A 57,266-nucleotide genomic window follows, 5' to 3' on the forward strand; every position below is an offset into this window, starting at 1 on the left:
CGGCGACAGACGATCTACGGAGACACCGCCAGATCATGAAGGAAAATCATCGGTCGCGACGTCGCCGGCCCGCTACAGCAAGGAGAATTCAAATGGTTGCGTCCGTGAAACTCGGCATGATCCTCAACCATACGGGCAGGTTCGACGAGAGTGTCGAGCTGCTGCTCGCCTACGAGCAGGCCGGCCTCCATCTGGCCGCCGTCCCGGAGTCCTACTCTTTCGACGCGGTCAGCAAGTTGGGGTACCTCGCGGCGAAGACCGACAGGATCGAGCTGATGTCGGCGATTCTTCAGGTCTACTCGCGCACGCCCGCCCTGACGGCGATGACCGCCGCCGGCCTCGACTACGTCTCGGACGGCCGGTTCACTCTGGGGCTGGGGGCCAGCGGCCCCCAGGTCGTCGAGGGATTCCACGGCATCAAGTACGACGCCCCCCTGGGGCGCACGCGCGAAGTCGTCGAGATCTGCCGCAAGGTCTGGCGCCGCGACCCGCTCGCGTACGACGGCAAGTACTACCGCGTGCCTTTGGCGAAGGAGCACGGAGGCTCCGGGCTGGGCAAACCGATGAAGATCATCAACCACCCCGTGCGTGCGGAGATCCCGATCTCGGTCGCGGCTCTCGGAGTCAAGAACGTCGCCCTTGTGGCGGAGATCGCGCAGGGCTGGCAGCCGCTGTTTTTCCACCCCCTGAAGGCCCAGCAGGTGTGGGGAGAGGCCCTTAATGCCGGATTCAGCAAGCGCGACCCGGCGCTTGGTGAGCTCGATATCCAGCTCCAGGTCCAGTTCCACCTGGGTGAGCCGTCGCCGGAGGCGGTGCAGAGGGTGCGCAACCAGCTCGCGCTCTACATCGGCGGCATGGGTGCGCGCGACAAGAACTTCTACAACCAGTTGGCATGCCGCTACGGCTACGAGGCCGAGGCAACAGAGATCCAGGATCTCTACCTGTCCGGGATGAAGGCGAAGGCCGCGGAGGCCGTGCCCCAGGAGCTGCTGGACGCGGTCACCCTTATGGGCGACGAGGACTCGATCCGCCGCCAGCTGGAGGAGTTTCAAGCGGCGGGGGTGCGGACCTTCCTCCTCAACCCGCTGGCCGAGGACCCCGGGGAGCGCGTGGAGCAGGTTCGGAGCCTGGCCAGGATCGTCGCCGGGGAGACTGTAGGGGGAGCAGCATGAGGACGGTCGGCGCGCTGGGTCGCACCGATCGCGCGGCCGGGCTCTCGCCCGGTGGTTCGCTGCCGCGGTACCAACTTGGTCCTCGGCACTCGGGCCGCAGAATGTGCCGTTGAGGTAGCGCGCGACCTGACCCGCGCCGACAACCGTGCCGGTACGGCAGTCGCGGATATCGACCTGGTCGTGATGCCCTGGGTCGGCCAGGCCGAGCTGCTCACCTCCCTGATCGATGAGCTGTGCGACAAAGCCGTCGTCGACCTTGCTTCGGCTCGGCTCGAACGCGCCGGGCGCATGATCGCTGACGTCGTCGAGGGCTCCGCCGCTGAACAGCTCAGAGATCCTCCGCGGCAGCGTGGTTCCAGCGCCGTCATCCTCGAGCCGCCGCGAGCGCTACAAGGCTGAGCGCCGCATGCGGCGTACGTACCGATGAGTTCCTCGCGAAGCGACAGCAGGTCTGAGTGTTCTTGGGAGCACAAGTCTGGCAGAGGCTGGCGCCGTCGGGCAGGCACCGGTAGGAGATCATCATCCGGTGGCAGTCGGCGCATTCCTCCTTGGCATCCGGCTCCTTGTTCCTGCACGGATTGCAGATGCCGCCCTCCGGCCGGCCGGCATAAATGCGTCCCCACTTGGCCCGCAGGGTCGAGGCGGCCGAGCAGGAGACTCTGCGGCGCGTGAAGGGCTCCGGTGACCGCACCGATGATTCCCTCCGCCGGCATACGCGTCCACTGGTGGAGTGCCGGTATTCGAGGGTTGCAGTATTCGCCCGCAGGGCGAGCACTCCCACACCCGGCCCGGTCGCGGTGACACGGCGTACAGCTCTCACCGCAGCGAGTGCTGTCTGCGCGAAGACGCCGGGTCAAGAAGAAGAGACCGACCTCTTGCGGTGAACCCGCGCCGGCGCCCGCGCTCCGGTGCGGGCCTTCGTCCTCTGCCACCGCACCGTACGGGCCCCTCCCGGCAGCGGAAATCCCGCACGACACAAGACTCACGCGGCGTTACGAGGTTCACCACGCCGGTACGGCATCGATCTGCTGCTTCACCCCGAGGGGGGCGAGCTGGCGCCGTTAGCCGACGATCCGGCCGTCTGCCACGTAGGAGAAGTTCGTGGCCTGCACCAAGATCTTGTTGCCGAAGTGTCACCTGATGACCACCGGGTGACCGCTGTCCGACCGGCGATCTTCCGGAGTCCAGGGGATGCTTGGAGAGAGTCACCGCGAGCGATCAGCCGCCGACACGCCGCGCGAAACACCCGAACCGAACCGGAAGGAATCTCACGCCATGACCGCGACCGCGCCCAAGGCCCCGACCGCACCAGGAGTGCGGTCCTGGTGGGGAATCCCGTACGCCACCGCCGAGCGGTACCGCCGCCCGGTAGTCGCGAACTTCCATCCGGACCTTCCCTACGACCGCAAGGGCGTCGTCTCCGTCCAGCCCGACAGCGGCGACTGGCTCGAAGCGGACAGCGGAATGGGCGAGGACTGCCTGAACCTGAACGTGTGGGCCCCCGAGCAGCCCACCGGCAAGGCGCTCCCGGTGACCGTGTACATCCACGGCGGCGGATTCGAGTACGGCGCGAACACGCAGATCACCTCGAACGCCGCCGGTCTCGCAGCGACGGGGCGCGTGGTGGGCGTGTCGATCAACTACCGACTCGGCGCCCTGGGCCCGCTCTCGCTCTCGCAGTACGGCGGGAAGCTCGCCGAGGCCAGCAACCTCTTCCTCCAGGACATCATCGCCGCGCTCACCTGGATCCAGCGAAACATCGCCCACTTCGGCGGAGACCCCGACAATGTCACCGTCTACGGTCACAGCGGCGGCGCCTACTCCTCCTTCGGACTGCTCGGCGCCTCCTCGGCCGACGGCCTGTACCGGCGCCTGGCCGGGTTCTCCGGCGGGCCCGCTCGCTCCATCCCGGCCTGGTGGGCCGAGGAACTCGCGGAGCGGTTCGTCACCGAACTCGGTGTCGCGGACAACCCGGAGAAGCTGCTCGACCTCGACCCGCTCTCCCTGAGGGACGCCCTGCGCAAGGTCGCCCCGACGGACCTCGGAGAACGCGGCGGGGTGGACAACAAAGCCACCGGCGTCGTCCTTGACATCGGGCAGCCCGGCGCGGTGGTGCACGCCCACCCCATGGACGTCCTCGCCACGGGCGCGCACCGGAACGTCGACGTGCTGCTGAGCATGGCCAGCGACGACATGGGCTGGTGGGTGGCGAACGACCTCGACCGGTTCGACCCGGGCACCATCGACCGCGTCGTCGACGAGGTCGCGGGGTGGCGCGTTTCCCGCTCCCGCGCCAAGAAAATCGTCGATGCCTACGACCAGGGCGGCCGTACCCCGGCCGAGGTCCGCGCCGCGGTCATGGGGGACTACCTCTTCGCGATCCCCGCCGCCCGCGGCGCCCTGGCCCACGCCGCCGCCGGCGGCACCGCCCACCTCCTCCTGATCGGGCCCGCCGAAGGCGCGCCCGCCGTGCACGGCACCGAGATGTACGCCCTGGTCGGCCAGGAACAGCCGGACCGCAGCGCGGAGCAGGCCGAGCGGGACACCCGTATCCGCGACATCCTCCTCGACTTCGCCACCGGCGAGCACTCCCGCCTGTGGCCCGCCGTCACGGACAAGCCCACCTCGGAAACCGTCGGCAACTCTCCCTTCGAGGGCACCGCCCACTACCAGCAGGTCCTCGACCTGTGGGAGGGCATCGACCGCCCCTGACGGCCAGGGGGCGATACGGAACAGCACCAGGGGGGGTGAACAGAGTGAGGAACTCGCCATGAGCCAACCGACAGCAGCAGCCGACGACGCCACACCGGCGAGCATGCGGGCCGTCGTCGTCACCTGCCCCGGCGGCCTGGACGCCCTTCAGACCAAGGAGGTGCCGGTGCCCGTCCGCAAGCCCGGCTGGGTGCGGATCAAGGTCAAGGCGTTCGGCGTCAACGAGTCCGAAGTCACCACCCGCCAAGGCGAGTCGGACGCGGAAGTCACCTACCCGCGCATCCCCGGCATCGAGGGCGTCGGCGTCATCGAGGAGGCCGACGAGGCCAGCGGGCTACGCCCGGGCCAGCAGGTGGCCACGATGATGGGCGGCATGGGCCGCTCGTACGACGGCGCGTACGCCCAGTACGTGACCGTCCCCGCGCAGCAGGTCATCCCGTTCGAGACCAGTCTGCCGTGGGACGTGGTCGGCGCACTGCCGGAGATGTTCCAGACCGCCTACGGATCGCTGACCCACGGCCTGGACCTCAAGGCCGGGCAGACGCTACTCATCCGCGGCGGCACCTCCACGGTCGGGCTGAGCGCGGCCACGATTGCGAAGGACCTCGGAGCGACCGTGCTGTCCACCACCCGCAGCCTGGACAGGGCCGGGGAACTGCGGGCCGCGGGCGTCGACCATCCCCTCGTCGACAGCGGCACGATCGCCGACCAGGTGCGCGAGCTGATGCCGGACGGTGTCGACGCCGCACTGGAGCTGGTGGGCTGCTCGGTCCTCGCCGACACCCTCCGCACCGTCCGCCGACACGGCACCGTGTGCTTCACCGGAGCCCTCGCGGGCCAGTGGGCGATCCCCGACTTCAGCCCGTTCATGATCCCGGGCGGGGTGCGGCTGACCTCTTACGGCGGTCAGGCCGCCGACCTCCCGGCCGACGTCCTCGCCCACCAGCTCCAGGCCATCGCCGAAGGACGCCTCAACGTCCCGGTCGCGAAGGTCTACCACGGCCTGGAACAGGTCCGTGACGCCCAGGCCGACCTCGAGTCCGGCACCACGCCGGGCAAGCACGTCGTCGTCCTGGACGACTGAGACCCGGGCAACCGAGACACGCCGCGTCTCCCTCATGCGTCGGTCACTTCGCGGGCCGCGAAGGTGGCCGGGGTGAGACCGGTGCGGTCGCGGAAGAAGCGGCCGAAGTTCGCGGGGTCGGTGAAGCCGAGGTGGTCGGCCACGGACCGGGCATCCCATTGGGCGCTTCCCAGCAGGCGCCGGGCTTCGAGCAGGCGCCGCTCGTCGATGAGCTCACGCACTCCCTTGCCGGTGGTTTCCCGGGCGGCGCGGCTGAGGGTGCGGACCGAGCAGCCGAGCAACTCGGCGTAGTCCGCGGCCCGGTGCAGTTCGCGGAAGTGCAGCTCCAGGGCGTCCGTGAACCCTCTGTAGGTGTCACCACGGCTCGTGCCGGCACTCGTGTCGGCGGGGGTGACCCCAGGGGCGTTGGACAGGCGCAGCAGCAGCGATTCGAGCAGGCTGCGCCGCAGGGCGTGGTGGACGTCGAGGGGTCGGCGCCCGAGTGCGCGGTGTTCGTCCAGAAGCTGCAGTGCCGTCTGCTGGAGCCAGGCGGCGTCGTCGGGGTGCGGGCTCAGCACGGCAGGAGCCTCGTGTGCGGTGAGCGGGGTCAGCAGGCGGGCGATGTCGGGCCGCAGCACGTCCGGTTCGAACAGGATGAACGGGCCGCGGGCTGCGCCTGGCGGGTGCCAGCACTGCGTGTGTCCGGGGCGCACCCATAGCCACTGGCCGGGGGTGACGGTCCGCGTGAGGTGGTCGACGTCGTGCCGCAACTCTCCCTCGGTGATCGCGATGAGGTAGTGGAAGGTGGCGCGGCCCGGACGGGGCGGGTTCCACGGCCAGTCGTCGTGCTGGGCGAAGAATTTCTCGACGGTGCTCACTTCAAGGCCGTACGGGGTGCCGACCGGGGGCTGGAAACCGTACAGCGGGACCGCGGCCGGTCCGGCCTGTCCGCTCGGGCTGGGGTGTCGCTTGTCGACCATCACGTGTCCGCAGCCTACTGCACCTTATGTCGGTTTCGGGGAGAGAGTGGGAGGTGGTGCCGCCACAACCGCTCGGCGCGCCACTCGCGTCATGGGGTGCCCAGCCCGCGCTCACCTGAGGAAGGAAACGTTCATGAACGGAACGACCCTGCACAAGACTGCCGCCGAGTGCGCCGAGGAGCTTCCCGGAGCCCGGCTGGAGCATCCCTTCGGCGACGACTGGGAGGTCTTCAAGGTGCGCGGCAAGGTGTTCATGCTGATGACCGAGGTCCCGGGGCGCCCGGTCGTGATCCTCAAGGCGGACCCCGGCGAGGCCCACGCCCTGCGGGAGCAGTACAGCCACATCACCCCCGGTTACCACATGAACAAGAAACACTGGATCACGCTGGAGGGCGGGGACGGCGTCGACAAGGAACTCGTCGATGAACTCGTCACCGACTCCTACCGGCTCGTGGTCGCTCGCCTGCCCAGGGCCGAGCGGCCCGTCGACCCGCACACCTACGGCATCCGCACGCGGGCGGCCCGGTGAGCGCGGCCGGCGACCGGCTCCAGGACACCGCCCGCCACACGGCCCTGGCCCTCCCCGGCGTCAGCCACGGATACCCCTTCACCCCGGGGCTCGACGTGTACAAGGTCGCGGGCAAGGTGTTCCTGATCGTCACCGACGACCCCGACGAGCAGATCATCACGGTCAAGTGCGAACCCGAACACGCCCGCGCGCACGTGCACGGCTATGCCTCGATCACCCCGGGCCGCTACCTCGACAAACGGCACTGGATCTCGCTCGGACCGGGCCCCGGCATCACCAAGCAGCTGGTCACCGACGCAGTCGAGGATTCCTACGACCTGGCCGTCGCCCGGCTGCCGCAACGCGACCGCCCCCGTCCCCGTACCTGATGAGCGCCGCAAGCGCGCCCACGAGCCGCTGAGCCCGCGCCTGTCAGTGCCCCGTGCAAGCACACCTCCGCCCGCAATCCGAGAGACCGATGGAACCGACCGAAGCGACCCTGCCTCTCTTCGACGAGGAGCCCGCCCGGCCACTGGCCGACCGCCTGCGTCCCACCCGACTGCAAGACGTCGTCGGGCAGGACCACCTCCTGGCCCCGGACGCCCCGCTGGGCCGCATGGTCGCGTCGCAGCGCCTCGGCTCCGCCATCCTGTGGGGCCCGCCCGGCGTCGGGAAAACGACCATCGCCCGCCTCCTCGCGGACGGCAGCAACCTGGCCTTCGAACCGGTGTCGGCCACCTTCTCCGGCGTGGCGGAGCTGCGCAAGGTCTTCGCCGCCGCCCGCAGCCGACGCACCATCGGCCAGGGCACCCTGCTGTTCGTCGACGAGATCCACCGCTTCAACCGCGCCCAGCAGGACAGCTTCCTGCCCTACGTCGAGGACGGCACGATCACCCTCGTCGGCGCCACCACGGAGAACCCGAGCTTCGAACTCAACGGAGCCCTCCTCTCCCGCACCCAGGTCCTCGTCCTCAAACGCCTCGACGAAGCCGCCCTGTCCACCCTCCTCGACCGCGCCGAGGACCTCACCGGCCACCGGCTGCCCCTTAACGACGACGCCCGCCGCGCCCTGATCGCCATGGCCGACGGCGACGGCCGCTACCTCCTCAACATCGCCGAACAGCTCCAGGCCCTCCCGCACCCCGGCACCCCCCTGGACACCGCCGCGCTCGCCCACCACATCCAGCAGCGCGCCCCGCTGTACGACAAGGCGCAGGAAGGCCACTACAACCTGATCTCCGCGCTCCACAAGTCGATGCGCGGCTCCGACCCGGACGCGGCCCTGTACTGGCTCGCCCGCATGCTCGACGGCGGCGAGGACCCCCTGTTCGTGGCCCGCCGCCTGGTCCGCTTCGGAGTCGAGGACATCGGCATCGCCGACCCCCACGCCGTCCAGCAGGCACTCGCCGCCTGGGACGTGTACGAGCGACTCGGCTCCCCCGAGGGCGAGTTGGCGATCGCCCAGGCCGTCGTCTACCTCGCCACCGCTCCCAAGTCCATCGCCGTCTACCGCGGCTTCAACGCCGCACATGCCGCCGCCCGCCGCACCGGCTCACTCATGCCACCCACCCACATCCTCAACGCCCCGACCCGGCTGATGAAGGACCTCGGCTACGGAAAGGACTACCAGTACGACCCCGACACCACCGACGGCTTCTCCGGCGCCGACTACTTCCCCGACGCCATGGACCACGAGACCTACTACCAGCCCACCCACAACGGCTACGAAGCCCAGATCAGCGAACGCCTACGCCACTGGGCAGCCCTGCGCGCTCGCCGACGCAGCGGCTGACTGGACGGGTGGGCGGCGGACCCCGCGAGGAGACATCCGTAGGTACAGGGCGCTGTTAACCCTCCCACGGCCCCGGAACCAGAAAAGCCCAGGTCACAGCCACACAGGAAGCGCCCTCGGCACCTGAAGGCCCACGTTCGCCACACCACCGTGAGGCGAACACATAACACAGAATGACCCCAGAAACCGCGTTTCCCCAGGTCAGAACGATTCTGCCTGGGGATACTCAGTGGGGCGGGTGGGACTCGAACCCATAAGCGCGACCCCTCTCACCTGCAACGATGCTGAAACACCGGACAAAGCGGCACGTTTCCGTCCAGCTGAATCCCGCTCGATCCCGCTGGGACAGATACCGGTTAGGCGTTCGCCACACCGCTTCCTCTACGTCCCGCGCTCCTACCGCAGCCGCGGGACTCAGGAACACCCTGCCCGCCAACGCTTCCGAATCGCTGCGCAGGTTGCGACGGGTCCCCCACGCCTTGGCCCATGTTCGCGCACTGCGTGCAGTTACGTTGCGTAGTGCCGCAGCCGCGGGGTAGAGCGCCCTCTCCCGCTCGATTCGGATCCAGCGGATGCGGTGCAGCCTTCGCTGCACCGCATCCGCTGTGCCTCAAAGTCGATTGACTGAGCGAGGGGCAGGTCGTCGCCGTTACCGAGAGCAGGTACGCCACCACTCCGATAGACCCGTTCTGAGCTTGGCGGGCCAGGTCATCCAGCGTGTCGTCGCAGTTCAGGACTGGCGGGTCGGGCGGTGAGGCGCTCCCTCAGTTCCAGCAGGTCGAATGCCTAGGAAAGATCCCTCCCATTGTGGACACGTCGTACCGGGGGCACTCTCGAAACATGGCATCCGGGCAGCAAACGGACTAGCCGCCCCGCAAGCAGAGAGACACCCACATGAGCCTCCCATCGGCTTCACCGGCGACGGCCCCGTGGCGCGGGGGAAGGCACAACCGACCGAGGAGTACAGAGTGAAGCGCAAGATCACCTTCGACCGTGACGGTGTGACCCTGGTGGGCAACCTGTTCACCCCGGACGACCTCAACGAGAACGGCCACTACCCGGCCGTGATCGTTCAGGGCTCGTTCACCTCGGTCAAGGAGCAGATGGCGGGCACCTACGCCGAGAAGTTCGCTGAGCAGGGCTTCGTCGCCCTCAGCTTCGACTATGCCCACTACGGCGAGAGCGAAGGGGAGCCGCGTCAGTACGAGGCGCCCGCCGAGAAGCTCAGCGACCTGAAGGCGGCGGTCACCTACCTGACCGGGCTCCCCTACGTGCAGGGCGTCGGCATGGTCGGCGTCTGCACCTCCGCCAGCAACGCGACCTACCTCGCCGCGGAGGACCCGCGCGTCAAGGGCCTGGCGACCATCGCCGGCTTCCTCGTCAACGAGGACATCTTCGTCGCCACCTACGGCGAGGACGGCATGGCCACGCGCCGTGAGCAGGCGGTCGCGGCCAGGAAGAAGTACGAGGAGACCGGCGAGGCGACGACCATCACGGTCTACAGCGAGACCGACAAGGACGCTGCCAACTACATCCCGTTCGAGGGCGCTTTCGACTACTACTGGAAAGAGTCGCGGGGCAACGTTCCGCAGTACAGGAACGAGCTCGACGTCTCATCGTGGACGAATTGGCTCGACTTCGACGCGCTGAGCGAGGCGTCGTCGATCACGACTCCGACGATCGTCGTGCACTCCGACGAGAGCGCGCTGCCCGAGAACGCCAAGGCGCTCTACGAGGCGGTCCAGGGCGAGAAGGAGCTCGTGTGGTCGGACGGAAACCACTACGACTACTACGACTCGCCGAAGCAGATGGACAACGCCGTTGCGAACGTGACCCGCTTCTTCCGCACCCACCTGGCCGCGTAATCGGCTGCCTGACACCTCTGGGTTCCCACCCGATCCGAAGGCGGCGCCGCGCCCGGGACGACACCCGTCCCGGGCGCGGCCCATCCCAGAAGCAGTGAGAGACGTGAACGCCAAGAACCCACACCTGGAAGAGCTCGGCCAGTTCCTGAAAGCCCGCCGCAGCGAACTCAACCCCGCCGACCTGGGTCTTGACCCGGGCGATCCAGGGACCCGCCGCGTGTCCGGCCTGCGGCGCGAGGAGGTCGCGGCGCGGGTGGCGATCAGCCAGGACTACTACGCCCGCATCGAGCAAGGACGACTCGCCCCCTCCGAACCCGTCCTCGAAGCCATCGCCCACGCACTGCGCCTCACCCCCGACCAGCGCGCCTACGCCGAAAACCTCGCCCGCCAGGCCGAACACCGCACCCCGCCCAAGGGACGCTCGACACCGGCACGCCCGCAGATCCAGCGCCTCCTGGACCAGCTGACCGACACCCCGGCGTTCGTGGTGGGCAAATACCTCGACATCCTCGCCTGGAACCCCCTGGCAGCGGCCCTGCTGCTCGACGTCGACAAGATGCCCCCCAAGGAGCGCAACTACATCCGGATGCTCTTCACCGACCCCCGGATGAAGGACTTCTACGACGACTGGCAGGCCATGGCCCGCACCGGCGTCGCGCTGCTGCGCATGCAGGCCGCCGACAACCCCACCGATCCCCGGCTCGCAGCCCTGGTCGGCGAGCTGTCGGTCACCGATGCGCAGTTCCGCCAGTGGTGGGCCGCCCGCCACGTCGCCCACCAGGAATTCGGCACCAAGACCATCCACCACCCCGACCTCGGCGACCTCACGCTCGACTGGGACGCCTTCCAATGGGCCGGCGACCCCGACCAGCAGCTCATCACCTGGTCCGCCCCGCCCGGCTCCCCCACCCAGGACAAGTTCCGCATCCTCAGCTCCTGGATCGCGGCCACGCCGACCCGGGGCGTCACCGAAGGGAGGACCGAGGCATGACCTGGCCCGCCGGCGAACTCCGTCGCATCGCACGGTGCCGCCTGCTGCACGTCAACCCGCAGCGCGCCAACGGCACCCCGACCCGCTTCGTCCCGGTCGGCTTCGTCGCCGTCCAAGGCGACCTCTACGTACGCTCGATGAGCGCGTCCGGGCTCTGGTACCGAAGGGCGATGGCCAACGGCATCGGCCGCATCCAGGCGCGCGGCATCGTACGCGCCGCCACCTTCCGCAGCCTCGTGTACGACGTCACCTTCCATGACGCGGCCGACGCACCCCACGACGCCATCGACGCCGCCTTCGCCAAGAAGTACCGCCTGGCCGGACGCAGGGCGGTCGAGATGGCCACGAACGAAGCGTCGCACCCCCTGACCGTCCGCATTGTCCCGCGCTGACCGCGACGAATGTGTGAGGCGGCGTGTGTCAGCCGGTCAACTGGTTGAGCTTGCGGATCTGCCTGTCGAAGGCCCAGGCCGGAGCGATGCGCCGCAGCATGCTGGCGCGTCCGGCCAGGGGACCTGCGGCGTAGCGCAGTTTCGGCTTCGCTCGGTCGCTGCCGTGACGATCACCTTGGCGACGAGGGCGGGGTCGTCTCCGTCCTTGATCGCCTTCGTCATCAGGCGGTCGAAGGAACGCCGAGCTGACAGGTGCTGGAGTCACGTCTGGATGGCGTACAGAGCGTGGTCTTTGCTGCCGACGTAGACCACATTGCCCGCCACCGTAGAGGAAGACTCCAGACCAGCGCCTGTGCGGAAGGCCCAACGCTTCTTCCCTGTTCGCGCATCCACCGCGTACAGATGACTGTCCTCACTGCACACGTAGACCACCCCGTCCGCTACAGCCGCGGCGGAGAAGACACTGCTTTCGGTTTCGAAAGCCCAGCGCTCCTTGCCTGTCGCGGCGTCCAGCGCGAACAGATACTCGATGCTGTCGCCGACGTACACCACGCCGCCGGCCACAGTCGGCGACAAGAGAGCGCGGTTGCCTGCACCTACATTCTTGTATTTGGCGCCGGCGCGGGACCACTGCTGCTTCCCCGTCGCGGCATTCACCGCGTACAGGCGACTACTGGAGACGTAAACCAGGCCGCTGGCCACGACCGGGGCGGAGTTCACGCCGTCGAGCATGGGGAAGGTCCAACGTTGCTTTCCCGTCTCAGCGTCCAGGGCATAGAGATGATCGTCGTCACTGCCGAAGTACACGACACCGTTCACCACGACCGGTGCCTCTGTCACATCGCCATTCTTGCGGCAGCGAAAGCTCCATTTCTTCTTTCCTGTCACCGCGTCCACCGCATAGAAGTGCCCGTCACTGCTTCCGCTGTAGACGACGTTGTCGACGACGACCGGTGACGCGAAAATCGATCCGCCGCCGAAGACCCAACGCTTCTTGCCGGTTGTGGCGTCCACCGCGTACAGGCCGTTGAGGTAAGTGCCCACATAGAGCAGATCGCCCACGACAACAGACGACGAATAGACCACACTGCCGGTGTCGAGGGACCAGTGCTTCTTGCCCGTGGCAGCGTCCAGCGCGTACACATTGTTGTCGTTGCTGCCGAAGTAGACGACGCCGTTCGCGACGGTCGGCGTCGTCTTCACCTCGTCGTCGGTCTGGAACGCCCAGAGTTGCTGGCCGGGCTTTCGGGGGGCCGGTGGAGTGGGGCTACGGATGGGCTTCCGTACGGATGACTGGAGGGCGGAGGGCGAGCCGGCGGAGCCGGAACCCCCGTCGGCGGTCTTCCAGACCGCGACGGCGAGTCCAGCGGCGGCTGCCGTACCCGTCAAGGCGAACAGGACGCTGCGCCGGGAGGGGGGCGGAGGCGTGTCGCCGGGGCTTTGCGCGGCACTGTCGGCGGTCTGGGTGGGCTCGTCGTGCAGGGCTGGGGCGATGGCTGGAGGGCTGTCGGTCGCGGCGGGTGTCTCCGGCACGGCAGGCATCTGCAGCGGTTCGGGCGTAGCTCGGTGCAGTGAGGCGGGTATGTCCGGCGCGGTCGGGGTCGGTGCTACGGCAAGCGCGGGCGTCGAGGCGGGGTTACGGGGCAGAGGGGTGGCGGCCATATTCCGGACCAGCCGGTCGACCGCGTCGGGCATCCAGCCGGGCTCGGTGAGCAGGGGCGTCGCTTCGGCAGTATCTCCCTCGCCCGGGGTGGTCATCCAGTGCAGCAGGTCGGTCACGGTCGGCCGCTGATCGGGCTCTTTGGCCAAGCAAGCCGCCACGATCTGGCGCAGTTCCAGCGGAAGAGCGTCGAGGTCGGGCTCTTCGTACACGGCGCGAAAGTGCAGGGCGTGGGGAGTGCCGGTGCCGAACGGGCCGATGCCGACAGCGGTGTAGGCGAGTACCGCGCCGAGCGCGAAGACGTCGCTGGCAGGCCCGATGGGCCGCCCGGTGAGTTGTTCCGGGGACATGAAACCTGGCGTGCCGATCGCCATGCCGGTATGGGTCAGCGCGCTGGCCTCGTTCGCCGTCGAAATGCCGAAGTCGATCACTCGGGGGCCGTCAGGAGCCAGCAAAACGTTGGAGGGTTTCAGATCGCGGTGCACGACGCCGGCGGCGTGGATTGCCTCCAGGGCCTCCGCCAGACCGGCCCCGAGCGCCAGAACGTGCCCGGCCTGCCACGGCCCGTGCTGGGCTACCGCTTCGCCCAGCGACACACCCGATACGTAGACGGTCGCCAGCCAGGCCGGGGAACCGTCGGGTTCGGCGTCGACAACCCCGGCGGTGAAAGCCCCGTTCACTCTGCGGGCCGCCGTCACTTCGCGAACGAAGCGGCGCCGGAAGTCCATGTCCCGGGCCAGCTCCGGACGTACCACCTTCAGCGCGACGGGACGACCACCGGGCGAACGCCCCAGAAACACCTGCCCCATGCCGCCTGCGCCAATCCGCGCCACGATCCGGTACCGCCCCACCTGCCGCGGGTCCTCCGGCTCCAGTCCGTCGAACAAGGCCCCTCCTCTGCGAACGGCACAGCCCTCCCAGACACTGACAGCGCATCATGCCAGAACGGGTGGGGCGGGAGAGGGCAGCATCAACGGGGCCACTGGGGCGCAACTGTCCAGGCGGTGTCCGCCCTCCGTTTACCTGCTCCGCGAGGCCCACCCGGCCTACCTGCCTGTTGCGGAGCACTGCCGCAGCGGCAGGGTAGATGCTGGCGCCGTCCCGTGGATGGCGCGATCGGTGGGCGGCAGGCGTGCATCAAGGCGGCCCTCAGTCGTCTGGGCCCGTACGCCGCGCGGCGAAGAGGGCTTTGTCGAGCAGGTGGGAAAGGTGACACGCGCCGCCTGTCGGCTCCGATGGCCCGCGGTCGGACGGCGCCGGCACCCGCCGTCGTTTGGGCACGGATCTCGACGGTTTGCCCTCGTGATCGTAGGCACCTCGATGCCGGCGGCTGCGCTTTCCTGTGGGCGCAGATGATCTGTCAGCTCTCGGACACCATGAGCACGCCACGGCCGATGAGCTTGCCGTCGTTGAGTGCGTGGAGTGCTTCGTTGACCCCTTCGAGGGGGAACCGCGTGGTGCTGATCTCGATGGCTCCCCTGTGGGCGAGTGCCACGAGTTCCACGAGCTCGTTGTAGGTGCCGCCGCTGTTGCCCACGTAGCTTCGCTCCGGCATCAGCATCTGGTTCTGAATGTCGATCTCAAGCTTCGCTCCGGACCCCACGAAGAAGTCGACACCCTTGGTAGCGAGGACATCGACACCGTCTTGCTGGACGCCCCCGTCGCCGACGAAGTCCAGGACCACCTCGGCGCCCGCACCGTGGGTGAGCTCCATGATCTCCGCGACGTGCGAACGGTCCTCCGTCGACAGGACCGTGTGATCGGCGCCCCAGCCACGGGCGCGGTCAAGCGTTGCGGGGTTGCGGTCCACGACGATGATCTCCGTCTGGGACAGCGCGCGAAGGGCCTGGATCGCGATGTGCCCAAGGCCCCCGGCGCCCAGCACGACGGTGCGGGTGCCCGGGACCGCGAGCGGAAGCGACTTGCGCACCGCGTGGTATGCCGCAAGACCAGCATCGGCGAGGGGCGCGACGTCGGCGGGCGCCAGGCTGCTGGGGATCGGCACGACCGCGCGCGCGTTGGTTTTGACGTACTCGGCGAAGCCGCCCGGCGAGAGTACTCCGGTGTACATGCCGGCGACACAGTGCATGTCGTCACCGGCCCGGCACGCCTTGCAGTACCCGCAGGACGGCGAGAGGTGGAGCAGGACGCTGTCGCCGACCGCGACATGGGTCACGGCCGAGCCGACTTCCGCCACCCAGCCTGCGTTCTCGTGACCGCACACGAACGGCAAGTCGATGCCGGCACCCTTCTGGACGGCGTCGTAGTGCCCCTGCCAGATGTGGATGTCACTGCGGCAGAAGCCGGCCGCGCCGACGCGGACGATGACGTCGGTCGGTGAGGTGATCACCGGGTCGGGAATCGTGTCGATGACGAAGTCTTCTTCGTATCCGGTCAGTAGTGCGGCGCGCATCATTGAGCCTTTCGTTGTGCGGGGTGAGCAGGAAGGTCTGTGACGGGAGAAAGTTCCTGACTCATCGACGGTGGGCAGACCGCCAGCTGAGCACGGAGATGGTCGTTTCCCGTTGATCGACGTGCGGGCAGAGGTCGGGACGATCTAGTCTCCGACCGCGACCTGGGCGACCTTGGTCTCCGTTGTGATCGCCGTCAGTTGAGCGGCGTGGCGGGGCCGTCGACGCGGTAGCGCAGCCAGAGGGAGCCGTCGTCGAGAACGGTGTGGCTGATGAGGGTGAAGGCGACTGGGTTGGTGTCGTTGTACTTCGGGTTGGCGTCGAAGAGGGACGCGGTGTCGGTGGCGCCGTCGGCGACCGGGCTCAGCACGATGCTCACCTCGTCGACCAGGCCGGCCTTGATGAAGGACCAGTTGACGCCGCCGCCGCCGTCGAGGAGGAACTCCTCCATCCCGAAGTGCTCCTGCAGCTTCTCCAGGGCCAGCTCCAGGTCCAGTGTGTCGCTGCCGGCGACGACGTAGGAGATCCCGCGTTTGCGCAGGAACGCCTTGTAGGAGTTGGAGGCTTGCCCGCTGAGCAGTTCGACGATGTGCGCACGGGTGTCGAAGTACTGGAGGTAGTTCTCCTCCCAGCCCAGGCGGCCCCGGGGGTCGATGGAGAAGTGGTGTATCTCCTCGTCGTGCGGGGCGATGAAGTCTCCCTCGGGCACCTCGGCGGCGTTCGGGTCGAGTTCGGGCTTCTTGTACTGGGTGGCCAGATCGCCGGTCGTGGTGCCAGCGAGCCATCCGCGGTGACCGGGGAAGGGGCTGCCCTCACCGACGATCAAGTTGTAGTAGTGCCGTTGGGAAGCCAGGCTTTCCCGGGTGAACAGGTGAGGTCCTTCGATCTTGCCGTCCAAGGTGGTGTGCATGTGCACGGTGAGCCGGGGCTTCATGGTGTTCCTTCTCTTCCTGCTGCTCGGACCATCGCCGAGCTCGTCGGGTGCGGCGGGAGTCATCTGAGGTGCCCGAGCAAACGGGTCTCGTCGAGGAGGACAGTCGGTCGAGGTCGCCGACGGCCGCGGTCCGCGGCCGTCGGCAACCTTCCTGTCCGCTGTCCTGCGGTCAGCTCGCGGCCGGGATGACCGGGAGGACGAGGCGGGAGGGCCGTGCGGCGTCGTGGGCGATGTCCTGGTGGGCCGGGCGGAAGTCCGTCGCGGTGCCGATGGGTTCCCCGGTGTTGAGGTTGCGGTCCCAGCGGGGGAAGCTGCTGGAGGTGACGTGGACGCGCAGGCGGTGCCCGGCGCGGAACACGTAGCTGGTGGACCACAGGTCGACCGCGTGTTCGGCGAACTCGCCGGGCGTGGTGTCCGCCCGCAGGATTCCGTCCACGACGTTGCGGGACACCCCCTTTTCGTCGACGTCGCAGAGCCGGACCACCCAGTCCGTGGAGGGAGCGTCGGTCGCCGCGTGGAGGATGGCCCGAACTCGGCCGGTGACCTCCAGGTCCTCGGTCAGAGGCTCGCTGGTGTGCACGAGTACGTCCTCGCGGGCCTCCACGGGTGCCTGGTCGAGCGGGCCGGCCCGGTACCCGGTGGCCGAGATCAGCGGCCCGCCGGTGGTGGGGACCGGGTCGGCCGGGTCGTAGACGTAAGCCTCGCGGCCCTCGTCGGCCTTCGGCGCGTCGAAGGCGAGCCCCTGGTCCGCACGCAGGAACAGGTCCGTGTCGACAGCGCGGGACAGGGGCCACTCCTGCTCCTCGCGCCACTCGTTCTTGCCCTGGACGAAGAGCAGCACCGGCGGCAGGCCGGGCCCGGTCGCCTCGGCCTCGGGGGTGAGCCACTGGCGGAACCAGGCGTTTTGGAGGTCGACGAACCGGCCGCGGAAGCCGAGGGCGTCCACGCCCGCGGCGGTGCCGAAGTTGACGTCGCCGATCTGCCCCGTGTACACCTCGTGCGTCCATGGGCCCATGACCAGGTTGGCCGGCCGACCGGCGGCGCGGGCCTGGGTGAAGTTGTCCAGGGTGCCCTGGGAGAAGACGTCGTACCAGCCCCCCAGGTTCAGGCTGGGCACGTCGATCTCCGCATGGCGCCCCGCGACGCGGTTGACCGCGCTCCATTCCGGTTCCCGCAGCGCGTGTTCGAAGCCCAGATCCTGGTTGTGCAGGCCGTGGCGCTGGTAGGCGGGCGAGTTGCCGGCGGGGAGCTCCCAGTAGACCGAGGTGTCGAGCTGGTCGATGTCCGCGACCAGGGCCCCCAGTGTCTTCCCGAGCCCGGCGGGGTCGCCGGCGTGACGGCGCATCATGGTGTCCACACCCATCATGAGCGTCCACGACGTGTTCAGTGCGAACTCCATGGCCCCGCCGCGGGAGTAGAGCCCGTCATGCGGTTCGGACCAGGTGATCTGCGGGGCTATCGCCTTCAGTTCCGGGGGCCCGGCCAGCGCGGCCGTCCACTGGGTGTTGCCGTAGTAACTGACTCCGATCATGCCGACGTTGCCGTTGGAGTCCGGCAGTGCGGCGGCCCAGCGGACGGTGTCGTAGCCGTCGTCCGGCTCGTTCGTCCACGTCTGCCACTCGCCGTCCGAGGCGGCCCGGCCCCGGGTGTCCTGGATCACGACGATGAAGCCCGACCGGGCCACCGCGAGCGGGTCGAGGTGTGAGGTGTTGACCTGGAGGTTCTTGCCGTAGGGAAGACGGCTCAGCAGTACGGGGTAGGGACCGCCGGTGGCGGGCCGGTAGACGTCGGCCCGCAGAACGGTGCCGTCACGCATCGTCGCGGGGACATTGTGTTCAACCTTCACGTCCATGTGCCGGACTCCTTCTTCGTAGTGTGGTGGTGCCAACTCGCCGGACGCGGGCAGCACGAGCCGACCGGCGGCGCTCCCCGGACGGGCGGAGCGGACGGCTATGTGCGAGCAGCTCGTGGAACGAGTCCATCTCGGGAGTGGGTGGGGTGTACTCGGCCCGAGGCCGGGCCGCAGGGCAGGGGCTACGCCGCTGCTGAGTGGCCGGGTGAGCGGCCGAGGGTGAGGTGGTTGATGTCGCCGTTGCGCAGGACGGTCGGACTCGTCCCCTCGGTGCGGGTGACGGCGAGCATGGCGCGGCCGACGGCCTGGGTGGTGGTGACGTAGCGGGGGCAGACGCGCCGCAGGAGCGGGTAGAGCCGTCCGATGACGCGGTGCGCCCCCCGGTAGAAGGGGGTACGCGAGACGGCTCCGTCCACAGGCTGGACGTAGCCGGGGCGGAACATGTACGCCGTCATGTCCATCGCGCCCAGCTCGTTCTCGGTGCGGCCCTTGACCCGTGCCCACATCTGCCGGCTCTTGCCGGTCGGGTCGGTGCCCTCGCCGGAGACGTAGCAGAAGGTGAGATCAGGGCTGGCTGTGTGCAGGGCGTGTGCCGCGGCGAGGGTGTAGTCGTGGGTGACGCGCGTGTACTCGTCCTCGTTGCGGCCCACGGCCGAGATGCCCAGGCAGTAGAAGCACGCGTCCAGGCCCTGGAGTTGATCCTGGATGGGGCCGAAGTCGGTGAAGTCGGCGTGGATGATCTGCCGCAGTTTGGGATGGGCGACGTCCAGCGGGCTGCGGACGACGGCGAGCACCTCGGTGACCTCCTGATCGAGGAGGCAGGCACGCAGCGCGCCGTGCCCGATCATGCCGGTGGCCCCGAAGACGATGACACGCACGGAAGTTCCTTTGCTAGTTCGTCCGAACCGGAGGCCGGCTCAGCTCAGCGTGGACTTGAAGTGCGCTGCGACGCGGTCGGCGGTGGCGCGCACCTGTCCGGGGTGGTCGTAGAAGCTGAAGTGCTGGCCCTTGCCCCAGTACAGTTCCTTCGGCCCGGCGAGCCCTTCGTACACCTTGCGTGCCTGGCCCGGGTAAGAGGCCATTTTCGAGTGGACCATCAGGGTCGGCGCGGTGACCTTAGAAGCGTTCGACACGGCGTCAGCGCTGAGCATGTCGGCCCAGGCCATCACCGCGAACTCGTTGCGCCACGCGGACACGTTCCCGCGCTTCGCGGACAGGTAGTACGGCATGGGCACGGTGTTCACAGCCCTGCGGCTGTAGGGGTGGTAGGCCGGAATCATGTCGACGATGCCGGTCTTCTCGTACTTCTCCCGCGCCGCTCGGCCCTCCGCCCGGCGGCGGTCCCCGTGAGGGATCGTTCCCGGCTCGACGAACATGCCGGCCACGGTCGCCACGGCGCCCACCTCCGGATCGTTGGCCGCGGCCTCGATGACGGTGGTACCCGAGGTGCACACGCCCAGGAGACCCGCCCCCGACACGTCGGACCGGCTGCTCAGGAAACGCAGCGCCGCCGACAGGTCATCAGCCTTGGACTTCGGGTCCTCGTACGGGCGGACGGCGCCGCTGCTCTGCCCGTAGTTCCGGTAGTCGATGGCAAGGCCGATCACACCTCGGCGGGCCATCTCCCCGGCGTAGATCCCGCTCATCTGCTCCTTCACGGAGGAGAACGACCCTCCGACGGCGACAGCGGAGTACCGCTTGGACGCGTCGTGGTCCTTCGGCAGGTAGAGATGGGCCACGACGGTGCCGTCTCCACTGGGGAACTCGACGGTCTGCGGGGTGAAACCGTTGGCGAGGGCGTTGAGCTTCTTAGCCATGGTGATTCCTGGTTCGGGGAGGGGGGAAGCGCTGGGGTGGACGAGGCGGAAGGCCGCCTTCGTGCGGCTGCCGACGAGCCGCGGACGCGGTCAGGCGGCCAGGGCCTTGCCGTAGAAGTCGTCGAGCTTGTCGACGGCCGGGGTGACGTGCTCGTCCTGGTCGTACAGCGACATGTGGGTGGCGCCCTGGACGAGGAACAGTTCGCTCGTCTCCGGGGCCTGGGCGACTGCCTTCTCGCTGTGGGACAGGCTGAAGGCCTCACTCCCGGCGATCATCAACACGGGCCGGGGCGCGATCAGCGACATGAAGCGGTAGGCGTCGTACTGGACGATCCGGTCCAGGCTGCGTACCAGCTGCTTGTTGTCGGAGCGGGGGTGCTGGCCACGGGGGGTGCGGTAGTACTCGTAGCCCTCGCCGCCCTCCTCAAGGGACTCCGGAATCCAGAAGGTGTAGGCCGGGCCCTCACCGCCTGCCTCAGCGGTCCGCATCGCAGCCGAGGTGTCGAGGATCTGCTGCACGCCGGCCGGACCCTGCCGGCCGTCGACGCCGCCTCGGACCACTTCGCCCATGTCCACAGCGCTGACTGTGCCGACGGCCTTGATGCGGGTGTCGGTCTGCGCGGCGAAGGGCACGTAGCCGCCCGAGGCGCAGATGCCCAGGGCGCCGATACGCTCCGGGTCCACCTCGTCGCGGGTGGTCAGGTAAGAGACGGCAGCCTTGACGTCCTCGCTGCGCTGGTAGGGGTCTTCCAGACCTCGCGGCTGGCCCTCGCTCTCGCCCTGGTAGGCCGCGTCGAAGACGAGGGCCGCGTAGCCCTTGTCAGCCAGACGCTGCGCGTAGACGCTCGCCGTCTGCTCCTTCACACCGCCGCCAGGGTGGCCGATCACAATGGCCGGCAAGCGCTCGCCCGCGTGGTCCTCGGGGGCGAAGAACAGCCCCGCGATGCGCAGATTGTTGCTGATGAAGCTGACGGCGGTGCTCATGCGAAGCTCTCCCTGGGTCTTTTGCCGGGTTTCCGGCTTGTTGCCGTGTTTCGAGAGTGCCTCCGCCGCGGTCCGCCCACAATGGGAGAGATCTTTCCTACCTGGGCCCCGGATCTCTCGGAGCCGAGGCCCGGCACGTCCTCAAGAGCGACGACCCGCTGGATGACCCAGCCCGCCCAGCTCAGAACAGGTCCGCTTCGATGTGCTGGCTCAGCTGCCCGGGGAGTGCGAGCTGTGCGCCCGCGCCGGGGGCGCGGCAGCGCACGACTGACGTTCTTGTCAGCGCATCGCGCCGCCGATGCCGATGCCGCCATCCACATCGAGTACGACGCCCGTCACATAGCCGGCGGCTTCCGAACAGAGGTACGCGGCGGCTTCGGCGATATCCGTCGGGTCCCCGATGTGCTGCATGGGCACCCGGGAGGCGAGCTTCGCGCGGGCGGCGTCGTTCATGGAGGCGAGCATCGGCGTGTCGATGAGGCCGGGCGCGATGGCGTTGGAGGTCACGCCGTGCGGGGCGCCTTCGAGAGCGATGGTGCGGGACATGCCCACCACGCCCGCCTTCGCGGCGGCGTAGTTGGCCTGCCCGAAGTTGCCCCGCCAGGACATGGAGGAGAAGGACACGATCCGCCCGTACCGCTGCGCTTTCATGTGCCCGAACACCGCGCGGGTGCAGTGGAACATGCCGCGCAGACTGACGTCGATCACCGCGTCCCACTCGCCGTCGGTCATCTTCTCCAGGCGGTTGTCGCGGATCACCCCGGCGTTGTTGACCAGCACATCGATACGTCCCCGGGAGGCGAGGGTGTCCGCTACCCAGTCGTCCACCTGCCGGGAGTCGGCCACGTCCACGACCGTCGCGCGCGCCGTGTCGTCACCGCACTGCGCCGCGGTCTCCTTCACGGCCGCTTCATTGACGTCGCAGAGCGCCAGCTGGGCGCCTTCCGCGGCGAATCGCAGGGCCATGGCCCTGCCGAGGCCCTGGCCCGCACCGGTGATCAGGACCACTCGGTCCACGTAACGTCGCACGGTTTTACCTCACGCCTCGTTGCTCAAAGAATCGGGTCAGCTTGGTGGCGATGTCCTGCTCCCGCCAGTGCTCGGCGAACACGTCGAGCTCGCGCCGCAGCGCCGCGGGTGTGCCCGGGTCGGCGAGCATCTGCTTCATCCGCCCGTGACTGCCCACCGGCAGCCCCGCGTAGGAGTCCGCTACACCCTTGACCGTCGCCTCGAACTCCCCTGGGGCGGCGACGGCTTGGACGAAGCCGCTGTGCAGGAAGTCCTCGGCGGGCAGCAGCTCGCCGGTCAGCATCAGGCGCCGCGCCAGCGGCTCACCGACCTTGCGGGGCAGGCGCACGCTCGAACCGGCGCCGGGCAGAAGGTTGTTGAGGATGTGCCCGTCGCCGATGACCGTGCCGGCCTGGGCCACCACCGCGTCGCAGGCCAGCGCCAGCTCAAGGCCGCCCGCCACCACATGACCGTGCACGGCGGCGATGACCGGCTTCGGCGCCGTCTCCACGTTGGTGAAGCACTCCGTGATGCGGCGGAGGAACGCGAACGGTTCCACGCCGGATCGCGTCAGTCCCAGGAGGTGGCGCAGATCCGCACCGGCGCAGAAACTGGGTCCGTTCCCGGCGATGACCACGACCTCGGTGCCCGGATCGCTCATGGCGTCGGCGAGGGCCTGGTCGAGGGACTGGATCAGGTCCGGGCTGATCGCGTTGCGGCTCTCGGGCCGGTTGAGCCGTATCCACCGTGCGGACCCGGCCTGATCGGTGATGACTGTGGTGCTCACGAACTGCCTCCGGTGTCCTGTTGCCGCTGCCGGCGCAGGACGTAGCGTTGGATCTTGCCACTGGGTGTCTTGGGCAGGCTGTCGACGAAGTGCACGGTGCGCGGGTATGCGTGGGCGGCAAATCGCTTCTTGACCAGCTGCTGGAGCTCGGCGGCGAGGGTCTCGGGCGTGTCGGCCCCTTCCCTCATGCCTTCCCTGACGACGACGAACGCCTCTAGCACTTCGCCCCGCACCTCGTCGGGCGCCGCGATGACCGCGCACTCGACCACGGCGGGGTGCGTGGCCAGGACCGACTCGACGTCGAACGGTCCGATGCGGTAGCCGGCCATGATGATGACGTCGTCGTCACGGGACGAGAAGTGGAAGTACCCGTCCTCGTCGACGCGTCCAACGTCTCCCGTGTAGTACCAGCGGCCGTCGGCACTGAACTTCTCCGCGCTCTTCGCCGCATCGCCCTCGTACCCGGCGAACCAGGCGAACGGGCTCGCGGTGAGGTCGGCGGCGATCCGGCCCGCTGTGCCGACGGGCGCGACCTCGTCGCGGTCCTCGAACAGCACCCGCAGGCTCCACCCGGGCATGGGGTGCCCCATCGACCCTGGCAGTACGGGCCTGTTCAGCGACGGATGCTGATGGTTGTTGATCAGCATCCCGGCCTCGGTCTGCCCGTAATGATCGTGCACTTCGACGCCCAGCGCGTCAGCCGCCCAGGCATTGACGTCGGGGGTCAGGGGTTCACCCGCGCTCGACGCGCACCGCAGCGCGAGACCGTCCGGGACCGGGGCATCGGACGTGCGCAGCGACCGGTAGACGGTGGGCGCGGCGGTGAAGTTGGTGACTCGGAGCTTGTCCATCACATGCCAGGTGAGTTCCGGCGAGAATCCGGCGTGGACCAGCACGCTGGGCACCCCCAGACTCAGCGAGGCGATCACCCCGAAGTACAGCCCGTAGGCCCAGCCGGGGTCGGCGGCGTTCCAGAAGACGTCGTCCGCGCGGACTCCGCAGCCGAACTCGGCGTAGGCGCGGAACCCGGCGATCGCCCCGGTGGGCACGACAACTCCCTTGGGGTGGCCGGTCGTTCCGGACGTGAAGATGTGCACGAGCGGCGCCTGGCCGCCCAGGGCAACGGCGGGGTGGCCGGGCTCTTTCGAGGCGAGCAGGTCGCCGAAGGCCAGATCGCCGGATCGTTCGACCGGGCCGCTGACGACGATCTGCCACTTCGCATCCGCGGGGATGCCCTCGCCCGCGTCGAGCTTCGGGCGTTGGCCCGCGTCACAGACGACGACCTTGGTGTCACTGGCCGACAGCCGCAGCGCGATGGCCGGCGGCGCGAACGCGGTGAACAACGGCACTGTCACCGCGCCGAGCCGCCACGTCGCCAGCAGTGCGACCAGGTAGTCGACACTCTTGCCCATGAGCGTGGCCACGCGGTCGCCAGGCCCCACGCCGAGCCCGGCCAGGGCGGCGGCGAACCGCTCTGAGTCCGCCTTCAGCCGACCGTACGTGAGCACGGTCGCGGTGAGATCCGGCTCCACGACCGTGTAGGCCACGGCATCAGCCGGATGACTGTCACAGAGCAGGTGGGCAGCGCCGGCGTCAGGGGCGCTGTACATGGCGACGAGTGCACGGACCCGGTCTTGCAGATCTACAGGAGGACCTTGATCAGGGAGAACCATCACTTGCCTCATCTCGGAACGCCGGAGGTGACCTCCGGTTCGAGTACGATTTCACGTACGTTAGTACCGCGTTACGTTTCCTACAAGGCTCCGAGAATCATCCGCAGGACCATGACGCCACTGGACAGCCCCAAACCGGGCGAACGCATGCATGTGCTCGCCGTCCGCGGACGGCAATTCAAGGTGCAGATCCGGTCGGGGAGACCCATAGACACTGATCAGAGCAGTGCCTCTCGGTGATCAAGGAAGCGATCCCGTCCGAACCTCAGGAATCCCGCCCGCTAGGACCGACGCGGTTCCTTGGTGAGCGACGCAAGCACAAGGTTGCTCAGCTCGATAAAGGCATCCCCGGAGGACAGTCCGGTGGATGAGAGCAGATCGCGGCTGTGGATGCCGTCGATGAGCAGCCCGACGGCTTCGCTGGTGAACTCCGCGTGGACCGCGCGGAAGTCTCCCGACCCCACGCCCGAGTGGATCATCTCGCGCACGCGACCCGTCGCGGCGACCGAGTTGACCGTGTAGATCTCCCGGGTCGCGTCGTCGTCGAGCATGTCTTCGTAGCACGCGATCGACATGCGCTGCATCTGTGCGCCCACGGCCGCCAGGTACGTGGCGATCTGCCGCGCCGGGTCCGTGACCTCGGCGACTTCCTTCTCCACTTGCTCGGCGGCGTCCCTGAAGAAGCTCTTGAGTACGGTGGCGACGAGGTGATGGCGGCTGGAGGAGATGGCGTAGAGCGTCGACTTGGAGCACTGCAGACGCGACGCGAGCACGTCCACCGTCAGCCGGGCGAACCCTTCCTCCAGCACGATCCCCTGTAGGCGCCCGAGCAACTCGCCGCGACGGTCGTCATCCAGGCGCTTCCGGCCGACGGCGGACGTACGTCCACCGGGCCTTGGACCGCGCGGTATGGACACGTCACTCCTCCCCGGGAAGTGCCGCCCGGATTCGACGGCACGCCCCATCGTACTGGGGCTCCCGCGCACGTCACCGGCGTCTTCGGACGCGATTGAGATGTTCCGCGTACGCCTGCTCCGCCTGGGGCACCACAACGCGGTACCAGCCGGACCATGCCGGGCTTGTCACCACCGACCAGGATCACGGCCTGGCGGTCCGGGTCGAACACGAACTCTGTGCCCAGTTCTCGTATAGCTGCCGTCAGGCTGCACGCGCACCCGCAGCCCGGTGTGGATACGAGGAGCCCAGCCCCAGCTGTCCAGGTGCGATCGGCGTCTCAGCCACTCCGAACTACACCAGAGGCCCTGTCTTCATGCACGGTCACGACCAGGTTCACTCGCCCCGACAGCCACTTTCGATCACATCGCACTCAAGATCGATAGGACAACGGCTTCTGAGGTCGGCGGGGCGGTGGGGAGCGGGTGGGCGGCTTCGGTGCGAAGGCCGTCGAGCATGAAGGCGATACCGCGGCGCCAGGCGTCGGGGGCGGGATCCTTGGCGGCGCGAGCCAGCAGGGAGTTGGTGCCGAAGATGAACAGCAGGTCCTCGCGCGTGAAGTCGGGGCGCAGGGATCCGGCTCGCTGGGCGCGTTCGATGATGCGCGCGGCTGCGGCGTTGGTGCTCTCGCAGACAGCCATCAGACGTCGGGCGTCCGGGTAGCGACCGATGACCACATCTCTGATCGCGAGGTCGGTGGTCTGCAGTTCGCAGACCGTCTCGATGTAGTACGCGAACCCGGCCCAGGCGTCCTCGTGGGCGAGCGCGCGCTCGGCGGCATCGCCCAGGCGGGCGGCGGCCAGGTCTGCGACGACCTCGTCGATGAGCGCCTCGCGGGAGCCGAAGAGGTTGTAGAGGGTGCCGTGGCTCACGCCGGCGCGGCGGGCGATCTCCTTCAGCGGAGCCTGCAAGCCACGCTCGTGGAAAAGCTCGGCCGCTGCTGTGCGCAGCTTCTCCGCGTTGCGTTGCGCGTCAGCCCGCATCCGGCGTTCCTCCTGGTCGTGTGTCCGGCCCCCATGGTCGCACTCTTCGACCCATACAACTTGACCATAGGGTCAAGTTGCATGTTACGGTCGCAGAGCAAGTTGACCCAAGGGTCAATATATCTCGGTAGCAAGGAGCAGTCCCATGTCCAAAGTGATCGCCGTGTTCGGCGCCGGTACCGGGCTCGGCGTGTCCGTCGCCCGCCGCTTCGGCCGCGAAGGATTCCGCGTCGCCCTGGTAGCCCGGCGCAAGGAACGGCTGGATGCCCTCGTCGCACAGCTCGCCGACGAGGGCATCGACGCCGCCGCCTTCGTCGCCGATCTTTCCGACCCCGCGCAGGTTCCGGCACTGGTCGAGGCCATCCGTGACCGCTTCGGCCGGATCGACGTCGTCGAGTACGGGCCGCTCGGCGGCGACCAGACCTTCACCCCGGCTGTCGACCTGGACGCGGCCACGCTGGAGAGGCTCTCCAGGCTGTTCCTGCTCACCCCGGTGGAGGTGTTCCACGCCGTACTGCCGGAGATGCGCGAACGCGGTGACGGCGCCGTTCTGATGACCACCGGTTACTCGGCGGTGCAGCCGATGCCGCACCTCAGCGGCCTGGGCCCGGTGATGTCCGGCGCCCGCAATTACCTCTACTCCCTCAACGCCGAACTCGCCGGCACCGGTGTCTACGCCGGCACCCTCACCATCGCTGCCGTGATCACCGGCAGCGAGGGCGCCGAAACCTCCATGGCCCGGGCCGATGCGCCGGCGGACGCTGAGGATGCCGGCCCGGAGTTTCCCACTGTGCACCCGGACCAACTCGCCGAGCACTACTGGGACATGTACACCCGCCGCGACCGCGTCGAGCAGGCCCATCCCGTGGAGCTCACTCCGCAGGCGAGTGCCGCTGCGTAACTCGTATGTACGCGCTCCGCAGCCACTGATCGCTCACTCCGTCTCGCCCTTCCCATGGTCGGGCTTCGCATGCGCGGTCCAGGGCGGCCGGAGCTGCACGGGCAGTGCGCGGCCCACGGGGGTACGCTCCGCCAGCTCCTGGTGCAGGATCTGGTTATCGACCGTGGCCTGATGCGATTCGCCGACGAGGGCTTCGACGCCGGTCTTCAGCTGGGCGATCTCTTCAGCGTCAACAACCCGCAGCTCGACTTCCGGAGCTGCGGGTCGCTGACGCTTCTCGCTGTCCGGCGTCTGGCCGCGGGCCCGACCTGGTCATAGAAGGCGCGTTGCGGGGAACCTGCGCCCCTCCGCGGTGAGCGCGACGATGGTCAGCGCCCCGTTGGAGCGCCCGGGCCAGCCGCCGAGGATGCGGTCCTCCGAGCGAACAGTCGACGCCCGACACGTATGCCCGCGTAGACCCGGGCCGGAGCCCTCGGGCGTGTCAGCGCGTATCCCCGGAAGCCCTCCTGTTGCGCCAACGTCAGCGGCAGGCATGGGAGGGAAGCCGTCACATCCCTGCGTCACGGCCGTGGGACCGCTCGTGACGTTCCCAGGGAGGCTTCCCCACAAAAGCCCAGGTCGCAGCGGTTCAGGGCTCGTCTTCGATGCGCGAAGACCTATGTTCGCCACACCCTCGCGAGGCGTCCGCCACACGCGAAATGCCCCCGGAAAACACGTTTCCCCAGGTCAGAACGATTCTGCCTGGGGATGCTTGGTGGGGCGGGTGGGACTCGAACCCATTCAAGTGACGCCTCTAACCTGCGACGATGCCAAAACGACGGACAAAACAGCCCGTTTCCATCCGGCTGCATCCCCCTCGATCCCGCTCGAATGGGCATCGGTTAGGTGTTCGCCACACCACTTCGTCCCCGCCGCACGGTCTCTCTGAGCCTCCCCGCGGGCCTGGGGGGGGGAGGCTCGCCTTTCAGTATCGCCGAATCACCCCGGGGTACGACGGGCAGCTCTGCCTTTGCCGCTCGACACACCGCAGCCAGTCGCACTCTGTAACGGGTCGCCGGTGCGGTGAAGTCCCCAGCAGATGGCAAGAGCAGCCCGACGGGCCTGAATATCGTCTAGCTAGTGCCGGATCAGGCAACGTTTGCCCTGTTGTGATGTGACGCGCCGCCCGGAGTCCTTCTCCGGACGGCAGGCGGCGGTCACTGTGTGCGGGTGGCAGAACGAGTGCGTGTACGCGAGATTGATGATGACGAGGGTCGGCGGCTGCTGAGGATCATCCGCATCCCGAAGACCTCCCTGCACCGCTACCTCCAGGCGTAACTGCGCCGGGGGCAATGAGGCGGTCAAGGCCGTACGAGACCCCCGCCGGAGGTCGGCGAACCACGGTGGCCCGCTCTGGTGATTGCCGCAGTACGTGGCCTCGGGTCCAGTGCGGCGCGGAGCACCGGGGCGAGGATGTGGCGGGCCTCGGCCGGGGAGAAGGCGGCCGGGGTGGGGAGCGGGTTGAGGTAGCGGGTGTAGATGAGGCCGCCGAGGATCGTCACCAAGGCCGTGGCTCGGGCGGTGGCGTCCTGGCCGCCGAGAAATTCAACAAGCCGGGCCAGCAGCTCCCGTTCCAGGTATTCGCGGATGACCTCGGCCGCCTCATCACCCTGGACGGTGAGCCGACGGAAGTCAGCGTCTTCCCACAGGTCCGTCACCGCGTCGATCAGGCGGTCGGGGAGGGTGGCCCGGTCGCCGTCGAGGACGTCGTCCACGGTCAGCGCCTGGGCGCACTGGAATTGCATCACGTCCGCGAACAGGCCCTTCTTCGAGCCGAAGTGGTACGCGATCAGCGCCGGGTCGACGCCGGCTGCCCCGGCCACCGCGCGCAAGGTGGTGCGCCGGTAGCCGCGTTCCAGGAACAGCGACCGGGCCGCCGAGACAATCGACTCACGGGTCGGCGGGTTGCCGCGGGGACGGCCTCGGGTGCGGACGGGGGCAGGGGCGGCGTTATTCATCAGCGTTGAGCCTGTGTTCCGTGATCGGCACAGTCAAGGGTGTTCCGCGATCCACACGAAGGGATACCCCGAGACCATGCGTATCGCAGTCTTCGGCGCCAACGGGCCGACCGGCCGCCACCTCACTGACCAGGCCCTCACTGCCGGGCACGAGGTCGTCGCCGTGACCCGCCGCCCCGGCTCTCTGCCCGCACGGCCCGGCCTGACCGTGGCTGTCGCCGATGCCACCGATCCGGCGGCCGTCGACGCCGCGGTCAGCGGGACGAACGCCGTTCTCTCCGCGCTGGGTGCGCGCTTCAGCAAGGAGACCATCACCACGTACTCGGCGAGCGCCACGGCCATCACCGCGGCCATGACCCGCCACGGCATCAAGCGCCTGCTCGCCGTCAGCTCCAGCATCGCCGACCCGAAGTGGCGGCCAACCGGCGCGCACTTCTTCAACCATGTACTCGACCCGCTGGTGAACCGGCGCCTGGGCCGAACCCTCCACGAGGACATGCGCCGTATGGAGGCCGTGATCCGGGAGACACGCCTCGACTGGACTCTCGTCCGGCCCTCAGGCCTCTTCGAGCACCCGGCCGTCACGGACTACCGCACCGCTGAGACCAGCGCCGACGGCGTCTTCACCGCCCGCGCAGACCTCGCCGCGAGCATGCTGCGCGAACTGGAGGAACAGCGGTACGTCCGCACGGCCATGGGTGTCATCACCACGGCCGTGAAGCCGAACATCGCCAAGCTGATCTGGAACGAGGGCGTGAAGAAGAAGTGAGCCGAGCGACCGCTGAACTGCCAGCCGCTGCACGGGCGTTCCTCACCCGCCCTCACGCAGCCACCCTCGCCACCATCCGTCCCGACGGCACCCCGCACGTCACCCCTGTCCGCTTCACCTTCGACGCTGCCGCCGGCCTGGCCCGGGTAGCTACCCGCGCGGGGACCCGTAAGGCCCGGAACGTGGCGGCGGGCGGCCCCATGGCTCGTGGCGCGCTCTGCCAGGCGGACGGCTTCCGCTGGGTCACCCTCGAAGGCCGGGCTGCGGTCAGCGATGACGACACGCGTGTGGCCGATGCGGTGCGCCGCTACACCGACCGGTATCGCATGGCCCCTCCCGCCCCGCCGGATCTGGTCGTCATCGAGATCTCTGTCGAGCGCGTGCTGAGCCTCAACCTCTGAATTCCCCGTACGGAAAGCGAAGTGACACCGCGATGCCCACCCTTCCTGTTCTCGACTCCACCCTTCACTACCGTGAGAGCGGCGATCCCGACGGGCTGCCGTTCGTCTTCCTCCACGGCAACCCCACCTCCTCCCACCTGTGGCGAAACGTCCTGCCTGGAGTTGCCGCGCCCGGCCGTCGCCTTCTCGCGCCCGATCTCATCGGCATGGGCGACTCCGGCAAGCCCGACCTCGCCTACTCCTTCGACGACCATGCCCGTTACCTCGACGCCTGGTTCGACGCACTCGGCATCACCGAGGCCGTTCTCGTCGGCCACGACTGGGGCGGCGCGCTCGCCTTCGACCGCGCCGCCCGCCTCCCGGGCCGCGTCCGCGGCATCGCCTTCACCGAGACCATCATCAAGCCGCTGATCGGCGATGAATTCCCGAAAGCCGGCCGGGAGTTGTTCACTCTCCTGCGCACCCCTGGAGTGGGCGAGGAGATGATCCTGGAGAAGTCACTGTTCATCGAGGGGCTCCCTGACACTCTCGCCACCCCGCTCGCCCCTGCCGATCTCGAGGTCTACCGCCGCCCCTTCCCGACCCCGCAGAGCCGCCGCCCGGTGCTGGCGTGGACGCGCATGATGCCGTTGGACGCCGAGCCGGCAGACGTTGTGGCCCGCATCGCTGCTCGACCGGCATCAGTCGGCGCCCACCCGCCTGGGCGGGTACGGGAGCGTCGGAAGCGGGCTCGGAGAAGGCGGGCAGCGCCGACTTCCGCCAGCCGCCCGGCGAGACCGAGCCCGAGCCCGCACCCGCCCCGGCCCGACGTCCGCTCGCCCCCGGCGGCCTCACCTTCTCAGACCCGGACCGCCATATCTGAGCGCTACCACCACGGGTGCGCCATGTCCATGACCAGCTCACCACCTAGCCCCACCGCCCGGTGTGCCAGCGCCTCCACCTGGACAGTGGTCGTAGCCGGCCCGGCTCCCGCCTCGGATACCGTGTTCCTCTACGGGGCGCCATAACGGATGTGACGCCCCCCACCGGAGGTAGTCAGCGTATGAGTTCAAAGCGCAGCAAGAATCCAGCCCTGCCCGTACTTGACGACGCATTCCGACTCGCGTCGGTCAAGGACGCCGAAGAGTCCACCCGTGACTTGGCCGCGCGGCTGGCCACCACCGAGCTGCGCCGCGTTTCCCACCCGGGCCGGGTCACCTGGGAGCCCACCGATCAGGCCGAGCCCGTACCGGTCCCGCCGACCGTGGTCGACGGTGACGGGGACCTGTGGCTGCGGGACCGGGGCACTGGCACCTGGACCATGCCCGAGTTCAACCCGAAGGAGTTCCCGGCCCGCTGTGGCGAGGTTCTGACGTGGAACCAGCTTGCCCGCGAGTTCGGCCCGCTTACCGCACTGGCGGACGACCGCCGCATCGGCGGCGGCCGCCGGCGCTGACCGCGCGGCCTTCTGGGATGACCGCGCCCCTGAAGCGCCCGTTACGGGTAGCTGGGAGCTCCAGCTCACCGTCGAGCTCGACGATGGCGGCGAGCAGGTGAGCGTGGTGGTGGCGTGCGACGGCCTCGAGCAGCGTGGTGCGGGGCCGGCGCCACCCGATGTCCTCGGTGCGGCCGGCGTCGGTGGACCAGCCGGGTAGCGGTCGGCCTTCAGTTGCCGTGGTGAGCGCGCGGCCCAGCTCGCCGATCAACTGCTGCCAGTCGGCCAACTGCCCGAGCAGGCCACGCACCAGCCCGTCGACGACGGCGGCCGCCGGGCCGGCGCCGAAGGCCCGCGCTTCGGTGGCGGTTTCGGCGAGGACGTCTTCGTGCAGGTCCTCGAGGGCCTCACGCCACGGAGCGGCCGCAGCGTCGAAAGCGGCCAGGGCGGCGTGCAGCTCGGCGTCGAGAGCGGCGGGCGAACACGGCAACGGGGTGCTGATGAGGATTCGTGAAAATCCCCAGGGTCGCTCTTCCCCTCAGCTGGTTGGGGGTTGAGCTTGACTCTGGGAGGTGGGCCTTGTCCTGTCCTTGGTAGCGGCAGCGGCGCATGCCGTGGCCGTGGGCGAACTCTTTGACTGTGCCCTCGACTCCGGAGCGGACCGCGTAGCGGATCTTCCACTCGGCTGTCTGCTGCTCGGTGCGGACTCGAAGCTGCAGGTCACGGAGTTCTTGCGGGGGAAAGCCCACGGTCCGGGCGTTTTCGCTGGAGCTGGTGCACTGGCTGCGGCCGGGCAGGGCCGGCACTGGCCTTTGGTGAACTTCGCGACGATCAGGGTGGCCGCAGTGGGTGACGAGGTCGGGTGGGACCGTGCAGCCGCTACTGACCTGACCCTGTGGGCAGGTCACCTGTCGTTGGTCGAATACGGGGTCTCCTGACCACTCGACCTGCAGGTTGCCTTCCCGAGGCCGAAACGACCGGCACCCGGTCCGGCCTCAAAGCGTTCGTATTCCATCACGGTCGCCTGCCCAGTCTTGAGGCCCGCGCCCTTGTAGCCCACGGGCGGCCGTCGCGCGCTCGTCCAAGTGCTGTCCTGCCAGCCCTGGCGTATTAGGCTGGCAGGACAGCCGAGGCATGCATGCAGCTCCCGCTCGCCTCCCGGACAGAGTGAACGGGACCACCCGGTCCGCCCCTCAGCACGCCGAATTCGATGCGTCGCACACCGCGCCGACCACCATCCGTCACTCCCCTCACTCCTCCATCCCGCCGAGCCCCTCGGCCCGCGCAGCGCGCGACGCGTACGGACTGCTGATGGACACCCACACAGTGTTGACCGGATATTGCCGGGTAAGGCCGATGCGAAAGCGGTGCCGGTGGGGATGGTTACGCAGCGACGGCCACGCGGGGCGCCGGGCGCTCGCTGGAGGCGGAGCGGCGGGCCTGGGCGAAGCGGCTGCGCCGTCCGCGGGAGGCGGAGGAGCTGCGCTTGGCACGCTCCACGACCGGCGCGGCGATGACGCACGGGACGCCGCTGGGTGCCTGCGCTCCGGTGATCCGGGTCAGCTCCGCCTCGTCGGGGCGGACCTGAGCGGTCTGCGGGGTGATGCCCGCGTCCCGCATCAGGCGGATCATGTCACGGCGCTGGTTGGGCAGGACCAGCGTGACGACGCTGCCCGACTCACCGGCGCGCGCGGTGCGGCCGCCACGGTGCAGGTAATCCTTGTGGTCGCTCGGCGGGTCGACGTTGACGACCAGGTCGAGGTTGTCGACGTGGATGCCGCGCGCGGCGACGTTCGTGGCGACCAGAACCGTGACGTGCCCGGTCTTGAACTGCTCCAGGGTGCGGGTCCGCTGCGGCTGGGACTTGCCACCGTGCAGCGCCGCGGCCCGCACGCCGCTGTTCAGCAGGTGGTCGGTGAGCTTGTCCACGGCATGCTTGGTGTCGAGGAACATGATGACCCGGCCGTCACGGGCGGCGATCTGCGTGGCCACGGCGTTCTTGTCCGCGCCGTGGACGTGCAGCACATGGTGCTCCATCGTCGTGACCGCTCCGGCCGACGGGTCGACGGAGTGGACGACCGGGTCGTGCAGGTAACGCCGCACGAGCAGGTCGACATTGCGGTCCAGCGTGGCGGAGAACAGCATGCGCTGTCCGTCCGGGCGCACCTGGTCCAGCAGGGCGGTGACCTGCGGCATGAAGCCCATGTCGGCCATCTGGTCGGCCTCGTCGAGCACCGTGATGTTGACCTGGTCCAGACGGCAGGAGCCCCGGTCGATCAGGTCCTTGAGGCGGCCCGGGGTGGCGACGACGACCTCGGCGCCACCACGCAGCAGATGGATCTGCCGTCCGATGGACATGCCACCGACCACGGTGGCCATCCGCAGCCGCAGCGAGCGGGCGTACGGAGTCAGGGCGTCGGTGACCTGCTGGGCGAGCTCGCGGGTCGGTACCAGGACCAGGGCGAGCGGCTGGAGCGGCTCGGCGCGCTGTCCAGCGGTCCTGGCCAGCAGTGCCAGGCCGAAGGCGAGGGTCTTGCCGGAGCCGGTACGGCCGCGGCCCAGGACGTTGCGGCCGGCCAGGGCGTTGGGCAGGGTCGCACCCTGGATCGGGAACGGGACCGCCATGCCCTCGTGGGCCAGCGTGGTCAGCAGGGCGGCCGGCATGTCCAGAGCGGCGAAGGTCTCCACCGCGGGCAGTGCCGGGGTGAGAGTGACCGGCAGGGCGAACTCGCCCTGCACGGAGGGGCGTCGGCTCGATCCGCCGGAACGGCCGGAGCCCGCGTAGCCGCCGTAGCCGCCGGAGCGGCCGGAGCCGCCGGAACGGCTCGGGGCCGAACGGCTGTAACCGCCGGCGCTCGGAGCGCCGCTGCGGCTGGTGGAACTGGAGCTGGAATACGAGCGAGTGGAACGAACGGGGTTCAAGGAGAACCTTCCTGGAGACGGCACGCATCCAGAAGGCCCCAGCAGCGAACACGCCGCACGAAGGCATCAAGAGACGAACCGAAAGAAATGAGGAGAAGCGAAGTGGGGCGGAATCATCCGCGCCAACGCACTTCGAAGGATCACGCCACCGCGCGGGTGGGCGACACGCCGGACCAATGAAGTCCGGGGGAAGAAAAAGCGGTGCGCGGCCTCAGGGCTGCGAGCTGCCGCCTGACAGGCAGGAAATTCGATACGACCCGCGGTCGCAGGCCCGGTACGGGGAGTGACGGGTGCGGGCGACGGACAGGGCCCGCGACCTTGCGGTGCGGGCCCTACCCGGTGGTGCGCGTCAGCGCTTAGGCGGGAACGATGTTCTCCGCCTGCGGGCCCTTCTGGCCCTGCGTGACGTCGAAGGAGACCTTCTGGCCCTCCTGGAGCTCACGGAACCCCTGGGCGGCGATGTTCGAGTAGTGGGCGAAGACGTCAGCGCCGCCACCGTCCTGCTCGATGAAGCCGAAACCCTTTTCCGCGTTGAACCACTTCACGATGCCAGTAGCCATGTGTATCTCCTCAAGACAGGGGCAGAACCGAAAACCGCACTGTGCGGAGTCCGCGTCGCCGCGATGAGCCCATCCGGAGATGACCGGCCAAACAAAAAATGCACCCACGGAACACGCCCGTCGAGTGCACACAAGTTTATGGGTACCACAACTGCAACTACCCACAACGTAGCACGAACACCCGCCCCGTGCCGGATTTCGGTAGCGATGCTGGGCACCCCCGACGCCGGCGAGCGCCCGGCGCCCACTGCTCTTCGGCAGCTGGTCGGCCGGCGCCGGAGACATCAAGCAGTCGCCCGTCGCTGTCAGTACCTGCGGTGTTGTCGCACGTTCGAGGGGCAGCCTCTGTGAGACCTCCCCTGGCCTCTGTACAACCCGCTACACTCCAGCCGCCCGGCGAAACCCGCGAGCCCGCAGGCCAGACAGCGAAGGCCAGCTGGAGTACTGAAGCGCGGATGATCTGCGCGATCTCGGAAGTTGCAACCGTCCTGCTCGCGGACGCGGTCCAGGAGCGCGTCAGCTGACCCGAAGACCGAGCGCAAGGGTCAGTTCAAGGACCCTGTGTGGCGATGCGAGATCCGGAAACAGCTCTCGCAGCTGCGACATCCGGTACCGGACGGTCTGGGGATGGACGAACAGCGCCGCCGCCACCTCGTCCCGCCTGCCCTGGTGCAGCAGCCACGCCCGCAACGTCTCCTCCAGCCGCCGCGCGGTCGCGTCAGGCAAAGTCCGCAAGGGTGCGAGGGCTCGGGCACGCAGGTCTGCGAACGCGTCCGCGTCGGCCCTCAGCACCAGTTCGGGCAGGTGGTCCTCGGTGTCGCGAATATCAGGGGAGAGGGAGCGCGCGCGTATGGCTCGTGCGTACGAGGCGGACGCACGAGTCCATGGCCGGGCCGGGCCGACCACGGCGGTGCGGTCGGTTAGCTGCCGCAAGAGATGTGATCGGTGGGCATCGGGGACGAGCAGCACACCGGTGGCGTCCGGCAGATCGTCGAGGACGAGGGTGCCCGGGTCGAGCGCGCGGTAGGCGGGCCGGGCCTGGGCAGCGGGCAGCAGGACCGCGGTCAGCGAGACCGGAGGCTGCCACCCGGCCCGTTGGACAGAGGCCAGCAGCACATCCGGGCTGGCGCCGGCGAGGAGGTCGCGGGCCAGGTGTTCCAGGTGGCGCTCGTGGGCCCTGCCCCGGGCGGCCAGTTCGTCGGCGTGGCCCGCGGCGCTCGCGGCGGAGAGCTCGTCGATGTAGGCGAAGGTCAGTTCGGCGAACTTGGCGACCTCGGCGGCGGGCAGACCTGCGGGTACGGCGCCCGCTGCCAGGCATCGCCAGGCCACGCGGGCGCCGACGCGGTAGGCGCTGAGCAGGGCGTCCATCGAACGGCCGTCGCGCACCTCGCCGCGGCCCAGCTCGTAGGCTGCGTCTCCGGCGTCGCCGCCTGTGGCGTTGCCGCTCGCGAGGTTCAGGTAGTGCCCCAGGGCGGTGCGGACGGCTCGGCGGATGGTGGCGCCCATGCGGCCCGAAAGGGCGTTGGCGTAGGGAGGGACCTCGTCGATGATCGCTTGTACGACCTCGTCGGCGGTGGTCTTCAGCGCGGCCCGAATTGCGGTGACCGTCGTCTCGTTGAGGGCCAGTTCGCTGGCCTTCCGGATTGCATGGTTCACGTTTTGTTCCCTGCGAACAATTCAGCCGACCAAATTTACGTCCTGCGGTCAGGACTTTACGCCTGGAGGCACAGCAAGCTGGAGTCATGACGAGTGCAGCCCTCCGCAGCAGGGCGTGGAAACTGCTGGAGATGGTCACGACGCCGCTGCTGCCGTCGGACTACCTCGACCTGGTCAGCCCGCTGCGTGCGGGCGCTGACCTGCGTGGGCGCATCGAGGCCGTGCACCCCGAGACGGGTGACGCCGCGACTGTCGTGATCAGGCCGGGACGGGGCTGGCGCGGCCACACAGCCGGTCAGTACGTGCGGATCGGGGTCGATGTCGATGGGGTGCGCCTGTGGCGTGCCTACTCCGTCACCTCGCCGACAAACCGCCAGGACGGCCGCGTCACGATCACCGTGAAGGCGATCCCGGACGGCAAGGTCAGCAACCACCTGGTCCGCAGGGCGAAACCGGGCACGCTGATCCAGCTCGACCAGCCGACCGGTGACTTCGTTCTGCCGCAGGCCAAGCCCGCCAAGGTGCTCTACCTGACGGCCGGCAGCGGCATCACGCCCGTGATGGGCATGCTGCGCGACGTCGAGTTCGACGACGTCGTCATGGTCCACTGCGCGCCACAGCCTCAAGACGTGATCTTCCGCGAGGAACTGCACGGCCTGGTCGCGGACAAGAAGCTTCGGCTCACCGAGGTGCACACCGACACAGAGGGCAAGCTCGACATCGCTCGTCTCGACGAACTCGTGCCCGACTGGGCCGAGCGCGAGACCTGGGCCTGCGGGCCCGCAGGCATGCTCGACGCCGCCGAAGAGCACTGGGCCGAACAGAGCGTCCAAGAACGCCTGCACACCGAACGGTTCCGCCCCAGCATCGTCGCCGCCGGCGACGGCGGCGAGGTCACGTTCAGCGCCACCGGCAAGACCATCGACGCGGACGGCGACACGCCGTTGCTCGACATCGGCGAGGAGGCCGGCGTGCTCATGCCCTCCGGGTGCCGCATGGGCATCTGCTTCGGCTGCGTCACACCGCTCAAGGCCGGCGCTGTCCGCGACCTGCGCACCGGCGAGATCACCGAGGCCGAGCCGGGTGTCCTCATCCAGACCTGCGTGTCCGCCGCGGCGGGCCCCTGTGACATCGAACGGTAGGAGCACCTTGACCGCCATCGACCCCACCGCCCACCTGACCGCGGAGCAGATCGAGGAGCTGGGCCGCGAGCTGGACGCGATCCGTGACGAGGTGATCGCCGGCCGCGGCGAGAAGGACGCCGCCTACATCCGTAAGGTCATCTCGGCGCAGCGCAAGCTCGAACTGGTCAGCAGGGGTGTGCTGCTGTTCTCGGTCTTCCCGCCCGCGTGGCTGCTCGGCACCGCCGGGCTGTCCGTGGCGAAGATCATGGACAACATGGAGATCGGCCACAACGTCCTGCACGGTCAGTGGGACTGGATGCGAGACCCGAAGATTCACTCCACCACCTGGGAGTGGGATCACGTCTCACCGTCCGATCAGTGGAAGCACTCGCACAACGAGCTGCACCACACGTACACCAACGTGATCGGCAAGGACAACGACCTCGGCTACGGCATCATGCGCGTCGACGAAGACCAGAAGTGGCACCCCTTCCACCTCGGCCAGCCGCTGTGGAACTTCCTCAACGCCTGCTTCTTCGAGTACGGCATCGCAGCGTACGACCTGGAGCTCGGCAAGAATCTCACCAAGCGCCGCCGCAAGAACCCGGAGTTCCGCGCGCGGGCCAAGGCCGTGGGCCGCAAGATCCGCAAGCAGGTGCTCAAGGACTACGTGATCCACCCGCTGCTGTCGGGCCCCTCGTTTCCCACCACGCTCGCCGCCACGTTCACCGCGAACCTGGTCCGCAACATCTGGACCCACTCGGTGATCATGTGCGGGCACTTCCCCGAGGGCGTGCAGGTCTTCGAGCGCCGGTCGATCAACGGCGAGACGCGCGGACAGTGGTACCTGCGCCAGATGATGGGCTCGGCGAACATCAGCGGCAGCAGGGCCATGCACTTCATGACCGGCAACCTGTCGCACCAGATCGAGCATCACCTGTTCCCGGACCTGCCAAGCAACCGGTACGCCGAGGTCGCGGTGAAGGTGCGCGCGCTGTTCGAGAAGTACGAGCTGGAGTACGTCACCGGGCCGCTGCCCAAGCAGGTGTTCTCCGCGTGGAGCAAGGTCTTCCGGCTCTCGCTGCCGAACAAGAAGACCAAGGTCAAGGTGCCGGACCACGAGCAGGAGCTCGTCGCAACCTGAGGAGTTGTTGCTCTATCGATCTTGAGCGCGGTGTGATCGAAAGCGGCCTGGGCTGCCACTTCGACCGCGTCCCACGGCGATCCGGGCGGAGGGGTGTAGGGCAGATCCAGGTCGCTGAGCCCGTCAACCCTGATGCCGTGGAACAGCGCGGCGGCGAAGGGCCCGTTCCTGAAGCCCCGTTCGCAGGTGCCGCACTGGCGATTCCGCTGGGCGGCTACCCGCAACTGTTCGGCGCACTGGCAGCTGTCTCCGTGCTCGCTTCTGTAGCCGCACTCCGCGCGGACCCAGAAAGCCCCGCCCCCGGTCGGTGACGGGGAAGTCGGACACCAGGGGATCGAGATCGCATGCGGTTCCGGGCAGAGATGCTTCAGGCCAGCCTGAGAGCAAGCCACGTACAGAGGGGCGATCTCGATGAGGTAAGGGGTGAGGCATCTCGTTCTACGGCCGTGGGACCACTCTTAACCCTCCCACGGCTCCGAGACTAGAAAAGTCCAGGTCACAGCCATACGGGAAGCGCCATCGACGCACGAAGACCCACGTCCGCCACACCACCGTGAGGCGAACACCTAACGCAGAATGACCCCAGAAGACACGTTTCCCCAGGTCAGAACGATTCTGCCTGGGGACGCTCGGTGGGGCGGGTGGGACTCGAACCCACGGCCGACGGATTATGAGTCCGCTGCTCTAACCGGCTGAGCTACCGCCCCGTCACGGCGTGGCGCGTACAAGTGTGCGCGCCTTCTGCCGCAGCATAGCCGGTCATAAGATCTCCTGCTGCGGATGGTCGGCTTCGCGTGACCATGAAGACTGCGCTGCGTGCTGCCCGGTTCCGGGCGGTGCGGAATCACCCCAAAAGAGTCACCGACGCCCTTGCGCGGGCACACGAAACGGGCACACGAAAAAGGACCCCGAGGGGCCCTTTTCCGTATCGCTCCCCCGACTGGACTCGAACCAGTAACCCTCCGGTTAACAGCCGAATGCTCTGCCAATTGAGCTACAGGGGATCGCGCTCCCCCGACTGGACTCGAACCAGTAACCTGCCGGTTAACAGCCGGCTGCTCTGCCAATTGAGCTACAGGGGATTGCTGCGTTGCCTCGAATCGTACCTGCCTGGCGGCTGCCGAGCGGCGCGCGTTCGCTGCGACACATACATTAGCGCAACCAGGGGGGTGCTCCGCCAATCGGTATCTCCCGGGGTGATCTCGGTGTGTGCGGGTAGGCGGGCAGCACACGTCGCACGGAGCGAAGGAAGGGTGGCAGCCATGCGGTACCGGCTCACGTTCATCGCCGGAGTGGCGCTCGGTTACGTGCTCGGCACGCGAGCCGGGCGCGAGCGTTACGAGCAGCTCAAGAAGGCCGCGCAGACACTGGCCGAGAACCCCGCTGTGCGGAACGCGGCGGAGTCCGCCGCGCACGGCGGCCGGGACTTCGCCGGCAAGGCGTACCACTCGGTGAGCGAGAAGGTCGGGGACAAGGTCCCCGTGTCCGTCTCCGAACGGGTGCGCTCGCTGCGGGAGCGCAACGGCCACAGCGGCAGCGACGACTGGGGCACGACGAACACCTGAGGCCCGTTCCGTACCGGGCGCACGCCCGGTACGGAACGGTCCGCGTACGGAACGGTCTCCGGGTGCGGCAGAATCGTGCCCATGGGCATAGTGGCCGGCTTGGACAGTTCATCCGCCTTCACGCACATCGTCGTCTGCGACACGGACACCGGTGCGGTGCTGCGGCAGGGGTACGCCGCGCACCCCATCGAGGCCAAGGCCTCGGAGGTGGATCCGCAGGCGTGGCTGCTCTCACTCGGTGAGGCGGCCTCAGGAGGGCTGCTCGAAGGCGTGCAGGCCATCGGTGTGTCCGCGCAGCAGCACGGGCTGGTGCCGCTGGACCACCAGGGCAATCTCGTACGGCCGGCGCTGCTCGGCAACGACCGCCGGGCGCAGGCCGCCGCGGCGGATCTGATCGACGGGCTCGGCGGGCGGCAGCCCTGGGCCGAGGCCGTGGGGGCCGTGCCGCAGGCCGCGCAGCCCGTGGCGAAGCTCCGCTGGCTGGTGCGCTCCGAGCCGGAGAACGCGCAGCGCGTCGCCGCCGTCCTGCAGCCGCACGACTGGCTGGTGTGGCAGCTCCTCGGCCGGCCCGCCCGGCGTACGACCGACCGCGGTGCCGCGTCCGGCACCGGTTACTGGTCGGCGGGGACCGGGTCCTACCGGCCCGATCTCGTGGAACTCGCGCTCGGCCATCAGGCCGCGCTGCCCGAGGTCCTCGGTCCGGCCGACGCCGCCGGGACGACCCCGGAAGGTCTGCTGATCTCGGCAGGCACCGGCGAGACGATGGCCGCGGCCTTCGGGCTGGGCGTCGCGGTCGGGGACGCCGTGGTGTCGCTGGGCGCCTCGGGGTCGGTGATGGCCGTGCACCACGAGGCGCTGGCCGACCCCACGGGGATGATCACTTCCTTCGCCGACGCGACCGGGATGCATCTGCCGGTCGTCCACACGTCGAACGCGGTACGCGCACTGCGCGGCACGGCCGAGATGCTGGGCCTGGAGGGCCTCGACGAACTGTCCGCGCTGGCGCTCAAGTCGACCCCGGGTTCCTCGGGGCTCGTCCTGCTCCCCTACCTGGAGGGCGAGCGCACCCCGCACCTGCCGCACACCGCGGGAACGCTGAGCGGGCTGCGGCGCGAGTCGATGAAGCCCGAGCACCTGGCGCGGGCCTCCTTCGAGGGGATGCTGTGCTCGCTGGCCGACGCCCTGGACGTGCTGCGGGACCGGGGTGTGGAGGTGCGGCGGGTGTTCCTGCTGGGCGCCGCAGCCGAACTGCCCGCCGTGCAGGCGCTGGCGCCCGCCTTGTTCGGAACCCAGGTCGTGGTGCCGCAGCCCGCCGAGTACGCGGCACTGGGCGCGGCCCGGCAGGCTGCGTGGGCCCTCGGGGTCTCGGAGGGGAAGCTCGACCCGAGTACTCCCCCGGCCTGGCAGGGCGCGGCGGCGCAGGTGCTGGAGCCGGGTGAGGAGCTCGCCGTGGGCCGCGCGGTACGCCAGCAGTACGGGGCGACCAGGGACCAGGTCCACCCCGGGGCGTTCGGCGGAACCGCCTGAGCGACCCGGTCCCGTAATTTGACCGGGACTTGGACAAAAGCGTTGGCAGTCGGGGTGGGGGGTGCCGGAGTATGGACCGGCCTCTGCCCTCGCCGACTCCGAGAGACTCGCGTGCTCATAAAACTCCTGCGGACCTATCTGGGTCCGTACAGACGTCCCATCGTGCTGCTGGTGCTCCTCCAGTTGCTGCAGACCTGCGCAAGCCTCTATCTGCCCAGCCTCAACGCGGACATCATCGACAACGGTGTCGTGCAGGGTGACACGGGTTACATCCTGGAATTCGGCGGCGTGATGATCGTCGTCAGCATCATCCAGATCGTCTGCAACATCGGGGCGGTCTACTACGGCGCCCGGACGGCGTCCGCCCTGGGACGCGATGTGCGGGCGTCGATATTCGGCCGGGTGCAGTCGTTCTCCGCACGCGAGGTGGGGCGGTTCGGGGCGCCCTCGCTGATCACCCGTACGACCAATGACGTGCAGCAGGTCCAGATGCTCGTCCTGATGGCGTTCACCCTGATGGTGTCGGCGCCCATCATGTGTGTCGGCGGCGTCATCATGGCGCTCGGCCAGGACGTCCCGCTGTCGGCGGTGCTGCTGGCCGTGCTGCCCGTGCTCGGCATCTCGGTGAGCCTCATCGTGCGGAGGATGCGGCCGCTGTTCCGCACGATGCAGGAGCGGCTGGACAGGGTGAACCGTGTGCTGCGCGAGCAGATCACCGGCAACCGCGTCATCCGCGCCTTCATCCGTGACGGCTACGAGGAGGAACGCTTCCGCGGCGCCAACACGGAGCTCACGGACGTCGCGGTGTCGACGGGGCGGCTGATGGCCCTGATGTTCCCGACGGTGATGACGGTCGTGAACCTGTCGTCCATCGCCGTGGTCTGGTTCGGGGCGCACCGCATCGACAGCGGCGGGATGCAGATCGGGGCGCTGACCGCGTTCCTCGCGTATCTGATGCAGATCGTCATGTCGGTGATGATGGCCACCTTCATGTTCATCATGGTGCCGCGTGCCGAGGTCTGTGCCGAGCGCATCCAGGAGGTCCTGGAGACCGAGTCGAGCGTGGTTCCGCCCACCGCTCCGGTCACGAAGCTGCTCAAGCACGGCCATCTGGAGATACGGGGCGCGGAGTTCCGCTTCCCGGGCGCCGAGGAGCCGGTGCTGCGCTCGGTCGATCTCGTGGCGCGGCCCGGGGAGACGACCGCGATCATCGGGTCGACGGGCAGCGGGAAGTCGACGCTGCTCGGGCTCGTACCGCGGCTGTTCGACGCGACGGACGGCGATGTGCTCGTCGACGGTACGGACGTGCGGACGCTGGATCCGGTCCTGCTGGCGAAGACCGTGAGCATGGTCCCGCAGAAGCCGTACCTGTTCTCGGGGACGGTCGCGACGAATCTCCGCTACGGCAATCCGGACGCGACCGACGAGGAGCTGTGGCACGCGCTGGAGGTGGCGCAGGCGAAGGACTTCGTGGAGCGGCTGGAACACGGGCTCGACGCACCGATCGCCCAGGGCGGCACCAATGTCTCCGGCGGCCAGCGGCAGCGGCTCGCGATCGCGCGGACGCTGGTGCAACAGCCGGAGATCTACCTCTTCGACGACTCGTTCTCGGCCCTGGACTACGCGACGGACGCCGCGCTGCGCGGTGCGCTGTCCCGCGAGACGGCGGGGGCGACCGTCGTGATCGTGGCGCAGCGGGTGTCCACGATCCGTGACGCCGACCGGATCCTGGTGCTGGACGAGGGCCGGGTCGTCGGGACGGGCAGCCATCACGAGCTGATGGACGGCAACGAAACCTACCGGGAGATCGTGCTCTCCCAGCTGACGGAAGCGGAGGCCGCCTGATGGCCGGGCCGGGCGGACGGATGATGGCGGGGCCCACCGAGCGGTCCATGGACTTCAAGGGGTCCGGAAAACGGCTCCTGAGACGGTTCAGCAAGGAGAGGTCCTCGCTGTATCTGATGCTGGGCGCGGGAACGCTGAGCGTGGCGCTCTCCGTGGTGGGGCCCAAGATCCTCGGCGGCGCCACCGACCTGATCTTCGCGGGTGTCGTCGGACGCCAGATGCCGGACGGCACGACCAAGGAGCAGGCCATCGACGGCCTGCGCGAGCGGGGCGACGGCGGGCTCGCCGACATGCTGACCGGGGTGGACTTCACCCCCGGCGACGGTATCGACTTCGGCGCGGTGGGCCAGGTCCTGCTGGCGGCGCTGGTGGTGTACGTCGGCGCGGGGCTGCTGATGCTGGTGTCGACCCGGCTGTCGATCCGCGTGATCAACCGGGTCGTCTTCCAGCTGCGCGAGGACCTGCAGACCAAGCTGGCGCGGCTCCCGCTCTCCTATTTCGACCGGCAGCAGCGCGGTGAGGTGCTGAGCCGGGCGACGAACGACATCGACAACATCTCGCAGACGATGCAGCAGACGATGGGCCAGCTCATCAACTCCCTGCTGACCATCGTCGGCGTACTGATCATGATGTTCTGGATCTCGCCGCTGCTCGCCCTGGTCGCGCTGGTGACGATCCCGCTGTCCGTCTTCGTCGCGGCGCGGGTCGGCAAGCGGTCGCAGCCGCACTTCGTGGCGCAGTGGAAGGTGACGGGCAGGCTCAACGCCCACATCGAGGAGATGTACACCGGCCACGCCCTGGTGAAGGTCTTCGGGCGGCAGGAGGAGTCCGCGAAGGACTTCGCCGAGCAGAACGACGCGCTGTACGAGGCCGGATTCAAGGCCCAGTTCAACAGCGGGATCATGCAGCCGCTGATGATGTTCGTGTCGAATCTGAACTACGTGCTGGTCGCGGTCGTAGGTGGTCTGCGGGTGGCGTCGGGCGCGCTGTCGATCGGTGACGTGCAGGCCTTCATCCAGTACTCACGGCAGTTCTCGATGCCGCTGACGCAGGTCGCCTCGATGGCGAACCTGGTGCAGTCGGGCATCGCGTCCGCGGAGCGGGTCTTCGGCCTGCTGGACGCCGAGGAGCAGGAGCCCGACCCGGAGCCGGCGGAGCGGCCCGAGGAGCGGCGCGGCAGCGTCTCGCTGGAGAACGTGTCCTTCCGTTACGACCCGGAGAAGCCCCTCATCGAGGACCTCTCGCTGAGCGTGGAGCCCGGCCACACGGTCGCCATCGTCGGCCCGACCGGGGCCGGCAAGACGACGCTGGTCAATCTGCTGATGCGGTTCTACGAGGTGACGGGCGGCCGTATCGTCCTGGACGGGGTCGACGCGGCGAGGATGTCGCGTGACGAACTCCGCTCGGGCATAGGCATGGTGCTCCAGGACACCTGGCTGTTCGGCGGCACGATCGCGGAGAACATCGCCTACGGCGCGTCGCGCGAGGTCACCCGGGAGGAGATCGAGGAGGCGGCGCGGGCGGCCCACGCCGACCGCTTCGTCCGTACCCTGCCCGACGGTTACGACACAGTGATCGACGACGAGGGGGCCGGGGTCAGCGCGGGCGAGAAGCAGCTGATCACCATCGCGCGGGCGTTCCTGTCCGACCCGGTGATCCTGGTGCTCGACGAGGCCACCAGCTCGGTGGACACCCGGACCGAGGTGCTGATCCAGAAGGCGATGGCACGGCTGGCCCACGGCCGTACGAGCTTCGTGATCGCGCACCGGCTCTCCACCATCCGGGACGCGGACGTGATCCTGGTGATGGAGAACGGCTCGATCGTCGAACAGGGCACGCACGAGGGGCTGCTGGCAGCCGAGGGGGCCTACGCCCGGCTGTACGCCGCACAGTTCGCGGAGGCACTGGCCGAGGTCGACTGACCGGGGCGGGCCGGGCTCGGCCCAGGTGGGCGGAGCCCGGCCCCGCTCAATCGAGGTAGCCGCGCAGCTGGTCGGCGAAGGCGTGGTCCCGCAGCTTGTCGAGCGTCTTGGACTCGATCTGGCGGATGCGTTCGCGTGTCACGCCGAAGATCCGTCCGATCTCCTCGAGCGTGCGGGGCCGCCCGTCGTCGAGCCCGTAGCGGAGCTGGACGACCTTCCTCTCCCGCTCCCCGAGGGTGGAGAGCACCGCCTCCAGGTGTTCGCGCAGCAGGAGGAAGGCGGCGGACTCCACGGGTGAGGCGGCATCGCCGTCCTCGATGAGGTCGCCGAAGGCGACGTCGTCCTCCTCGCCGACGGGGGCGTGCAGGGAGACGGGTTCCTGGGCTAGGCGCAGGACCTCGCCGACGCGTTCGGGGGTCAGGTCGAGCTGGGCCGCGACCTCTTCGGCGGTGGGCTCGTAGCCGCGTTCCTGGAGCAGACGGCGCTGGACGCGGACGACCCGGTTGATCAGCTCGACGACATGCACAGGGACCCTTATGGTCCTGGCCTGGTCGGCCAGCGCGCGGGACATCGCCTGGCGGATCCACCATGTCGCGTACGTGGAGAATTTGTAGCCCCGGGCGTAGTCGAACTTCTCGACCGCCCTGATCAGTCCGAGGTTCCCCTCCTGGACCAGGTCGAGCATGGTCAGGCCCCGGCCCACATAGCGCTTGGCCACGGAGACCACGAGGCGGAGGTTGGCCTCGATGAGCCGGCGCTTCGCCATCCGCCCCATGACCACGAGCCGGTCCAGGTCGAAGGCGAGCCGGGAGTCGGGGTCGGGGGTGGAGGCGAGCCGTTCCTCGGCGAAGAGTCCCGCCTCGACACGGCGGGCGAGGTCGACCTCCTCGGCGGCGCTGAGCAGCGGTATCCGCCCGATCTCCCGTAAGTACTGGCGGAAGAGGTCGGAGGTCGGTCCGCCCGCATCCGGGCGGCTCCGCGGTTCGGAGGCCTCCGGGGGCTCCACCGGTTCCTCCAGCACCGTTCGGGGCGTGCCCGCCGTCTCCGGGTGACGTGTGACCCGGTTCTGCGCGGGAATCGCCGGGACATGCTCGGTCGTGGTCGGCACGGTCCGGGTCTGCACGGGGGCGACCTCCAGGTGATCGCTGGCGGACCGCGGGGATGGAGGTCCGCCCCGGGCGGACCGGCCGCGCTCCGACGACTCAGGAACCGTCACCCAGTGTGGGGTACGACACATCGCCGCCACGAGGGGCGTGCGGTGACTTTTTGCGTCCGGAGCGTAACGGGTTGCGCTTCCGGCTCAGAGGGCGTCGGCGCCGTGGCTCCGCAGCGACTGTGCGTACTGCTGAAGGACCCAGACCTCGTTCTGCGCGGCAGCCAGATGGTCCGGGGCGACATTGCTGCCGAGGCGGGCGAGGCTGCTCTGGACGTCGTCGATCCTGCGGTCGACGGCGCGAAGGCGGACGTTGACGAGGTGCTGGCCCGCGTACGACTCGTCGATGGTCTTGCCGTGGAAGACCTCGACCGCGAGCTCGGTGACGAGCTTGCGCACCGTGTCGTCGGGGGTCGCGTCGAGCACCTGGACCAGATACTCGCGGGTCTCGGCGACGCCCAGCTCCGCGCCGCCCGCCTCGGCGATGCACTGGCGCACGGCGGCGTAGGGCGGGGCGGTGAACTCGTCGACTCCGTAGGCGTCGAACGCCGGGGAGACCAGGGCGGGCTTCTGCAGAGCGAGCTTGAGCAGCTCGCGCTCGGTGCGGTGCGCGGGGCTTCGGAGGTTGAGCGCGGGGCCGGGCGGGGTGGCGGGGGCCTGGACCTGCTGGTGCTGCGCGTTGCCGCTACGGGAGGCCGACGCGGGTCCTCGCTGGTCTCCCCGCCCGCGGGCCCACTGGGCGAGCTGGTTGACCCGGTGGACGACGAATTCCTGGTCGAGGATGCCGACGAAGCCGGCGAGCTGGACGGCCACCTCTCGCTGCACGCTGCTCGTCTTGATCTTGGCGACGACGGGCGCGGCCTCGTCGAGCGCGGCGGCCCGGCCGGCCGGGGTCTCCAGGTCGTACCGGCCGACGATCTGGCGGAGCGCGAATTCGAAGAGCGGGGTGCGGGGCTCGACCAGGTCCCGGACGGCGTCGTCGCCCTTGGCGAGCCGCAGGTCGCACGGGTCCATGTTGTCCGGGGCGATCGCGATGTACGTCTCGGCGGCGAACTTCTGGTCGTCCTCGAAGGCGCGCAGGGCCGCCTTCTGGCCCGCGGCGTCACCGTCGAAGGTGAAGATGACCCGGGCGCTGCCGTTGTCCATCAGGAGCCGTCGGAGGATCTTGATGTGGTCGTTGCCGAACGAGGTGCCGCAGGTGGCGATGGCGGTGGTGACCCCGGCGAGGTGGCAGGCCATGACATCGGTGTAGCCCTCGACGACGACGGCGCGGCTCGCCTTGGCGATGTCCTTTTTGGCCAGGTCGATGCCGTACAGCACCTGGGACTTCTTGTAGATCGAGGTCTCGGGGGTGTTGAGGTACTTCGGGCCGTTGTCGTCGTCACGGAGCTTGCGGGCGCCGAAGCCGACGATGTCGCCCGAGGTGTCGCTGATCGGCCACATCAGCCGGCCGCGGAAGCGGTCGATGGGGCCGCGGCGGCCGTCCTGGGAGAGACCGGAGCTGATGAGCTCCTTGTCGCTGAAGCCCTTGCCGCGCAGATAGCGGGTGAGGTGGTCCCAGCCGGCGGGGCTGTAGCCGACGCCGAAGTGGGCCGCCGCGTCCTGGTCGAAGCCGCGCGCGGCGAGGAACGCCCGGCCGATCTCCGCCTCCGGGCCGTTCAGCTGCTCGCGGTAGAAGTCCGCGGCGATCTTGTGGGCCTCGACCAGGCGGATGCGCTCGCCGCGCTGGTGGGAGGGGTTGTAGCCGCCCTCCTCGTACCGCAGGGTGATGCCCGCCTGGCCGGCGAGGCGTTCGACCGTCTCGGAGAAGGTGAGGTGATCGATCTTCATCACGAAGGCGATCGTGTCGCCGCCCTCCTGGCAGCCGAAGCAGTGGAACAGGCCCTTGGCCGGACTCACCTGGAAGGAGGGGGACTTCTCGTCGTGGAAGGGGCAGAGGCCCTTGAGGTTTCCGCCGCCCGCGTTGCGCAGCTGAAGGTACTCGGACACGACGGCGTCGATCGGGACCGCGTCCCGGACCGCCTTCACGTCGTCGTCATTGATCCTGCCTGCCACGCGTGAAGTCTACGGGCGGGGCCGGGCATCCGGGACCGGCGGCGGCGGGGGCACGCCCCCGGGCGCCGCCCCGCCCCGGATGTCCGGGCCACCGGTCAGAGCAGGGATTCCAGGGGCACCGAGGGGTCGCCCAGGGTGTCCGGGTCGACCGGCCGGGCGGCCTTGATCAGCTTCTGGATGCTTTCGGTGACGTCCCACACATTGACGTTCATCCCGGCGAGAACCCTGCGGTCCTTCAGCCAGAAGGCGATGAACTCGCGCTTGCCGGCGTCGCCCCGGATGACGACCTGGTCGTACGAACCGGGCGGGGCCCAGCCGGAGTACTCCAGGCCGAGGTCGTACTGGTCGGAGAAGAAGTACGGCACCCGGTCGTACGACACGTCCTGGCCGAGCATGGACTTCGCGGCAGCCGGTCCGCTGTTCAGGGCGTTCGCCCAGTGCTCCACGCGCAGCCGGCCGCCGAGGAGCGGATGGTCCACGGACGCGATGTCCCCGGCGGCGTAGATGTGCGGGTCGGACGTACGCAGCGAGGCGTCGACGACGACACCGCCGCCCTCGGCCCGGCCCGCCATGTCGAGCCCTGCGGCCTCGGCGAGCGAGGTGCGCGGGGCTGCGCCGATCGCGGCGAGCACGTCGTGGGCGGGGTGCTCCTCGCCGTCGTCGGTACGGGCCGCGAGGACCAGGCCGTCCTGTCCGGTGATCTCGGTGAGGCGGGCGCCGAAGTGGAAACGGACGCCGTGCTCCGCGTGCAGCTCGGTGAAGATCTGGCCGACCTCCGGGCCGACGACGTGGTGCAGCGGGGTCGGCGAGGGGGCGACGACGGTGACCTCCGCGCCGTAGCCGCGGGCCGCCGCGGCGACCTCCAGGCCGATCCAGCCGGCTCCGGCGATCACCAGGTGGCCGTTGTCGCGGCCGAGGGCGGCGAGGACGTTGCGCAGCCGGTCGGAGTGGGCGAGACGCCGCAGGTGGTGGACGCCGACGAGGTCGGTGCCCGGGATGTCGAGACGGCGGGGCTCCGCGCCCGTGGCGAGCAGCAGCTTGTCGTAGTGGACGACCGTGTTGTCGCCGAGCTGCACGGAGCGGCCGGCCCGGTCGATGGAGGTGACCACCTGGCCGAGGTGGAGCTCGATGTCGGCACCCGCGTACCAGGCGGTCCTGTGGACGAACACGGAGTCCCGCTCGTCCTTCCCCAGCAGGTACCCCTTGGACAGGGGCGGTCGCTCGTACGGGTGGTCGCGCTCGTCGCCGATGAGGATCACCCGGCCGCTGAAGCCCTCCGCCCGGAGTGTCTCGGCCGCCTTCGCTCCGGCGAGCCCTCCGCCGATGATGACGAACGTCCGATGTGCGTCGACCACTTGCTGCCTCCTCGGTACTGTGCTGCGCGGCGCCGCCACCTGCGAGCGTCCCGCACGCAGCGTGATGGCGAAAGAGGGTGTGCCCCGATCAGGTCACCGCCGCTGGCATGTGGCCCGGTCATGGTCCAGTCTGCCCAACACCCGTGAGGCTCCCGTGGAGGGATCGTGCGGAGGCGTCCGTCAGCGCGGCGATCTGGTCGACGAGGACCCTCTTGCGGGCCCGGTCGTCGGCGGCCGACGCGTACAGCACACGGAACTGCGGTTCGAGTCCTTCGGGCGCGCGGGCGGTGAGCGCGGCGGCGAGCTCGGCGATGACGATCCGCTGATCGGCGCGGATGACCTCCTGCTCGGCGCGCTGCATGACGTAACGGTCCGCGACGGCCTTGAGCACGGCGCACTCGTTGCGCACCTCGCGCGGGACGATCAGCTCGGCGCCGTACCTGCCGATCCGGCCGGGTCCGTAGGCGGAATGGGTCGCGGCCTCGGCTGCGAGACAGAACCTGCCGATGAGCTGGCTCGTCGCGTCCTTCAGCCGGGCCTGGGCCACCGCCGTGCCGTCGTAGCCGTGCGGCCACCACTCCTGGGCGGTGAGCCGGTCGAGGGCGTCGGCGAGCTCCTGGGGGTCGGTGCCCGCCGGGACGTACCGTCCGATGGCGACGCCCCAGATCTCCGCGCGCTCCGGCTCGGAGAAGAGGCAGCCGGGGTCGACGTGCCCGGCGTGCAGCCCGTCCTCGAAGTCGTGCACCGAGTAGGCGACGTCGTCGGACCAGTCCATGACCTGGGCCTCGAAGCATCTGCCGTCCTGAGGCGCGCCCTCGCGGATCCAGGCGAAGATCGGCAGGTCGTCCTCGTACACCCCGAATTTCGGCGAGTCGGGGTCGGTGGGGTGCGCGCCCCGGGGCCAGGGGTACTTCGTGGCGGCGTCCAGGGCGGCACGGGTCAGATTGAGCCCGACGCTGACGAGCTCCCCGCTGCGGGGATCGCGGACGAAACGCTTGGGTTCCAGGCGGGTCAGCAGGCGCAGCGACTGCGCGTTGCCCTCGAAGCCTCCGCAGTCCGACGCGAAGTCGTTGAGCGCCTGTTCGCCGTTGTGCCCGAAGGGCGGGTGGCCCATGTCGTGGGAGAGGCAGGCCGCCTCCACGAGGTCGGGGTCGCAGCCGAGCGCGGCTCCGAGCTCCCGGCCGACCTGGGCGCACTCCAGGGAGTGGGTGAGCCGGGTGCGGGGGCTGGCGTCCCAGGACAGGCCGCGGGTGCCCGGCGTGACGACCTGGGTCTTGCCGGCGAGCCTGCGCAGGGCGGCGGAGTGGAGCACCCGGGCGCGGTCGCGCTGGAAGGCCGTACGTCCGGGCCGTTTGTCGGGCTCGGTGTCCCAGCGCTCGGTGTCAGCGGTGCCGTAGGGCGTGTCCCTGGGGTCGTGCGTACCGTCCATGTTCCCGAGATTAGACCGGCGGGCTGACAGGAACGGTCAGGCGGTGGCGAGCAGGTACGGGTGTGCCAGGGGTGCGTGGGCGGACGCGGTGCCGCTGAGGGTCTGGTCGTAGCGGTGCAGCAGGAGGCGCGCCATGGCGGGGTGCGCGCCCAGCGGGGCGGCGGCGACGCCCGGGGCGGCGGCGGCCGAGACGGTCGCGAAGCGGCCGGGGGCCGTGAAGTAGGAGGCGAGGGCCACCCGGTGGCGGCCGCGGGCGGCGAGTGCGCGCAGGGCGGTGGACACGTCGGGGGTGGCCGCCGAGGCGTAGGCGGGCACGACGGGCACCCCGCCGAGGCGGTCGCTGAGCATGGCGGCGGTGCGGCGCGCGTCGACGTCCGAGTCGGGGTCGCGCGATCCGGCGGCGGCGAGCACGACGGCGGCGTCGCGGCTCGTGCCGTCCTCGTCCCGCCAGCCTGCCTCGGCCAGTCGCTCGTACAGGGCCTCGACGAGCAGCGGGTGCGGTCCGAGCGGGGCTGCCACCCGGGTCCGGAGGTGGCCCGCGGCCGCCGCGGCGAGGGGCAGGTCGTGCCGGACGTGGTGGCCGCGGCCGAGCAGCAGGGGCACGAGCACGGCGTCACCCCGCCCGATGCCGTCCAGTGTGTCCGGCAGCAGGGGCTCGTTCAGCTCGATGTGGCCGAGCCGGACGTCGAGGGCGGGCCGCAGCTCCCGTACCCGGTCCAGGAGCTCCAGGACGGTGCGCAGGGCCTGCGGGTCCCGGCTGCCGTGCGCGACGGCGACCAGGGTCGGGGCGGATCTCCGGATGCGGTGCATAGGCCTGCGGGTTCCGTTCGGGGAGACGAGGCTGAGCTGGGTTCCGAGCTGGGCGGTGATACGGGTGAGGAGTTGCGCCGTGCTGTCGAGGGGCAGGGGCTCACGAGGCTGTTCCGGTGCCGTCTCCGTCATGCACCGATGGTGCCGGGCGGACGTTGCCGGGCCGTTTCGCACCGGTGACGGGTGTTTGCCTCTGGCTCACAGGGTGGGGGCCCTGGGTGTCAGTGCGTGTTCACACCGGAGCGTGAATTCGCATCGGCCGCGAACCTTTCGTCCTCGTCGTTCGTCCTTTTCCTGAGGGACTCAGGTACGAGCGCGGGGGGCGCGGGCATGCGGCTGAGGACACCGGGAGGGCTCCGCCATGTGGGGCGCGTGGCGCTGGGAGGGCTCACGGCCGCGCGGCCGCGGCTGCCGCGGACCCGGCGGGGGCAGCGGCGGCTGGTGCAGGCGCTGATGTTCGTCTGCGCGGTGGCGCTGGCGCCCGCGGCCTGGCTGCACACCACGGCGGAAGCCCGGGTGCGGACGACGGCCGACGCCCCGGCGCGGGAGGTCGCCGTGGTGTTCGGGGCGGGGCTGCGGGAGGGCAGGCCCTCGCCGTATCTCGCGCACCGGCTGGACACCGCCGCCGAGCTGTACAGGGCGGGCAAGGTCCGGGCCCTGCTGGTCACCGGGGACAACAGCCGCGTGGAGTACGACGAACCGGACGCCATGCGCACGTACCTCACGGCGCGCGGGGTGCCCGACGGCCGGATCGTCAGCGACTACGCGGGCTTCGACACATGGGACTCCTGCGTCCGGGCCAAGAAGATATTCGGGGTCGACCGGGCCGTCCTGGTGAGCCAGGGCTTCCACATACGGCGGGCGATCGCCCTGTGCCGCTCGGCCGGGATCGACGCGTACGGGGTGGGAGCCGACGACGTACACGATGTCACCTGGTACTACGGCGGGACGCGGGAGGTGTTCGCGGCGGGCAAGGCGCTCCTGGACGTGGTGTTCGAGCCGGACCCGCACTTCCTGGGGCCGCGGGAGCCGGGGGTGGAGGAGGCGCTCGCGGGTGACCTCACGGCGGCGGGCGGGGCGGGCTGAGGTGTGCGTACCGGGGGCGTAACCGGACGCACCGGCACTCGTAATACCCGCCTCGCACGCTGGGTGTATGGCCCGCACCGAGACGTCCACCCACTGCCCGTACTGCGCGCTCCAGTGCGGCATGAAGCTGCGACCGGTCACCGACGGCGGGGTGGTCGAGGTCGTGGAGCGTACGGAATTCCCCGTCAACCGGGGAGCCCTGTGCGGCAAGGGGCGCACGGCTCCCGCCGTGCTCGCCGCGGGGGTGCGGCTGACGGGGCCCCTCGTGCGCGGCGAGAGCGGTGAGCTGGCGCCGGCGAGCTGGGACGAGGCGCTGGAGAGGATCGCGGACGGGCTGCGCGGGACGCGCGCGGAGCACGGCGCGGACGCCGTGGGCGTCTTCGGCGGGGGCGGTCTCACCAACGAGAAGGCGTACGCCCTGGGGAAGTTCGCCCGGGTGGTGCTCGGCACCTCGCAGATCGACTACAACGGCCGCTTCTGCATGTCCTCGGCGGCCGCCGCGCACCAGCGGGCCTTCGGTCTCGACCGTGGGCTGCCGTTTCCGCTGGAGGACATCCCCCGGACCGGGTGCGTGATCCTTGTCGGCTCGAATCTCGCGGAGACGATGCCGCCCGCGCTGCGCTATCTGACCGAGCTGCGGGAGAACGGCGGCCGGCTGATCGTCATCGATCCGCGCCGGACCCGGACCGCCGAGCACGCGGATCTCCACCTGGCGCCCCGGCCGGGCACCGACCTCGCCCTCGCGCTGGGCATGCTGCATCTGGTCGTGGCGGACGGCCGGGTGGACGAGGAGTTCGTCCGCACCCGGACGAGCGGCTGGGACGAGGCCAGGGCGGGCGCCATGGCGCACTGGCCGGAGCTGGTGGAGCGCCTCACCGGGGTGCCGGTGCCGCAGCTGCGCGAGGCCGTGGAGATGTTCTGCGGGGCGGAGAGCGGAATGGTGCTCACCGCACGGGGTCCCGAGCAGCAGTCGAAGGGGACGGACACGGTCGGCGCGTGGATCAACTTCTGCCTGGCCACCGGCCGGGCGGGCCGCCCGCTGTCCGGGTACGGCTGTCTGACCGGCCAGGGCAACGGGCAGGGCGGCCGGGAGCACGGCCAGAAGGCCGACCAGCTGCCCGGCTACCGCAAGCTCACCGATCCGGCCGCTCGGCGCCATGTGGCCGGGGTCTGGGGCGTCGACCCCGATGCGCTGCCGGGGCCGGGGCGCAGTGCGTACGAGCTGCTGGACGCCCTGGGGCGGGATGTGCGGTCGCTGCTGGTCATGGGGTCCAACCCGGTCGTGTCGGCGCCGCACGCGGGGCACATCGAGGAGCGGCTGAAGTCGCTGGACTTCCTGGCGGTCGCGGATGTGGTGCTGTCGGAGACGGCGGCGCTGGCCGATGTGGTGCTGCCGGTGACGCAGTGGGCGGAGGAGAGCGGGACGACGACCAGCCTGGAGGGCCGGGTGCTGCTGCGGCAGCGCGCGGTCACCCCGCCGGAGGGGGTGCGCAGCGATCTGGAGGTGCTGAACGCGCTGGCCGGCCTCCTGGGGCACGGAAAGGGCTTCCCGGCCGATCCGGAGGAGGTCTTCGACGAGCTGCGGAGGGCCTCGGCGGGCGGTCCCGCCGACTACGCGGGCATCACCTACGCCCGGATCGCGTCGGAGGACGGGGTGTTCTGGCCGTGCCCGGACGAGGAGCACGCCGGGACGCCGAGGCTGTTCCTGGAGCGGTTCGCCACGGACGACGGCCGGGCCCGGTTCGTCCCCGTCACGCACCGGGCCGCCGCGGAGGAGACGGACGCGGAGTACCCGGTGGTGCTGACCACCGGGCGGGTCGTGTCCCAGTACCAGTCGGGGGCGCAGACCCGCCGGGTGGCCGAGCTGAACGCAGCCGCCCCCGGGCCTTTCGTGGAGCTGCATCCCCGGCTCGCCGAGCGGATCGGGGTGGCCGAGGGCGAGGACGTCGCGGTCACCTCGCGGCGGGGGCGGGCGGTGGCACCGGCGCGGATCACCGTGGCGATCCGGCAGGACACCGTGTTCATGCCGTTCCACTGGCCGGGCGCGGGCCGGGCCAACTCCTTGACGAACCCGGCGCTGGACCCGGTGTCGCGCATGCCGGAGTTCAAGGTGTGCGCCGTGCGGGTGGAAGCGGCCGGCTGAGCCAGTCGCCGCCCGGTACGGGTGTGCCGCCGGTGCGCAGGGAGCGGGCGACGGCTGTGGCGGCGAGGTACACCCAAGCGCGCACGGGCTCGGCGGAACCGGGCTCGGCGGATCCGGGCGCGTCCGGCAGCGGCGCGGGGACGGCCCGGCGGACCACCCGCTCGTACAGATTGCGCGGGTGGTCCGGCCCCAGGTACTGCTCCAGGTCGTCCAGGAGCCCGAGCAGTTCCGCGTACGCCCCGGGCGCGGCGGTGACCAGCGCGCCGTGGACGGTGCCGTGGCCCTCGATCGCGTACGGATAGCCCGGGCCCTCGTAGAGGAGGGCGCCCGGCAGCACGGCCGGCCGTTCCCCACGGGTACGCCCCCGGAGGAACCGGTCGTGGTTGGGCTCCCCCGGGAGCAGCGTGCCGTATACGAAGAAGGGCAGCGGGACGCCGGTCACAGCGTCGCGTCGGGCGCCGTCTCCGCGGACACCCAGGCGAGGTAGCGGTCGCTGCCGCGCACGACGGGCGTCGCGATGATCTCGGGCGTCCCGTAGCCGTGGACCGCGACGAGGTGGGCCTCCAGCTCGTCGTAACGCCTGGCCGCCGTCTTGAACAGCACCTGCCATTCCTGGGCGGTCTCGACGGCGTCCTGCCACCGGTAGACGGAGGTGACGGGCCCCGAGATCTGGGCGCAGGCGGCGAGCCGTGCGTCCACCGCGCCCCGGGCCAGGGCGTGGGCCTTCTCCTCGCTGTCCGTCGTGGTCAGTACGGTCAGCCATGCGGGCTCGGTCATCCCGGGTCTCCTCGTTCTCGGCGTCCGTGCCCTTCGATTGTCGGCGCTCGCGGGGTCAGCCCGCGTACGGGTGCCGGATCCTGGCCTCGCGCAGGGCGCGGCCCCACCAGACCAGCTGGTCGAGCATCCTCTTGGCCGCCCCGTCGACCTGGGCCGGGTCCTTGTGCACGCCC

Annotated in this window: 51 protein-coding genes, 3 tRNA genes and 1 pseudogene (1 of these 55 only partly in view); 24 read left to right on the forward strand and 31 right to left on the reverse strand. The window is 69.5% G+C overall.

Translation table 11 applies throughout. The features are described 5' to 3' along the window. The first annotated feature begins 92 nt into the window (after positions 1-92). The 4 genes from ACIBCU_RS03920 to ACIBCU_RS03935 all read left to right on the forward strand — a co-directional run bounded on the left by ACIBCU_RS03920 (position 93) and on the right by ACIBCU_RS03935 (position 4,968). The gene (locus ACIBCU_RS03920) at positions 93-1,172 is read left to right on the forward strand and encodes an LLM class F420-dependent oxidoreductase (RefSeq protein ID WP_399229033.1); all 1,080 of its coding nucleotides are present in this window, start codon (positions 93-95) and stop codon (positions 1,170-1,172) included. A gap of 75 nt (positions 1,173-1,247) precedes the next feature. Next, the gene (locus ACIBCU_RS03925; protein WP_362938162.1) at positions 1,248-1,571 is read left to right on the forward strand and encodes a hypothetical protein; all 324 of its coding nucleotides are present in this window, start codon (positions 1,248-1,250) and stop codon (positions 1,569-1,571) included. 876 nt (positions 1,572-2,447) lie between these two features. After that, positions 2,448-3,884 (forward strand): carboxylesterase family protein, encoded by a 1,437-nt coding sequence (locus ACIBCU_RS03930; protein WP_399229035.1) that lies wholly within the window; start codon positions 2,448-2,450, stop codon positions 3,882-3,884. A gap of 58 nt (positions 3,885-3,942) precedes the next feature. Then, positions 3,943-4,968 (forward strand): alcohol dehydrogenase catalytic domain-containing protein, encoded by a 1,026-nt coding sequence (locus tag ACIBCU_RS03935; RefSeq protein WP_362938156.1) that lies wholly within the window; start codon positions 3,943-3,945, stop codon positions 4,966-4,968. A gap of 32 nt (positions 4,969-5,000) precedes the next feature. On the opposite strand, the gene ACIBCU_RS03940 is transcribed toward ACIBCU_RS03935, so the two are convergent. Beyond that, positions 5,001-5,930, reverse strand: a complete 930-nt coding sequence (locus ACIBCU_RS03940) for a helix-turn-helix domain-containing protein (RefSeq protein WP_399229039.1) — start codon at positions 5,928-5,930, stop codon at positions 5,001-5,003. Positions 5,931-6,060: 130 nt separating this feature from the next. On the opposite strand from ACIBCU_RS03940, the gene ACIBCU_RS03945 reads away from it, so the two are divergent. The 6 genes from ACIBCU_RS03945 (at position 6,061) to ACIBCU_RS03970 (ending at position 11,475) form a co-directional block, all read left to right on the forward strand. After that, on the forward strand, positions 6,061-6,456 hold the full coding sequence (locus tag ACIBCU_RS03945) for an MmcQ/YjbR family DNA-binding protein (protein WP_399229041.1): 396 nt from the start codon (positions 6,061-6,063) through the stop codon (positions 6,454-6,456). Next, a complete protein-coding gene (locus tag ACIBCU_RS03950) occupies positions 6,453-6,824 on the forward strand; it encodes an MmcQ/YjbR family DNA-binding protein (protein WP_399229044.1) in 372 nt (123 codons plus the stop codon). The genes ACIBCU_RS03945 and ACIBCU_RS03950 overlap by 4 nt, the downstream gene beginning before the upstream one ends. Before the next feature lie 89 nt (positions 6,825-6,913). Next, positions 6,914-8,227 carry a replication-associated recombination protein A gene (locus tag ACIBCU_RS03955; RefSeq protein WP_399229046.1) on the forward strand — a complete coding sequence of 438 codons (1,314 nt, stop codon included), beginning with the start codon at positions 6,914-6,916 and terminating at the stop codon, positions 8,225-8,227. Between the two features lie 968 nt (positions 8,228-9,195). Beyond that, a complete protein-coding gene (locus ACIBCU_RS03960; RefSeq protein ID WP_399229049.1) occupies positions 9,196-10,092 on the forward strand; it encodes an alpha/beta hydrolase in 897 nt (298 codons plus the stop codon). Between the two features lie 103 nt (positions 10,093-10,195). Further along, a complete protein-coding gene (locus ACIBCU_RS03965; RefSeq protein WP_362943548.1) occupies positions 10,196-11,083 on the forward strand; it encodes a helix-turn-helix transcriptional regulator in 888 nt (295 codons plus the stop codon). Further along, positions 11,080-11,475, forward strand: coding sequence for a DUF2255 family protein (locus tag ACIBCU_RS03970; RefSeq protein WP_362943546.1), 396 nt, complete (start codon positions 11,080-11,082; stop codon positions 11,473-11,475). Before ACIBCU_RS03965 ends, ACIBCU_RS03970 begins: the two co-directional genes overlap by 4 nt. 28 nt (positions 11,476-11,503) lie before the next feature. Here the strand turns inward: ACIBCU_RS03970 and ACIBCU_RS03975 are convergent. The 13 genes and pseudogenes from ACIBCU_RS03975 to ACIBCU_RS04035 form a co-directional block, all read right to left on the reverse strand. Further along, positions 11,504-11,718: pseudogene (locus tag ACIBCU_RS03975) on the reverse strand (short-chain dehydrogenase/reductase); the annotation flags it as partial. Between the two features lie 18 nt (positions 11,719-11,736). Then, positions 11,737-14,022 carry a PQQ-binding-like beta-propeller repeat protein gene (locus ACIBCU_RS03980; RefSeq protein WP_399229052.1) on the reverse strand — a complete coding sequence of 762 codons (2,286 nt, stop codon included), beginning with the start codon at positions 14,020-14,022 and terminating at the stop codon, positions 11,737-11,739. A 473-nt stretch (positions 14,023-14,495) separates the two neighbouring features. Beyond that, positions 14,496-15,548 carry an NAD(P)-dependent alcohol dehydrogenase gene (locus ACIBCU_RS03985; protein ID WP_362943540.1) on the reverse strand — a complete coding sequence of 351 codons (1,053 nt, stop codon included), beginning with the start codon at positions 15,546-15,548 and terminating at the stop codon, positions 14,496-14,498. 194 nt (positions 15,549-15,742) lie between these two features. Continuing rightward, complete coding sequence (locus ACIBCU_RS03990) at positions 15,743-16,480, reverse strand: dihydrofolate reductase family protein (RefSeq protein ID WP_399229054.1); 738 nt, start codon at positions 16,478-16,480, stop codon at positions 15,743-15,745. Positions 16,481-16,649: 169 nt separating this feature from the next. Then, the gene (locus ACIBCU_RS03995) at positions 16,650-18,332 is read right to left on the reverse strand and encodes a CocE/NonD family hydrolase (RefSeq protein WP_399229057.1); all 1,683 of its coding nucleotides are present in this window, start codon (positions 18,330-18,332) and stop codon (positions 16,650-16,652) included. Between the two features lie 182 nt (positions 18,333-18,514). Beyond that, entirely contained in the window at positions 18,515-19,210 is a 696-nt protein-coding gene (locus ACIBCU_RS04000; RefSeq protein WP_399229059.1) for an NAD-dependent epimerase/dehydratase family protein, read from the reverse strand. 39 nt (positions 19,211-19,249) lie between these two features. Then, positions 19,250-20,149 (reverse strand): alpha/beta hydrolase, encoded by a 900-nt coding sequence (locus ACIBCU_RS04005; RefSeq protein ID WP_399229061.1) that lies wholly within the window; start codon positions 20,147-20,149, stop codon positions 19,250-19,252. A gap of 90 nt (positions 20,150-20,239) precedes the next feature. After that, entirely contained in the window at positions 20,240-21,133 is an 894-nt protein-coding gene (locus ACIBCU_RS04010) for an alpha/beta hydrolase (RefSeq protein WP_399229064.1), read from the reverse strand. 279 nt (positions 21,134-21,412) lie between these two features. Beyond that, the gene (locus tag ACIBCU_RS04015; protein WP_362933178.1) at positions 21,413-22,162 is read right to left on the reverse strand and encodes an SDR family NAD(P)-dependent oxidoreductase; all 750 of its coding nucleotides are present in this window, start codon (positions 22,160-22,162) and stop codon (positions 21,413-21,415) included. Between the two features lie 4 nt (positions 22,163-22,166). Then, complete coding sequence (locus tag ACIBCU_RS04020) at positions 22,167-22,928, reverse strand: enoyl-CoA hydratase/isomerase family protein (protein WP_362933175.1); 762 nt, start codon at positions 22,926-22,928, stop codon at positions 22,167-22,169. Then, entirely contained in the window at positions 22,925-24,538 is a 1,614-nt protein-coding gene (locus tag ACIBCU_RS04025) for an AMP-binding protein (RefSeq protein ID WP_399229067.1), read from the reverse strand. The genes ACIBCU_RS04020 and ACIBCU_RS04025 overlap by 4 nt, the downstream gene beginning before the upstream one ends. A 344-nt stretch (positions 24,539-24,882) precedes the next feature. Further along, a complete protein-coding gene (locus ACIBCU_RS04030) occupies positions 24,883-25,410 on the reverse strand; it encodes a TetR/AcrR family transcriptional regulator (protein WP_399229069.1) in 528 nt (175 codons plus the stop codon). 507 nt (positions 25,411-25,917) lie between these two features. Further along, positions 25,918-26,538 carry a helix-turn-helix domain-containing protein gene (locus ACIBCU_RS04035; protein WP_362933166.1) on the reverse strand — a complete coding sequence of 207 codons (621 nt, stop codon included), beginning with the start codon at positions 26,536-26,538 and terminating at the stop codon, positions 25,918-25,920. 145 nt (positions 26,539-26,683) lie between these two features. Here ACIBCU_RS04035 and ACIBCU_RS04040 point away from each other — a divergent pair, with 145 nt between their 5' ends. Then, on the forward strand, positions 26,684-27,439 hold the full coding sequence (locus tag ACIBCU_RS04040; RefSeq protein ID WP_399229073.1) for an SDR family NAD(P)-dependent oxidoreductase: 756 nt from the start codon (positions 26,684-26,686) through the stop codon (positions 27,437-27,439). 141 nt (positions 27,440-27,580) lie between these two features. Then, complete coding sequence (locus ACIBCU_RS04045; RefSeq protein WP_399229075.1) at positions 27,581-27,757, forward strand: hypothetical protein; 177 nt, start codon at positions 27,581-27,583, stop codon at positions 27,755-27,757. Positions 27,758-28,779: 1,022 nt separating this feature from the next. On the opposite strand, the gene ACIBCU_RS04050 is transcribed toward ACIBCU_RS04045, so the two are convergent. After that, positions 28,780-29,436, reverse strand: coding sequence for a TetR family transcriptional regulator (locus tag ACIBCU_RS04050; protein ID WP_362933157.1), 657 nt, complete (start codon positions 29,434-29,436; stop codon positions 28,780-28,782). Between the two features lie 76 nt (positions 29,437-29,512). On the opposite strand from ACIBCU_RS04050, the gene ACIBCU_RS04055 reads away from it, so the two are divergent. The 4 genes from ACIBCU_RS04055 to ACIBCU_RS04070 are packed head-to-tail and all read left to right on the forward strand — an operon-like array spanning position 29,513 to position 32,041. After that, complete coding sequence (locus ACIBCU_RS04055) at positions 29,513-30,205, forward strand: NAD(P)-dependent oxidoreductase (protein ID WP_399229077.1); 693 nt, start codon at positions 29,513-29,515, stop codon at positions 30,203-30,205. Continuing rightward, positions 30,202-30,606 (forward strand): TIGR03618 family F420-dependent PPOX class oxidoreductase, encoded by a 405-nt coding sequence (locus tag ACIBCU_RS04060; protein WP_362933151.1) that lies wholly within the window; start codon positions 30,202-30,204, stop codon positions 30,604-30,606. The genes ACIBCU_RS04055 and ACIBCU_RS04060 overlap by 4 nt, the downstream gene beginning before the upstream one ends. Next, the gene (locus ACIBCU_RS04065; protein WP_399229729.1) at positions 30,603-31,613 is read left to right on the forward strand and encodes a haloalkane dehalogenase; all 1,011 of its coding nucleotides are present in this window, start codon (positions 30,603-30,605) and stop codon (positions 31,611-31,613) included. Before ACIBCU_RS04060 ends, ACIBCU_RS04065 begins: the two co-directional genes overlap by 4 nt. A 35-nt stretch (positions 31,614-31,648) precedes the next feature. Further along, positions 31,649-32,041 (forward strand): hypothetical protein, encoded by a 393-nt coding sequence (locus ACIBCU_RS04070; protein ID WP_073775444.1) that lies wholly within the window; start codon positions 31,649-31,651, stop codon positions 32,039-32,041. Here ACIBCU_RS04070 and ACIBCU_RS04075 read toward each other — a convergent pair. The 5 genes from ACIBCU_RS04075 to ACIBCU_RS04095 form a co-directional block, all read right to left on the reverse strand. Then, on the reverse strand, positions 31,992-32,510 hold the full coding sequence (locus tag ACIBCU_RS04075; RefSeq protein ID WP_399229081.1) for a hypothetical protein: 519 nt from the start codon (positions 32,508-32,510) through the stop codon (positions 31,992-31,994). The two genes, ACIBCU_RS04070 and ACIBCU_RS04075, sit on opposite strands and share 50 nt — an antisense overlap. After that, positions 32,428-32,928 carry a transposase gene (locus ACIBCU_RS04080; RefSeq protein ID WP_399229083.1) on the reverse strand — a complete coding sequence of 167 codons (501 nt, stop codon included), beginning with the start codon at positions 32,926-32,928 and terminating at the stop codon, positions 32,428-32,430. Before ACIBCU_RS04080 ends, ACIBCU_RS04075 begins: the two co-directional genes overlap by 83 nt. Before the next feature lie 475 nt (positions 32,929-33,403). Continuing rightward, positions 33,404-34,942, reverse strand: coding sequence for a DEAD/DEAH box helicase (locus ACIBCU_RS04085; protein ID WP_399229085.1), 1,539 nt, complete (start codon positions 34,940-34,942; stop codon positions 33,404-33,406). A 356-nt stretch (positions 34,943-35,298) separates the two neighbouring features. Then, a complete protein-coding gene (locus ACIBCU_RS04090) occupies positions 35,299-35,502 on the reverse strand; it encodes a cold-shock protein (protein ID WP_145801666.1) in 204 nt (67 codons plus the stop codon). A 516-nt stretch (positions 35,503-36,018) separates the two neighbouring features. Continuing rightward, positions 36,019-37,158 carry a helix-turn-helix domain-containing protein gene (locus ACIBCU_RS04095; protein WP_362933133.1) on the reverse strand — a complete coding sequence of 380 codons (1,140 nt, stop codon included), beginning with the start codon at positions 37,156-37,158 and terminating at the stop codon, positions 36,019-36,021. Positions 37,159-37,244: 86 nt separating this feature from the next. On the opposite strand from ACIBCU_RS04095, the gene ACIBCU_RS04100 reads away from it, so the two are divergent. Then, positions 37,245-38,300, forward strand: coding sequence for a ferredoxin reductase (locus tag ACIBCU_RS04100; RefSeq protein WP_362933130.1), 1,056 nt, complete (start codon positions 37,245-37,247; stop codon positions 38,298-38,300). 7 nt (positions 38,301-38,307) lie between these two features. After that, positions 38,308-39,426, forward strand: a complete 1,119-nt coding sequence (locus ACIBCU_RS04105; protein ID WP_399229088.1) for a fatty acid desaturase family protein — start codon at positions 38,308-38,310, stop codon at positions 39,424-39,426. Between the two features lie 633 nt (positions 39,427-40,059). Here the strand turns inward: ACIBCU_RS04105 and ACIBCU_RS04110 are convergent. The 3 genes from ACIBCU_RS04110 to ACIBCU_RS04120 form a co-directional block, all read right to left on the reverse strand. Then, a tRNA-Ile gene (locus ACIBCU_RS04110) sits at positions 40,060-40,133 on the reverse strand. A 224-nt stretch (positions 40,134-40,357) separates the two neighbouring features. Then, a tRNA-Asn gene (locus ACIBCU_RS04115) sits at positions 40,358-40,430 on the reverse strand. A gap of 5 nt (positions 40,431-40,435) precedes the next feature. Continuing rightward, positions 40,436-40,508 (reverse strand) — tRNA-Asn (locus ACIBCU_RS04120). 171 nt (positions 40,509-40,679) lie between these two features. Between ACIBCU_RS04120 and ACIBCU_RS04125 the strand changes: the two genes are divergently transcribed. From ACIBCU_RS04125 to ACIBCU_RS04140, 4 genes are all read left to right on the forward strand, one after another. Beyond that, entirely contained in the window at positions 40,680-40,991 is a 312-nt protein-coding gene (locus ACIBCU_RS04125) for a YtxH domain-containing protein (RefSeq protein WP_362933124.1), read from the forward strand. 81 nt (positions 40,992-41,072) lie between these two features. Continuing rightward, positions 41,073-42,518 carry an FGGY family carbohydrate kinase gene (locus ACIBCU_RS04130; protein WP_362933121.1) on the forward strand — a complete coding sequence of 482 codons (1,446 nt, stop codon included), beginning with the start codon at positions 41,073-41,075 and terminating at the stop codon, positions 42,516-42,518. A 111-nt stretch (positions 42,519-42,629) separates the two neighbouring features. After that, a complete protein-coding gene (locus tag ACIBCU_RS04135; RefSeq protein WP_362933118.1) occupies positions 42,630-44,363 on the forward strand; it encodes an ABC transporter ATP-binding protein in 1,734 nt (577 codons plus the stop codon). Continuing rightward, positions 44,363-46,285: an ABC transporter ATP-binding protein gene (locus tag ACIBCU_RS04140; protein ID WP_399229091.1), complete on the forward strand. Its 1,923-nt coding sequence runs from the start codon at positions 44,363-44,365 to the stop codon at positions 46,283-46,285. The genes ACIBCU_RS04135 and ACIBCU_RS04140 overlap by 1 nt, the downstream gene beginning before the upstream one ends. 46 nt (positions 46,286-46,331) lie before the next feature. Here the strand turns inward: ACIBCU_RS04140 and ACIBCU_RS04145 are convergent, their stop codons facing one another. The 5 genes from ACIBCU_RS04145 to ACIBCU_RS04165 form a co-directional block, all read right to left on the reverse strand. Beyond that, positions 46,332-47,408, reverse strand: coding sequence for an RNA polymerase sigma factor (locus tag ACIBCU_RS04145; RefSeq protein WP_399229094.1), 1,077 nt, complete (start codon positions 47,406-47,408; stop codon positions 46,332-46,334). A gap of 177 nt (positions 47,409-47,585) precedes the next feature. Then, positions 47,586-49,493 carry a DNA primase gene (dnaG, locus tag ACIBCU_RS04150; RefSeq protein ID WP_362933109.1) on the reverse strand — a complete coding sequence of 636 codons (1,908 nt, stop codon included), beginning with the start codon at positions 49,491-49,493 and terminating at the stop codon, positions 47,586-47,588. A gap of 95 nt (positions 49,494-49,588) precedes the next feature. After that, on the reverse strand, positions 49,589-50,848 hold the full coding sequence (locus ACIBCU_RS04155) for an FAD-dependent oxidoreductase (RefSeq protein WP_362933106.1): 1,260 nt from the start codon (positions 50,846-50,848) through the stop codon (positions 49,589-49,591). Between the two features lie 118 nt (positions 50,849-50,966). Continuing rightward, positions 50,967-52,277: a deoxyguanosinetriphosphate triphosphohydrolase gene (locus tag ACIBCU_RS04160; RefSeq protein WP_399229097.1), complete on the reverse strand. Its 1,311-nt coding sequence runs from the start codon at positions 52,275-52,277 to the stop codon at positions 50,967-50,969. Positions 52,278-52,313: 36 nt separating this feature from the next. Continuing rightward, positions 52,314-53,219: a sirohydrochlorin chelatase gene (locus tag ACIBCU_RS04165; RefSeq protein WP_399229099.1), complete on the reverse strand. Its 906-nt coding sequence runs from the start codon at positions 53,217-53,219 to the stop codon at positions 52,314-52,316. A 198-nt stretch (positions 53,220-53,417) separates the two neighbouring features. On the opposite strand from ACIBCU_RS04165, the gene ACIBCU_RS04170 reads away from it, so the two are divergent. Together ACIBCU_RS04170 and ACIBCU_RS04175 are read left to right on the forward strand one after the other, a co-directional pair. Further along, positions 53,418-54,173, forward strand: a complete 756-nt coding sequence (locus tag ACIBCU_RS04170; protein ID WP_362933097.1) for an ElyC/SanA/YdcF family protein — start codon at positions 53,418-53,420, stop codon at positions 54,171-54,173. A 67-nt stretch (positions 54,174-54,240) separates the two neighbouring features. Further along, positions 54,241-56,316 (forward strand): molybdopterin oxidoreductase family protein, encoded by a 2,076-nt coding sequence (locus ACIBCU_RS04175; RefSeq protein WP_399229102.1) that lies wholly within the window; start codon positions 54,241-54,243, stop codon positions 56,314-56,316. Here the strand turns inward: ACIBCU_RS04175 and ACIBCU_RS04180 are convergent. The 3 genes in view from ACIBCU_RS04180 to ACIBCU_RS04190 are tightly spaced (at most 55 nt apart) and all read right to left on the reverse strand, a layout consistent with a single transcriptional unit that may run on beyond the window. Continuing rightward, on the reverse strand, positions 56,279-56,758 hold the full coding sequence (locus tag ACIBCU_RS04180; protein ID WP_362933091.1) for a gamma-glutamylcyclotransferase family protein: 480 nt from the start codon (positions 56,756-56,758) through the stop codon (positions 56,279-56,281). The two genes, ACIBCU_RS04175 and ACIBCU_RS04180, sit on opposite strands and share 38 nt — an antisense overlap. Next, complete coding sequence (cutA, locus tag ACIBCU_RS04185; RefSeq protein ID WP_399229104.1) at positions 56,755-57,093, reverse strand: divalent-cation tolerance protein CutA; 339 nt, start codon at positions 57,091-57,093, stop codon at positions 56,755-56,757. Before cutA ends, ACIBCU_RS04180 begins: the two co-directional genes overlap by 4 nt. A 55-nt stretch (positions 57,094-57,148) precedes the next feature. Next, positions 57,149-57,266, reverse strand: the 3' end of a protein-coding gene (locus tag ACIBCU_RS04190; RefSeq protein ID WP_399229107.1) for an NADPH-dependent FMN reductase. Its footprint extends 461 nt past the window's final position; the window shows 118 of its 579 coding nt (coding positions 462-579); its start codon lies off the right edge, out of view; it ends in the stop codon at positions 57,149-57,151.

The organism is Streptomyces sp. NPDC051064 (genome assembly GCF_044455985.1).
Lineage (GTDB): Bacteria > Actinomycetota > Actinomycetes > Streptomycetales > Streptomycetaceae > Streptomyces.

What these genes read in the sequence shown, in the direction of transcription:
- ACIBCU_RS03920 (WP_399229033.1), top strand. Translation starts at nt 93, where the DNA reads ATGGTTGCGTCCGTGAAACTCGGCATGATCCTCAACCATACGGGCAGG.
- ACIBCU_RS03930 (WP_399229035.1), top strand. Translation starts at nt 2,448, where the DNA reads ATGACCGCGACCGCGCCCAAGGCCCCGACCGCACCAGGAGTGCGGTCC.
- ACIBCU_RS03935 (WP_362938156.1), top strand. Translation starts at nt 3,943, where the DNA reads ATGAGCCAACCGACAGCAGCAGCCGACGACGCCACACCGGCGAGCATG.
- ACIBCU_RS03945 (WP_399229041.1), top strand. Translation starts at nt 6,061, where the DNA reads ATGAACGGAACGACCCTGCACAAGACTGCCGCCGAGTGCGCCGAGGAG.
- ACIBCU_RS03955 (WP_399229046.1), top strand. Translation starts at nt 6,914, where the DNA reads ATGGAACCGACCGAAGCGACCCTGCCTCTCTTCGACGAGGAGCCCGCC.
- ACIBCU_RS03970 (WP_362943546.1), top strand. Translation starts at nt 11,080, where the DNA reads ATGACCTGGCCCGCCGGCGAACTCCGTCGCATCGCACGGTGCCGCCTG.
- ACIBCU_RS03985 (WP_362943540.1), bottom strand. Translation starts at nt 15,548, where the DNA reads ATGCGCGCCGCACTACTGACCGGATACGAAGAAGACTTCGTCATCGAC.
- ACIBCU_RS03990 (WP_399229054.1), bottom strand. Translation starts at nt 16,480, where the DNA reads ATGAAGCCCCGGCTCACCGTGCACATGCACACCACCTTGGACGGCAAG.
- ACIBCU_RS03995 (WP_399229057.1), bottom strand. Translation starts at nt 18,332, where the DNA reads ATGGACGTGAAGGTTGAACACAATGTCCCCGCGACGATGCGTGACGGC.
- ACIBCU_RS04005 (WP_399229061.1), bottom strand. Translation starts at nt 20,149, where the DNA reads ATGGCTAAGAAGCTCAACGCCCTCGCCAACGGTTTCACCCCGCAGACC.
- ACIBCU_RS04010 (WP_399229064.1), bottom strand. Translation starts at nt 21,133, where the DNA reads ATGAGCACCGCCGTCAGCTTCATCAGCAACAATCTGCGCATCGCGGGG.
- ACIBCU_RS04025 (WP_399229067.1), bottom strand. Translation starts at nt 24,538, where the DNA reads ATGTACAGCGCCCCTGACGCCGGCGCTGCCCACCTGCTCTGTGACAGT.
- ACIBCU_RS04035 (WP_362933166.1), bottom strand. Translation starts at nt 26,538, where the DNA reads ATGCGGGCTGACGCGCAACGCAACGCGGAGAAGCTGCGCACAGCAGCG.
- ACIBCU_RS04040 (WP_399229073.1), top strand. Translation starts at nt 26,684, where the DNA reads ATGTCCAAAGTGATCGCCGTGTTCGGCGCCGGTACCGGGCTCGGCGTG.
- ACIBCU_RS04050 (WP_362933157.1), bottom strand. Translation starts at nt 29,436, where the DNA reads ATGAATAACGCCGCCCCTGCCCCCGTCCGCACCCGAGGCCGTCCCCGC.
- ACIBCU_RS04055 (WP_399229077.1), top strand. Translation starts at nt 29,513, where the DNA reads ATGCGTATCGCAGTCTTCGGCGCCAACGGGCCGACCGGCCGCCACCTC.
- ACIBCU_RS04070 (WP_073775444.1), top strand. Translation starts at nt 31,649, where the DNA reads ATGAGTTCAAAGCGCAGCAAGAATCCAGCCCTGCCCGTACTTGACGAC.
- ACIBCU_RS04090 (WP_145801666.1), bottom strand. Translation starts at nt 35,502, where the DNA reads ATGGCTACTGGCATCGTGAAGTGGTTCAACGCGGAAAAGGGTTTCGGC.
- ACIBCU_RS04100 (WP_362933130.1), top strand. Translation starts at nt 37,245, where the DNA reads ATGACGAGTGCAGCCCTCCGCAGCAGGGCGTGGAAACTGCTGGAGATG.
- ACIBCU_RS04130 (WP_362933121.1), top strand. Translation starts at nt 41,073, where the DNA reads ATGGGCATAGTGGCCGGCTTGGACAGTTCATCCGCCTTCACGCACATC.
- ACIBCU_RS04140 (WP_399229091.1), top strand. Translation starts at nt 44,363, where the DNA reads ATGGCCGGGCCGGGCGGACGGATGATGGCGGGGCCCACCGAGCGGTCC.
- ACIBCU_RS04160 (WP_399229097.1), bottom strand. Translation starts at nt 52,277, where the DNA reads ATGGACGGTACGCACGACCCCAGGGACACGCCCTACGGCACCGCTGAC.
- ACIBCU_RS04165 (WP_399229099.1), bottom strand. Translation starts at nt 53,219, where the DNA reads ATGACGGAGACGGCACCGGAACAGCCTCGTGAGCCCCTGCCCCTCGAC.
- ACIBCU_RS04170 (WP_362933097.1), top strand. Translation starts at nt 53,418, where the DNA reads ATGCGGCTGAGGACACCGGGAGGGCTCCGCCATGTGGGGCGCGTGGCG.
- ACIBCU_RS04175 (WP_399229102.1), top strand. Translation starts at nt 54,241, where the DNA reads ATGGCCCGCACCGAGACGTCCACCCACTGCCCGTACTGCGCGCTCCAG.
- cutA (WP_399229104.1), bottom strand. Translation starts at nt 57,093, where the DNA reads ATGACCGAGCCCGCATGGCTGACCGTACTGACCACGACGGACAGCGAG.